Here is a 55,335-nt window from a genome sequence, read left to right as displayed (position 1 = left end):
CGGGGTTCGACCGGCTGTCCCGGGGCGACCGTGTGACGTTCCGGCTGCTGTCGTCGGTGCTGCCGTTGCGGAGGCTGGCCCGGCTGCTCCGCTACCGCTTCTGATTCGGGGACTGGGGCGCCGGGTGCCGGATCGCCACCGCGCGCCGCAGGCTGCGCAGCGTCCACATCGGGCAGTTCGGGTCCGCCACGGCCTCGGCGACCGTGCGCCAGGCGAACCCGGCGACCTCCTGCGGCGACACGGCGACCGGCTGGGCGTCCGCCGGCAGGACACCGGTGAACACGACGTTGATCACAGGGTCGCCGTCGTCGGTGACGAAGAAGCCGCTGCCGCCGTAGACGAGCTCGACGCCGGTCAGATCGACGCCGATCTCCTCCTTGACCTCGCGCCGGGCGGTCTGCTCCAGCACGTGGTCCCCGGCGCCCTCGACCTCGACCTTGCCGCCGACGCCGCTGAGCACGCCGGGCGCATGAGCCTCCTGCTCGCCGCGCCTGATGAGCAGCCAGCGGCCGTCCCGCCACAGGAAGACCTCGACGTTCACCACGAAGGCCGGCCGCCCGGCCGTGGTCGTGCAGGCGGACACCTCGGACGCGCTCCCGGTCATGGCGCGCACTTTACGCGACCGGCGCCCCCGGCGACATGCCCGTCCACCGGCCCGTCCACCGGTCCGTCCCGGCCACTCCCGCGGAAACGGCCGCCGGCACGGGAAACGTACTTTCCAAGACGGAAAGTTCGCCCTATACTTTCCATCATGGAAAGTACGCCGATGAGGCCGGAATCCCCTGACGCCGCCGCCGCCCGCGCGGCCCTGAACGACGTCACCGCCGCCCGCGCCCGGGTGCTGCGGCACGTCACGCGGCCCTGGTGGTACCACTACGGGCTAGGCGCGGCGGTCATCTTGTTCTTCTTCTCGATCAGCTTCCGGTTCGCGTCCTTCGGCGCCCCGATCATGGCGCTCACGGTGCTCGGGCTCGCCGCGGCGCACAAGCGCGCGACCGGCGTGGTGTTCAGCACCACGGGCACAATGGGCGCCAAGCGGACGCTCCTGTTCGTCGGGGTGATCCTGGCGTTGATCGGAACCGCGATGTACCTGGAATACGGGCGGGACGTGGTCGGAGCGCACGCGGTGGCGGGGGTCGTGATCGGCGTCCTCATCGTCGTCGCGAGTTACCGGACGGATGCCGCCATACGACGCGAGCTGCGGGCGGACCATGACCAAGCCGGCCTTTGACGAGACCATCCACGCGCCCAACCGGCTGCAGATCTGCGCCATGCTCGCGGCGGTCGAGTCCGCGGAGTTCTCCGTCATCCGCGACGGCCTGGAGATCAGCGACTCCGTGCTGAGCAAGCACGTCAAAGTGTTGCAGACCTCCGGATACGTGAAGGTCACCAAGACCTCCGGCAAGGCGCCGCGCAGCACCTGGCTCACCCTCACCCCGGCGGGCAGGAAGGCCCTGGCAGGCCACCTGGCCGAGTTGCGGCGGATCGCGGACATGGCCGATCTCCCCACGTGACGGATGCCACCCACCTGCTTTCCGCAGGTGGCCCGGACGCGTCGACAACGAGGAACAGGGCAGACCGGTACGGGTCCGCCGTGGCCAGCGCGCCCCGGGGGTGCGACTCTGGCCACGGCTCGCCCACCTGGGCCGAACGCCGGGGGTTACGGGTTGTCGACGCCGATCCAGTTCACGTACCACCGGAACTGCGCTGCGTGCGCCGGGGTGAGCGCCGTCAGGTTGTTCCACTGCACGTAGACGCGGAAGCCCGTGGCGGTGGGGCTGTAGATGGCGCTGGTGCCGACCAGGCCCCACTGGGTGCCGTCGCCGCCGACGGAGGAGGTGTAGACGGGGGTGCCGCTGAACCTGCCCGAACTGGTGTCGACGTCGATGTAGATGCCGTTGGCACCGTAGGCGACCCAGCCCTGGCCCGGGGTGGTGCTACCCGCGGCGACCCGGATGGTCGCCTCGGCCTCGGCGACCTGCTCGTTGGCCAGGGCGGCGGACCCCGCGACGGCCCCCGCGCCCAGCAGCAGAACCGCCGACGACAGCAGCACGATCGTTGATCTCGCGATGGACATGCTTCTCCTTCGGGATGAGGAGCGCGTCTCCCCTTCCGTCACACCGGTCACGGGAGACACACGCATTGCTACGCCGAGTATGCGATCAACTACACAGCGTCGCTATGGCGTCCAGGTAAGAGAGTACGCACCTGCGGATCAGGGCAGGCCGTAGCGCTTCCTGAGCGTCGCCGCCTCCTCCTCGGTCACCTCACGAGGGGTACGGGCCAGCGTCTGGCGCAGGTCGGCGAGGACGTTGCGCCCCGAGGTCTGCACGCGGGTGCGGTACTGCCCGAGCTGCGCGTCGAAGCGTTTGGCCGTCGGCCCGGTCCACACCTTCCCGGCGTGGAACTCCTGGTACGGCCCCTCGATGCCCTGGTCGATCTCCTGGATCAGCGGCTCCACCCGGCGCAGCGCGTTCTCCAGGGCCGTGTAGAGCGGGTTGGGCACGAGCTCGGCCATCGTCTCACTCCTCGCGGGCGCTGGCGTCTGTGAAGAGCCTGGGCGCGACCAGCCTCATCAACGCGACGACGTCGGCGGCGTTGTCCCGTCCTTTGACGCCGATGTCCAGGTCAACGGTCACCCTTGACCTCCCCCGGACCATGAGGGCCGCGGCGCCGACCACATCGTCATACTCGCTGGCGAAGTAGTAGCCGCTCGCGCCGGGCACGATCTCCGGCAGCGGGAGGGTGCCCTGGTCGTCGAGGTGCTCCCGGACGATGGTGTCGTCCCCGTCCGGCGTCAACATCACGGTGAGGACCTTCTCCCGCTCCCCGTCACGCCGGTAGGCGGCACACGTGCCCTCGCCGAGGCCGCCTGCCGCGGTGAGGTTGAAGTAGCCGCGGACCAGCGGATCCCGCGCGCCGGTCATCAGCTCGACCGCCCTGAGCGGGATCTGGTCGCATATGTAGGGCGCGGACGCCACCGTGGGCAAAGGTGTGCTGTCGATCTCGGGCGGCTCCTCCGCGCATCCCGACAACGACAGCGCGAGGAGTGACACGACCGCCAGTGCTGGAAGGTTCCTCATCACGATCCGTACTTGGAGAAGCCGATGGAGTAGTTGGTGTCCAGGACGGTCTGCGCGTCCTGCCAGGGGGATCCGGCTAGGCCGGAGTAGAGCCATCGCCGGTAGGCGTCGAGCCGCTGGTACTTCTCCGTGGTGTTCGTAGCCGAGTCGTCGATCATCTCGTCCGTGGTCATGAGCGTCTGGCCGTCGTCCTTGAGGAAGTTGTTGGGGTTGTCGCGGGGATCGTCTCCCTTCGCGAGCCCCTCCAGGGAACCCCAAGGGTGGTTCTCGGCACCGGTCTCCGGCGGACCGAACAGGCCGTGCTTGAGCATGGCCTGGGCGGTGAGGTCGTGGACCAGGCCACGCGTCTGCTCCACGGTGGTGTCGGCGTCGTCACGGGCCCTGTCCTCCGCGTCTCCCTTGAGAAGTCCCTCGGCCGTGCCCGTCCAGGCGGCCACGACTCCGGCGGCGATGGGCCACGTCCCCGCCTGCGGGATGGCGAGCCCGGTGTTGACCACCGCCAGCAGCGCCTTCACGTTCCGCTCCTGCGCCTCGTCGAGTTCCTTGCCCTTCTCAATGCCGGAAAGCCCGGCGGCATCGGTGATCATGCCGAACGCGCTCCCGGCCTGCTGTGCCCCGGCCGTCAGCAACGCGTCGCCCTTCCCCGCCGCTATCTCGGCAGCCCCGCGGTCGAAAAGCTCTTTCGAAAATCCGGTCTGAGCCGCGAGTACCGTCGCAAACGCCTTCGTGTCGCCGAACGCCTCCTTCATCACCGTGCGGAGCTCGTCTCTCGCGAACTGCGCGCCCCAGGGATCCTGCCCGGGCAGTTTGAAGAAATCACCGCCGTAAACACCCACAGAAGTGTTGCCAGGAGTCGCCGCGACGCGATCGACATCCTTGATGTACCCGGCGAGAATCTTCGCCGTGGTCGTCGGCGGGAGGCGGGAGTCGTCGTGTCCTTCGTCGATCCGCTGGAATTCCAGATGCACGATCTCGGAGGCGAGCCGGGCGGACACGAAGCCGCGTGACGGGTTCTGCGGCGAGCCCTCGTGGTCGCGGAAGGTGAGGGTGGCCGCCTCCAGCGCCTTGCCCAGCGACACGCCCTGGTCAGACATGTTGCGTTCCAGCAGGTGCCACTTCAGCAGGCTCGGGTCGTTCTTGAAGAAGTCCTGGGCCGCGGCGGGGGTACGGGCGAGGGCCTCCATGACGCCGACCATCGGGTCGCGTCCCCACGGCCTGCCCGCGGGGCGCCCGTCGAGGACGCCGGCGTTGCGGTCCCAGTCGTCGATCTTCTTCGCGACGCCCAGCAGGAAGGTCGCGTCGAAGGTGCCGTGCATGAGGGCCATCGAGATGCCGTACTCCTGCTGCTGCTTCAGGTCCGAGGTCAGCTCGTCGCGCCACGCGGTGGTCAGCTTGGGGCTCGCGGTGCCCAGCATCTTGCCCAGGGCCGCCTGTAACGGCTGGAGTTCCTTGTCCTCCTTCTCCTTCACGGTGGCCGCCAGCACCTGGCGCAGGCCGTTGCCGCCGAGCGCGTTCAGCAGGGCGAGGGCGAACGTCTGGTCGCCTTTCCGCTGGTCCAGTTGGGCGAGGGCCTTCCGGTCGATCTCGCCGTCCTTGGTGGTCTTGGCCAGCGCGAAGAGGGCGGCGTAGACGTCGGGGTCGGTGGTCTTGCCGTACAGCGCCTCGTCCAGGGGGGTCAGCCCGCCGGGGGTGGCCGCGGCGGCGCCCCACTCCGCGCCGGTGGTGCGGATGGTCTCGCCGCGGCGGCGCAGGTCGGGGCGGCGTTCGCCGATCCAGCTCTGGACCTCGCGCAGCGCGGCGAGCGGGGAGGTGTCCAGGTCGAGCTGTTCCAGTGTGCGGCGGATCTGCGGCTCGTTGCGGCCGATGGCGCTCTCCGCCCGGCCGAGTCCCTGCTCGAAACGGTCCATCAGCGCCGGGTCGATCCCGGAGAACTCGTCGTCGAACGTGGCCGGGGTGGGCGGCGGCTCCTGCGGGCGTGGTGAGGGCTGCGGGCCGGGGGACGCCGTGGGCGAAGGCGCCGGCGGCTGGGTGTGGGCGGCGGACGGGTGCGGCAGGGGTAACGGCTGCTGAGTCATGAGGACAATGAACTCCAGCGCAGTCGAGGAACACGGCGGCGCCGGACTGTCCACCACCCGGCTCGCCATAAAGCCTACGCCTCTGCCATAACACAAGAAATCCGTATCGCGACAAAAGGTATAAAGACCACCCTTAATCCCCTAATAATGGAGTACACCAGGGGTCAGAGCCGGTAGCGGAGGGAATTGCGGATGACCTTGCCGGTGGAGTTCAGCGGTACGGCGTCGCGGAACTCGATGATCCGCGGATACTTGTGCGCCGCCAGGCCCTCCCGCCCCCAGGCGAGCAACTCCTCCGCGGTCACCTCGGCCCCCTGGCGGCGCACCACGACCGCCTTGATCTCCTCGCCGTACTTCTCGTCCGGGACGCCCACGACGACGGCGAGCCCGACCGCCGGGTGGGCGGCGAGGCGGTCCTCGATCTCCCGCGGATAGACGGTGTAGCCGCCGCGCAGGATCATGTTCTTGACCCGGTCCACGATGAAGTAGAACCCGTCGGCATCCCGGCGGGCGAGGTCGCCGGTGCGGAACCAGCCGTCGCGCAGGACGGCGGCGGTCTCCTCGGGCCTGTCCTGGTAGCCGGCCATGACGCAGGGGCCGCGCAGGACGATCTCGCCGACCTCGCCGTCCGCGGCCTCCTCGCCGTCCTCGCCGACCAGGCGCAGGTCCACGCCCCAGACCGGCTTGCCGATGGTGCCCGCCGGGGCGCGCGGGCCGTCCTGCGGGCTGACGCTGACCGCCGTGCCGGCCTCCGACAGGCCGTAGCCTTCGAGGAGCTGCACGCCGTACCGCTCCCGGTAGCGGTCCATCAGCGCGGCGGACAGGGGCGCGCCGCCGGAGAGGGCGACCCGCAGGTGGGCGCAGGCGGCGGCGAGCGCGGGCTCCTCGCACGTCTCGGCCAGCGTCCAGTACATCGTGGGGACGCCGGCGAAGAAGGTGACCCGGTGCTCGGCCATCAGCGACGCGGCCCGCGCCGGGTCGAATCTCGGCATCGGGACCAGGGTGGCGCCGGTGGCGAAGGCGAAGTTCATCTGAACGCTCTGCCCGAGGATGTGCGACAACGGCGCGGCGACCAGGTGGACGTCGTGCTCGGCGGTTCCGTACAGCCGGGCCACCGCGACCGTGTTGAGTACCAGGTTGGCGTGGGTGAGCCGGGCGCCCTTCGGGGTTCCCGTGGTCCCGCTGGAGTAGAGGATCACGGCGGGGTCGGCGGGCTCGGTGGGGTGGTAGTCGCGCAGCGGCGGCAGGCCGGCGAGCAGGCCGTCGAGTTCGGGGCCGATGCCGAAGAAACGGGTGCAGCCGGGCGCCGCGCCGTACCCGATCCGCCCCTCGGACGGCCGCGTGCCGTCGCCGTCGTCGCAGAAGTACGCCCGGGCGCCGGAGTCCACCAGCGTGGCGGCGACCTCGGGCGCCCGGAGCAGCACGTTGATCGGCACGACGACCGCGCCCGCCTTGAGGATGCCGTAGTAGACGACGGGGAACCAGGCGGAGTTGGGGCAGGTCATGGCCACCCGGTCACCCGGCGCGATCCCGGCGGAGACCAGCAGCGCGGCGACCCGGGCGGAGCGCTCGTCCAGCTCGGCGTAGGTGACCCGCCGTGCGCCTCCGGCGGGCCCCCCGAGGTCGTCGATCACCGCGGCCCGGCCGGGATGCTCCCGTGCCGTGGCACCGAGCAGCATCGCCACCGACAACATCGGAGCCTCCCTCCGGCCTGCCTTCTCTTTGTTCTAGCCCGGTGGCCCGAGGAGATCAATCACACCAGGGGGCAGTCGCCGCACATTCCGCCGCCGGGCACCCGGTAGTAGAGGCAGCAGCTCCGCCGGACGAAGGCGCCGTTCGGCGCGATCTCCGCGCTGCCGGCGAGGACGCCGAGCCCGAGCAGTTCGCCGCGCAGCCGCCCGGCGGGCGCCGCCAGTTCCGGCCGGGCCCGCACGACCGAGGCCAGCGTGCCGGCCAGCGCCGAGGCGGCGTTGCCCCACAGCAGGCCCCGCGCGACCCCGGCGGCCTCCCGTACGGCGTCCGCCAGCGGGACCAGCACCCCGGTCATGACGCCGTCGTAGACCTGTTCGGGGCTCGCGCCGGGCAGGGCCGACGGCTTCGGCGCCCACAGCGGGAGCGGGCCGGTCGCGGCGGGCCGCCAGTGGACGCCGTCCAGGTCGAGCAGCAGGCCGTGCGCGGTGAGCAGGCCGAGGACGGGCGACCACAGCCGGGCGGCCAGGCCCTGGTAGAGGATGGACGCGGCGACCCGGCGCTCGGCGGTGCCGAGGCGGCGCGCGGTGCCGTCGATCGCGGCGTCCAGGGCGGCGGTGTCGGCGGGCAGCGCGGTCAGCGGCCGCCAGGCGGGGTCGGCCTCCTCGGCGAGATCGGTGGAGATCACGAAATAGGGGTTGATCTCCGCCAGGTCGGCCAGGGCGCGTCGCAGCATCCCGCTATCCGAGCCCGAGCAGCCGGGCGGCGTTGTGCTTGAAAATGCCGGGCTTCACCTCGTCGCGGATGGCGGTCTTCTCCAGGTCGGCCATCCAGCGCTCGGGGGTGAGCAGCGGGAAGTCGGTGCCGAAGAGCACCTTGTCCTTGAGCAGGGTGTTGGCATATTGCACGAGGAGCGGCGGGAAGTACTTCGGCGACCAGCCGGACAGGTCGATGTAGACCTGCGGCTTGTGCAACGCCACCGCGAGGGCCTCCTCCTGCCAGGGGAAGGACGGATGGGCGAGCACGATCGGCATGTCGGGGAAGTCGACGGCCACGTCATCGAGATGGAGGGGATTGGAGTACTTCAACCGGATCCCGCCCCCGCCCCTGGTCCCTGCCCCGATGCCCGTCTGGCCGGTGTGGAAGAGCGCGGGGAGACGGTGCTCGGCGATGACCTCGTAGAGCGGGTAGACCGCGGGGTCGTCGGGGAAGAAACCCTGGGCGCTGGGATGGAACTTGAAACCGGCGACGCCGTACTCCTCGATGAGGCGGCGGGCGAGCCGGACCCCCGCCTTGCCGCGCCCCGGATCGACGCTGGCGAAGGGGATCACGGCGTCGGCGTGCTCGGCGGCGACCTCGGCGATCTCCTCGCTGGAGGGCACCGGCTCGTCGCCGGTGGCCGTGAGCGTGTCCACGGTGAAGACGACGGCCAGCATCGAGCGCGCACGGTAGTGGGCGGCCAGTTGGCGCACGTCGTACCCGCGGACGTCGGTCTTGAAGTAGGAGCCCATCGCGTCGAGGTCCTCCGCGGTGCCGCGGCCGGACACCGACCGGTGCACGTGGGTGTGCACGTCGATCGCCACCAGGTCGTCGAGCGCGGGTTTGGCACGCATGGCGGGGTGCCCCCTTCCAGAAAGCTAGACAACCCTAGGCATCTTCCTTGTTGCCGGTCAACGAACCGACTTGGATCCCTTTGCCATTACATGCCCCACCAAGTATATAGTCATGTAGGCATATGAGGAGATCAGAGGGGTGACCCCGTGCAGGAAAGCCTAGGAGTGATCGACGGCCGACCGGCGCTGCGCATCGAGCGGCGCCTGGCACATCCGCCGGAGAAGGTCTGGCGAGCCCTGACCGAGCCCGGCCAGCTCAGCCAGTGGTATCCGTTCCGGGCGCTCCGGATGGATCTGCGCCCCGGTGGCATGATCCACTTCGAGGGGGACGGCGGCACGGTCATGGACGCCGTCATCACCGAGCTCGACCCGCCGCGCGTCTTCGCCTTCAGCGAGCACGCCCCGGAGGAGATGCCCCGGGAGAGCGACGACCTCGTGCACTTCGAGCTGCGCCCCGACCCCCCGGACGGCTGCCTGCTGATCTTCACGCACGTCTTCGACGACCGTCCCGCCGCCGCCAGCTACGCCAGCGGCTGGCACAGCTGCCTCGCCGCGCTGGCCCTGCTGCTCGACGAACGCCCCGTCGAGTGGCCCACCAGCTCCTTCGACCTGTACGAGACGTATGTCGCGGAGTTCGGGCTCAACGCCGGGATCACCGAGGAGACGCCCGAGGGCTGGCGGGTCCGCTTCGAGCGCCAGCTCATGCACCAGCCGGTCGACAAGGTCTGGGCCGTCCTGACCGAGGGCGGTTCCGCCGAGGCCGGCGGCCCGCCGCCGCGCCCGTTCACCACCTCGGGCGTCCAGGCGGGCCCGGTCACCGACGTCGAGGCCCAGGCCCGCCTGGAGTACGGCTGGCGGCAGGACGACCGGCCCGCCGGGCGGGTGCGGTGGAAGCTGTCCACCGGGCCCGGCGGCGCCCGGATCACCCTCACCCAGACCGGCCCGGACGACCTCCCCGCCGAGCGCGTCACCGCCCTCACCGCCTGGCAGACCCACCTCGACCACCTCGTCAAGGAGCTCCGCGAGATGAGCTGACCACCGCTCCCGTCCCGGTCGTGCCGCGCGGGCTGTGGGGCCGGAGCGGGCGGCGCCCCGCACGCCTCGGCCGAGGCATGACGCTTCGCCCGGGGTCAGCGGGCCGCGGTGAACTCGTGGGTCCCCGATCCCACCTCGTGGCGGGTGTCGTCGCCCGGCAGGAGCACGACGGCCCGGACGCCGGGCGGGACAGTCACCGCGAGCCGGAACACGCCGTCCGCCACCGTCCACTCGGTGGCGACCAGCCCACGCGGCGACTCGAACCGGGCCGCGGCCGAGGTGAGCGAATCGCCCGGGACCGGCGCGATGACCAGCCGGTCGTAGGCGATCGAGTCGGCCGCCTGGTCGATGCCGGCGACCCGGGAGTAGAGCCACTCCCCGACCGAGCCGAGCGCGTAGTGGTTGAAGGAGTTCATCTCGGGCGCCTGGAAGCCGGCGTGGCCGGTCCAGCCGTCCCAGCGCTCCCAGATCGTGGTGGCGCCGTGCGCGATCGAGTAGAGCCAGGACGGGTACTCGGTCTGCCGCAGCAGCGCGTGGGCCACATCCGCCCTGCCGTACCTGGTCAGCACCGGGCAGAGCAGCGCGACGCCGAGGAAGCCGGTGGTGAGACGGTCGCCCCTGCCGCGGATGTCCGCGACGAGGCGGGCCACGGCGGGCTCGACGAGGTGGGCGGGCAGCAGGTCGAAGGCGAGCGCGAGCAGTTGACCGGTCTGCGTGTCGCCCCGCACGGCGCCGTCCGCGGTCACGAAGGCGGCGCGGAAGGCGTCGCCGATCCGGCCGGCCAGTTCGCCGTACCGGGCGGCGTCGTCGCCGCGGCCGAGCGCCTCGGCGGCGCGGGCCACCACGGCGGCGCTGCGCGCGAAGTAGGCGGTGGCCAGCACCTCGCGCGGCGTCTCCGCGTCGATCTGCAACCAGTCGCCGTAGTGGTTGCCGACCCGGCGCCGCCAGATCAGGTCCGGGTTGCCCCCGGCGATCCAGTCCACCCAGCCCGCCATCGCCGGGAAGGCGCGCTCCAGGGTACGGCGGTCGCCGTACACGCGATACAGGTGCCACGGGATGAGCACGCCCGCGTCACCCCAGCCCGGGGCGCCCTCCCGGTTGATGATCGAGCGGTCCAGCACCGGCGCGACGTCGGGGAACGCGCCGCCGGGCAGGCGGCCGTCCAGCACGTCGCGCATCCACCGGGCGAAGAACGCGGAGACGTCGGCGTTGTAGCAGGCGGTGGGCAGGAAGACCTGGGCGTCGGCCAGCCAGCCGAGCCGCTCGTCGCGTTGCGGGCAGTCGGTGGGCACCGAGACGAAGTTGCCGCGCTGCCCCCACCGGATGTTGGACCACAGCCGGTCGATCAGCGGGTCGGAGCAGGTGAACTCGCCGACGAACGGGGTGTCGCTGTGCATGACCCGCCCGGTCACCTCGACGTCGGTGTGGCCGGTGATCTCGACGTAGCGGAAACCGTGCACGGTGAAGGCGGGTTCGAAGACCTCCTCGGCGCCGCCCTTCGCGAAGTAGACGTCGGTGGCCTCGGCGGAACGCAGGTTCCGCACGTAGAGTTCGCCGGCGTCGTCGAGCACCTCGGCGTGGCGCACCGTCACCTTGGCGCCGGGCCGCGCGCCGCGCAGCGACAGGCGCACCCGGCCGACCATGTTCTGGCCGAGGTCGGCGAGCACCCGGTCACCGGGCAGCCGGGTGACCCGCACCGGGCTCAGGTCGGCGAGGACGCGCACCGGCTCGTCCAGCATGCCGATCAGCGTGTCGTGGTCCTCGCCGGCCACCGCGACGGGCTGCCATCCGGTGTCGTCGAAGCCGGGGTCGCCGTCCCAGCCGGCCGGTTCGAGCCGGGCGTCGGCCACCTCGCCCATGAGCAGGTCGGCGTGCAGGATGTGGCTCGCCGTCTCCCGCCAGGACCCGTCGGTGACCACCACGTCCCGCCCGCCGCCGGCGTACTCCACGACCAGGCGGGCGACGAACCGCGGGCGGACGCCGTAGTGCTCGGCGTGGCGGCGCCGGTCGAAGCCCACGTAGCCGCTCCACCAGCCGTCCGCGACCTGGGCGCCGAGCACGTTCTCCCCGGCGGCGACCAGGTCGGTGACGTCGTAGGTCTGGTACTGCACGCGGTGCCGGTAGTCGGTCCAGCCCGGCGCCAACTCGGCGTCGCCGACCCGGACCCCGTTGAGGAACGGGCGGTACAGGCCGCGGGCGGTCACGTACAGCCGGGCGCGGACCGGCCGGTCCGCCGCCGCGAAGACCCGGCGGAAGAGGCGGACCGGCGCGCTGCTCGCCAGCCGCTCGGGCAGCGGCTCGCCGAAGGTGGGCGGGTCGGCCACCGGATCGGTGACCGGGTCGTGCTCGATCCAGCTCGCCCCCGCCCAACCGGCCGCGCCGAGCAGCCCGGTCTCGAACCACGACGACGCCGTGCCGCCCTCCATCCCGTCCGCGTCCCACACGGTGACCGTCCACCGGTACCGCGTCGCCGGTTCGACGGCGAGCCCGGCGGGCACGACGTTCAACGTGTCCGCCGACGCGACCACGCCACTGTCGTAGACCTCGGCGACCTCGGCGACCTCGGCCGCTTCCGTGGCGATCGTCAGCCGGTAGGCGGTCTGCCCCTGCCCGGCCCGCGGATCCGCCAGCTTCCACGACAGCCGGGGGGCGCGCTCGTCGAGCCCCATCGGCGTCGTACGGCTCTCGCAGGTCAGGTGGTACGGCACCAGCGTGTCGGGCACGGCGGAAACTCCCCTGGGATGTCGCGTCGATCTCAGACAGGATGATGCGCCGACCCGCCGAACGGCACATAGCCCGATATGAACCGGACTTAGCACGAAATTAACCCGCCCAGCTCAGGGGCGGTATCGTGCGGGAATGAGCGAGTCACCCGTCGGAGCGGCCAAGGGGCTGCTGTTCTTCACCGACGGCACGCTGGCCTACGCCGGGCACTCCGTGCACGAGGACGACCATCCCGTGCACACGCACAGCTTCGTGGAGATCGCCGTCGCCGTGGGCGGGGAGGGCGTCCACCACTCGCTCGGCGGCCGGCGGCGGCTGCGCGCCGGTGACGTCATCCTGCTCCGGCCGGGCGTCTGGCACGGCTACGAGGAGTGCCGCCGCCTCGACGTGTACAACTGCTGCTTCAGCACCCGGCTGCTGCACCACGAGCTGGCCTGGACCCGGGAGGATCCGCTGCTGGGATACCTGCTGTGGACCGGCCCCTACTCGCTGGAGCGCAGGGGGATGCTCACCGCCCACCTCGGCGACGCGGCGTTCGGGCAGTGCCTGGAACACCTGGACGCGCTGGACGAGCTGCGCGGGCAGCCCGTCGGGCGGCACCGGGGCGACGTCATCGGCCGGCTGTCGCTCTTCCTCGGCCACCTGGCCCGGGCCGCCGCCGAGGCGCGCGGCGAGCCCGTCGAGGCGAACGGCCCTATCCACCCGGCTGTCGTGGCCGCGATGCGGCTGCTGGAGTCGAGCCTGGCCCACCCGTGGTCGCTCCCCGAGCTGGCCGACCGGCTGCACCTGGCGCCCGGCTACCTGGTGCGGCTGTTCAAGGCGGCCGTGGGCCTGCCGCCGATGGCCTACCTCGCCCAGCAGCGGGCCGAGACGGCGGCGGGCCTGCTCCTGGACACCAACCGGTCGGTCTCCGAGATCGGGCAGTCCGTCGGCTGGTCGGACCAGAACTACTTCGCCCGGCGCTTCAAGGCGCACTTCGGCCTGAGCGCCACCACCTACCGGCTGCGGTTCACCCACGACGCCGCCGCGCTGCACCGCTGGTCGTGACCGCCTAGTCGAGGTACTCCCGCAACGCCTGGGACCGCGACGGGTGGCGCAGCTTGGACATCGTCTTCGACTCGATCTGCCGGATCCGCTCCCGGGTCACGCCGTAGACCTTGCCGATCTCGTCCAGCGTCTTCGCCTGGCCGTCGGTCAGGCCGAACCGCATCGAGACGACGCCCGCCTCCCGCTCGGACAGCGTGTCGAGCACCGAGTGAAGCTGCCGCTGCAACAGCGCGAAGCTCACCGCGTCCTCCGGGACGATCGCCTCGGAGTCCTCGATGAGGTCGCCGAACTCGCTGTCGCCCTCCTCGCCCAGCGGAGTGTGCAGCGAGATCGGCTCGCGGCCGTACTTCTGCACCTCGACGATCTTCTCGGGCGGCATGTCCAGCTCGACGGCGAGCTCCTCGGGAGTCGGCTCGCGGCCGAGGTCCTGGAGCATCTGGCGCTGCACCCGGGCCAGCTTGTTGATCACTTCGACCATGTGCACCGGGATCCGGATGGTCCGCGCCTGGTCGGCCATCGCCCGGGTGATCGCCTGCTTGATCCACCAGGTGGCGTAGGTGGAGAACTTGAAGCCCTTGGTGTAGTCGAACTTCTCCACCGCGCGGATCAGGCCCAGGTTGCCCTCCTGGATGAGGTCCAGGAAGAGCATGCCGCGCCCGGTGTACCGCTTGGCCAGCGAGACGACCAGCCGCAGGTTGGCCTCCAGCAGGTGGTTCTTGGCCCGCCTGCCGTCCTCGGCGATCCATTCCAGCTCGGCCCGCACGTCCACCGGCAGCCGCTCGCCGTCGGTGGCCAGCTGGTCCTCGGCGAAGAGGCCCGCCTCGATGCGCTTGGCGAGCTCGACCTCCTGCTCGGCGTTGAGCAGCGAGACCTTGCCGATCTGCTTCAGATAGTCCTTGACCGGGTCTGCGGTGGCGCCGGGGGTCGCGATCTGCGCGATCGGGGCGCCGTCGTCATCGTCGTCGTCGTCCTCCTCCAGCGCGTCGGCTTCGAGGAGGGCGTAGGCCTCGTCGTCCTCGTCGGGCTTCGCGGGCTGCGGCGAGACCTCGGCGGTCGGCTCGGTCATCTTGGAGGACTCGGTTCGAGTCGAACTGGCAGGCGACACGGATACCTCCTGGGCGACTAGTCCCTGGTCTGTCGTGGCTGCCGCACTGACGAGCGGGCCGCACCTAGATATCTACGTCTAACGTCGCCCTCATCCCTGGAGATTCCCCCAGACGTGCCGAAAGTCTCACTTTGGCCAGCGGATTGCCCCAGACGAGGAAAATTTTTGGCACGTTCCTGGCTCACGGAAGATGGTCGAGGTAGGTGCTGGCCCGGCCGAGCCACGCGGTGTTCAGCCGGGTGGCGAGCCCGTCGGGGACGAGTCGCATCAGGGACGGCGGGCGGTACCTGTCGGTGGTGCTCGTGCCGGAGACCCAGGCGACCAGCCCGGCCTTGCGCGACCTGTGGCGCTCGTAGGCGCGCAGCCGGGCCGCGACCGGGTGGGCGCTCGGGCCGGTCAGCGCCGCCGTCAGCGCCCAGGCGTCCTCCAGCGCCTGGTTGACGCCCTGGGCCATGCTGGGCGGCATGGCGTGCGCCGAGTCGCCGGCCAGCGTCGCCCCGCCCCGCCCCCACACCCGCGGCACCCGCTGCCGGTAGTGCGCGAAGAAGCCCGCGTCCGCGCTGCCCGCCACCGCCGCCAGCACCTCCGGCACCGGTGACGCCCAGCCGCCGAACCGCTCGGCCAGCAGCCCCGGCCAGTCCGCGGCGGGCGTCTCCCCGGCCCGGAAGTCGAACCACCACAGCAGCAGCCCGTCCCCCGGCGGCATCAGCCCGCACAGTCCCTCCCTGCCGTTGATCAGCACCCCCCGGTGCGAGCCGGTGACGTCGATCGGCAGCTCGGTCACGCCCTGCCAGGTCACCCAGCCGGTGGGCCGGGCCGGGTCGCCGCCCTGGAGGTGGTCGCGCACCGGCGACCACCGGCCGTCCGCGCCGACCAGCACGTCGCCGCGGGCCGTCCCGCCGTCCGCGAACACCGCGGTCGTGCCGCGCACCCCGGTGCAGCGCCTGCCGTACCTGATCACGCCCGGTGGCAGGCCGGCCGCGAGAGCCTGTACGAGGTGCTGCCGCCGCACGTGCACGGTGGGCGAGCCGAACCGGCGGGCGGCCCGCGAGACGTCGGCGGTGAACAGGATCCGCCCGTCGCTGGACCACTGCTCCAGCCGGTCGATCCGCCGTCCGAGCCCGGTCACCTCGACGCCGAGGTCACGCAGGATCCCGGTGCCCGCGCTCCACAACGTCACCGAGCCGCCGGCCGTACGCGGCCCGCTCGCCTGCTCATACACCTCGACCTCGTGCCCCACCGCCACCAGCCCCCGCGCCAGTGCCACCCCCGCGACCCCCGCCCCGACCACCACCACCTTCATCCCGGCTCCTCACCGCCACCCTGCATTCCTGAACTGTCTACCTTCTCCGGGCGGAGAGGCCCGAATCCGGTTGGTCAGCGTCGGCAGAGGATTTCGCCGTGCGGGATGAGGAGGCTGGCGTCGGGGGTGGTGGACCAGGTGCGCCAGGCGGTGGAGAGGCGGTGGAGGTCTTCGGGGGTGGCGGCGGCGGAGGCGACGGCCTGGGCGGCCATGTCGGAGTTGAGGACGCGCTCGGCCCACATCTCACCCCACCAGGTGCGGTCCCGGGGGCCGGCGAAGCACCAGGCGGCGGCGCTGGGGGTGATGTCGGTGAAGCCGGCGGCGCGGGCCCAGGAGTACAGGTGGGTGCCGGCGTCGGGTTCGCCGCCGTTGTTCCTGGCGACCTTCTGGTAGAGCGCCATCCACTCGTCCAGTTCGGGCAGCCGGGGGTGCCAGGTGAAGCCGGCGTAGTCGCTGTCCCTGGCCGCGACGACGCCGCCCGGCCGGCACACCCTGCGCATCTCGCGCAGCGCCTGGACCGGGTCGGCCACGTGTTGCAGCACCTGGTGGGCGTGCACGACGTCGAAGGACGCGTCGGGGAAGTCGAGGGCGTGCACGTCGGCGACGACGAAGTCGATGTTGTCCTGGCCGCGGGCGGCGGCCTCGGCCCTGGCCAGGGCGAGGGCGTCGGCGGTGACCTCGACGGCGGTCACCCGGCCGGGGGCGACCCGCGCGGCCAGGTCCGCGGTGATCGTGCCGGGGCCCGCTCCGACGTCGAGCAGCGTCATGCCCGGCCGCAGGTGCGGGAGCAGGTAGGCCGCGGAGTTCTCCGCGGTGCGCCACCGATGGGACCTCAGCACCGATTCGTGGTGCCCGTGCGTGTAGACCGCCTGCTTGTCCGGCATGCCGCGTTCCTCCTCTTCGAGCCAACGGAGGAACGATAGCAAGTTGTCTCACATATCAAGAAGTGTGTATCACTATGTGGATGGCACGAAGACCCAGGCGGCCGACTCCTCCCCCGGCTCGTAGGCCGCGTCCAGGCGTTTGGCGACGATGCCGGGCAGGCCCTGGTCGCGGGCGGCCCGCCGTACCGCGCCCGCCTCGGCGCCCGGCCACGACGGCGCGGTCTGCCAGTGCGGGCCGTTCACGCCCAGCTCCTCCAGCCTGGCCCGGCGCAGCGCGTACGGCTCGCCGAGCAGCGGGCGGCCGTCGTCGTAGAGGAGGTCGTAGCAGACGTAGAACTCGGTGCCGGACAGCCGGACCACCTCGCCGTCGAGCACCACCGCCCTGCTGCCCAGGGTGCAGGCGAACGGGCGCAGCCAGCCGTGCTCCGGCGTGATGTCGGCCGACGTCGCCGACCGTAATGTGAGACGGCCGCCCACGACGTGGGCCAGCGCGCGCAGCCCGCCCCAGGCGAACTCCAGGCGGTGGTCGTCCCTGCCGCGCGGCAGGCGGGCGCGGGTGACCGGCCGCATCGGGGCGAGCGGGCCGGGCGGCGGGTGCCAGGAGGCGGCCGGCGGATCCATCCGGTGGATCATCCAGTTCTTGCCGCGCGTCCGGAAGAGCACGTAGCGGCCGGCCGTGCGGGAGCCGTCGAGCACCACCTTGACCTCGCGGTCGGTCCACTTCTCCGCCGCGTAGGTGCCCCGGTCCCAGATCGTCATCGTGCCGCCGCCGTACTCGCCCTGCGGGATCTCGCCCTCGAAGGCCGCGTACTCCAGGGGATGGTCCTCGGTGTGCACGGCCAGGTGGTTGACGGCGGGGTCGGGCGGCAGGCCCTTGGGGATCGCCCAGGAGACCAGCACGCCGTCCCGTTCCAGGCGCAGGTCCCAGTGCAGGGAACGCGCGTGGTGCTCCTGGATGACGAAGGTGTCGTCGTCGCCCTTCGGCAGCGGTCCCTCGGCGGGCACGGGTTCCGGCGTGCGGGCGGCATCGCGCCTGCCCCGATATCGATCGAGCTTGTGCGCCACGTCCGTTTCCTACCCTCAGGACCGCGCCTGCGGGCCCGCCTGGTCGGGCGAACCGCCGCCCCGGGTGGTGCGCAGCCAGCGGCAGTCGTACGGGCCGAGGGACAGGCGCGCCTTCCCGTCCTCGGTGACCTCGACGTCGTCGCCGGTGAACAGGTCGGTGAGCATGACCTGCCCGTCCAGGTTCTCCAGGGTGAGCACGATCTCGGCGTCGGCGTCGGCCAGGTTGTGCACGGCGACCACGGTGGCGTCGTCCACATCCGCCCGGTGCGCGAAGACCGCGTCGTTCCCCGCGTCCAGCACCGTGTACTCGCCCCAGGCCAGCTCAGGGCACTCCCGGTAGTACTCGATGAGCTTCGTGATCCAGGCCAGCAGCGAGTCCGGGTCGCGGCGCTGGTCGCTCACGTTGACCCGCTCGGGGCCGTAGCGGCCCTCCGGCATCGGGACGCGCAGCCGGGGCTCGTCCGCCGTGGTGAAGCCGCCGCCCTGCTCCGGGCCCCACTGCATGGGCACCCGGACCGCCGTCCTGCCCTTGACGTCGAGGTTCTCCGACAGGCCGATCTCCTCGCCGTAGAACAGCACCGGCGTGCCGGGCAGCGAGAACATCAGGCTGTAGGCCATCTTGATCCGGCGCGGGTCGCCGCCCAGCATCGACGGCAGCCGTCGGCGCAGTCCCCGGCCGAAGACCTGCATGTCCTTCTCCGGGCCGAACGCGTCGAAGACCTCCTGCCGCTCCGCGTCCGACAGCTTGTCCAGGGTGAGCTCGTCGTGGTTGCGCAGGAAGCTCGCCCACTGGCAGTCCTTGGGCGGCCGGGGCCGCTCCCGCAGCGCTTTCGCCAGCGGCCCGGCGTCCCCCCTGGCCATCGACAGGTAGACGTTCTGCATGCCGATGAAGTCGAAGCACATGGTGAGCCGGTCGCCGTTGCCGCCGCCGAAGTAGTGCAGCAGGTCGTCGTAGGGCAGGTTGACCTCGCCGAGCAGCACCGCGCCGCCGTCCCTGCGGTTCATGAACGCCCGCAGGTCGCCGAGGAACTTCGACTGGTCGGGCACCTTCCCCCGGATGTTCTCCACCAGGAACGGCACCGCGTCCATCCGGAAGCCGGAGAGTCCCAGTTCCATCCAGAATCCCAGGATCCTGGTGATCTCGTCGCGCACCTCCGGATTGGCGACGTTCAGGTCGGGCTGGTGTTTGTAGAAGCTGTGCAGGTAGTACTGGCCGGTCTTCTCGTCCCACTCCCAGAAGCTGTTCTCCTCGTCGGGGAAGACGACGGCATCGGGATCGTCCGGCTCCGGCCTGTCGGACCAGACGTACCAGTCCCGGTAGCGGGAGTCGCGGCTGGACCGGGCGTCCAGGAACCACGGATGCCGGTCGGACGTGTGGTTGACGACCAGGTCGGCGATCACCCGCAGCCCCCGATCCCGGGCCGTCCGGACGAACTCCACGAACTCCCCGAACGTCCCCAGCCTGGGATCGATGGCATAGAAGTCGGCGATGTCATACCCGTCGTCCCGGTTCGGCGTGGGGAAGAACGGCATCAGCCACACACAGGTGACCCCCATCCCGCGCAGGTGATCGATCTGCTGGGTCAGTCCCCGGAAGTCACCCACCCCGTCCCCGTCGCCGTCCTTGTACGTCTCGACGTCCAGACAGTAGATCACCGCGTTCTTCCACCACAGATCCGAGGTCAACGTCAGCCTCATGCCACCACCTCCCCGCCCCCGCTACCCCCGGATGACCTTCCCTATCCCTTCTCTTTACCTTCGCTGCTCCCGGCATACCGGTCCCCCTCGGCGGCGCGCGGGGCGGAGGTTCGTCTTCTTCGCTTTCGGGGAGTTGGAGCGCGCTAAGGTGCGTTTCGATGATCTCCCTGCTGCCGGAAGGCGGAATGCCATGGCTGACGTGACCGAGTACGCGGCGACCTTCAAGCTGGTGGATGCGGACGGCGACGGCCTCATCTCGGCGCCGGAGCTGAGCCGGCTGATGGAGGTGCTGGGGCGGCCCATCCCGGCGGAGCGGGCGGTCGCGGCGGTCGGCCGGATCGACCGGGACGGCGACGGCCGCATCTCGCTGGAGGAGTTCGCGATCTTCCTCGAAGAACACAGCTGACCGGGTACGGCGGGCGGTCGCTCACGCGGAGGGCAGGCGGTTGATCGGGTGGTCGCCGGTGGCCCAGAGGTGCTGCACGGCGTAGGCGCGCCAGGGGCGCCAGGCGGCCGAGCGCCGGTTCAGCGCGCCCGGCGTCGTGGGCAGGCCCAGCTCGCGGGCGGCCAGCCGGACGCCGAGGTCGCCGGGGATGAACGCGTCCGGGTCGCCGAGCGCGCGCATCGCGACGGTCTCCACCGTCCACGGCCCGAGTCCGGGCAGCTCCAGGAGCCGGGCGCGGGCGCGCTCCGGGTCGGCGCCGGGCCCGAGGTCGATCTCGCCCGCGGCCAGCGCGCCGACGAGCCCGATGAGGGCCGTCCGCCGGGACCGCGGCATGGCGAGCGCGGCGGGGTCCAGCCCGGCCAGCGCCTGCGGGCTGGGGAAGAGGCGGGTGAGCCCGCCGCCCGGGTCGCTGACCGGCTCGCCGTACGCCGCCGCGAGCCGCCCGGCGTGCGTGCGTGCCGCCGCGGTGGACACCTGCTGGCCGAGCACCGCGCGGACCGCGAACTCCGCCCCGTCCACGGTCCGCGGCACCCTGCGGCCCGGACTCCGGGCCACCAGCGGGGCCAGCACCGGGTCACGGCTCAGCAGGTCGTCCACCACGACCGGGTCCGCGTCCAGGTCCAGCATCCAGCGGCACCGGGAGATCGCCGTGGACACGTCGCGCAGGTCGGTCAGCGTCAGCTCGCAGGCGACGTGGCCGGGCGCCGGCCGCAACGCCACCACCCCCTGCCCGTACGGCAGGCGCAGCGTGCGCCGGTAGGCCCCGTCCCGCCACTCCTCCACCCCCGGCACCGCGGTCGCCGCGAGATGCCCGAACAGGTTGTCCGGGCACAGCGGCGACCGGAACGGCAGCCGCAACGACAGCGTCCCGGGCCCCGCCTCCACCGACACCCCGCCGCGCGCCTCACCCGTGAGCCGCCGTTCGGGCCCTCCGGCGCCATCGAACCCCGCCACCGACCTGGCGTCCGCCACACTCCCGCCACACTCCTGGTGGCCACTGTTCCCGTGCATGGCACCACGATCCCGGCCGGTCATCCCGCCAAGCTAGCAGCGAGACCTGCGTGGCCCAGAAGGGAAGGCCCGCACCAGACCCGTCAGCGTTGACCTTCACGAGGACGGCGCGCACAGCTCCCGGTACGCTTCCCGCAACTCGCCGGCCTCGGGTAGACGCCGCGCCTCTACTGCGGCGACCACCTCAGCCGCCCGCCAATAGTTCGACGGAACGAGCAGGCCGCTCGTGATGGCGGTCAGCGTCGCGTCTCCCGCCTCGAGCCAGTCCGAGGTGCGATCTCCCTGGAACCGGCATGCAGGGGATATAGCATGTCGATTTTCGTTTGCGACAAATATCATCGCTGATATCCCTTTTCGGGCTCCGCCTTATTGTTTGGAGGTCTACCCGGCTCGGCTAACGGAGCTACGATGGCCGAGCACATTCCAACGAAAGATGATCGGCAAAGGTCAGGAGAGTCAGTCAATGGGCAAGCACGATGGCGACAAGCCAGAAGACAAGCCGGTTCCTAAGCCGAAGCCGAACTCCGATGGAGCCCGCCCCGACGACCCCGGCAAGCATGAGAAACCAGGGAAGAAGTGAGCGTCGATCGGCTCATCTCCGCTCTCGCTGAGCGACTGACGGGCCTGGATGACAGGTGGCGGGATGTGTTTCACGCCGTGCCCCGTCACCTGTTCATTCCTGACAGGGCGTGGTGCGATTCTGATGACGGCCCCGGCTATCTCATTGACCGGAGTGCCGATGCCGAGGCATGGATGGACGCCGTTTATTCCAACGCGGCGATTATCACGCAGCTAGACGACGGCGCGACCGAGATAGCGGAGGGGAAAGGCGACTACACCTCTTCGTCGTCCGCACCGGATGTCGTAGCGGCGACCTTGGAATTGCTCGATCCCTACGACGGCGACGAGGTCCTGGAGATCGGCACGGGCACGGGCTGGACGGCGGGCTTACTGGCGCATCGTCTCGGGGACGAGAACGTGACCAGTATCGAAATCGATCAGGCCGTGTCCACCTTGGCTGCGGAGAACCTGAAAAGGTCCGGACACGTGCCCCGGCTGATTCATGGGGACGGGACCCTGGGTTGGGCCGATGGCGCACCATACGACCGGGTACACGTCACCTGTGGTGTCTGTGAGGTGCCCTACTCGTGGGTGAGTCAAGCTCGTCCCGGTGGAGTGATCGTGATCCCCTGGACGCCTCGCTGGGAAGGCGGCTACCTCACCATGTTCACCGTGGTCGGAGATGGTACGGCGGTAGGGAGGTTCCACGGGGGCGTCGGCTTCATGCTGCTACGGTCGCAGCGGTGGGATCCTCCCCAGCTTGAGGGCGATTACCGGAGATCGTCTACTTACCTCGATCCGCGCCGGGTGGTGCGTTCCTCTACCGGTGCGGATATCGCCGTGGCGGGACTGCTGCCAGATGTGTCCGGTACACATGGGGACCAGGAGGGCGGCGAATTCCACCTGTCTGTGTGGTCGGAGGAGTCTGACGCTCAGGTGCACTACGCACCCGATTACAAGGGCGTGGCAGTCCTGCAGCGGGGGCCGCGCAATCTGTGGGACGAGGTGGAGGCCGCCTATCTGCGGTGGGTCTCCTGGGGTGCGCCCCCCAAAGAACGGTTCGGGATGACGGTCACGCCTGAAGGGCAATACGTCTGGCTCGACTCTCCGGACAACGCAATCAAGTAGGTGGAGCGCGCCGGTCGCGCTGCGCAATGGATCGGCGTCTGGCAATGCCCTCGACTGGAAGTCCAATCGATCTTGGACCGTTTCGACCGCAACATCGACGGCGGCTTCTGAGTCTTCAACGGCGGCTGGTGGGCCATCAAGGTGGACCCGCCCACCGAGAAGGAGAAGGAGTCGGGGATCCACGCACAAATCCGCCGGGACCACCCGCACGCGCTCGTATCGGCCGTCGCCGAGCAGCAGGGCGTCGTCTCCGCGCGGCGTGGCATCTCTGTCTGACGTCCTCCGAGCTCCTCGGCAGGGGCACACTTCCCCCAGGATGTGCCCCCGCCGAGGGATCTACATCGCGGCGCGCAGGCCGCCGACGAGGGTCAGAAGCGGCGGCACTGGTCTTCCTTGTTGCCGCCGACCGCGTTGCGGCTGCCGGTCACGCCGGGGCGGTTCTCCTTGCACTGGAGGTTGCCCTTGACCGCGTTGCGGTGGATCTGGGCGCCCGCGCGGTTGCCGACGATCTGGATGTTGCCGCCGACCCGGTTGGAGTTGACCCGCAGGTAGCGGCGGTTGGCGTCGAGCTGGATGTCACCGTTGATCCGCGACGAGGTGACCGTGGCCGCGCCTCCCTGCTTCACCTGCACGCTCCCCTTCACCACGGCCCCGCCGACCACCGACACCGCGCGCGCTCCCTCGCCCTGCACGTTGCCGTCCACGTTCACCTTCCGGGCGACCAGGGTGGCGTTCCGCGCGATCTTGATGTTCCCCTTCACCCGGGTCCCGGCGAGCGTGCAACTCGCCCCCTGCGGCACCCGCACGTCGTCCACCGTGACGGCCCGGATCGTCCCCCGGCACACCCGCTCGTCCGCGAACGCCGGCGTCGCGACGACCAGCCCACCGAACACGGTCCCGATGACGGCCCCCGCCAAGGTCAGCTTGATCCTGTTCATCTCAGTACCTCCGTCAGCTCCGGCCCGAGCCCGTCACCCGGCCACACACGAAGAATTCCGCCCGCCCGTGAGCCGACCCTGAAACCAGGATTAGAGGCTTTTCACCAAAAATGGCGACGTGCACGCCCTTCGCCGGATTCCGCCGGAGAACGTGCACGTCATCGCCCGCGAGGGCGGTCAGGCCGTGATCAGGTAAACCTGTGAGAAGACCTCGGAGAGCTTCTTGAGGTCGGCGGCGGCGTCGACATCCGGGGTGGCCGGGTTGTAGATGGTGGCCAGCCGCAGCTTGACGGCGTCGAGCTGGGAGAGCTGGTCCCAGGTGGGGTTGTTCGCGTTCTTGTCCCCGAGGATGCGGTAGACCTTGCCCTGGGCGTCCTGCCAGCGGCTCCACAGGGTGACCGTTTCCGCGCCGTCGTCCATCAGGGTCTGCGAGATGCGGTCGGCGATGGCGTCGGTGGCCTGCGCGGTGGTGAAGAGCGAGTGCTCGGGGCCGGTGAAGCCGGCGTCCTCGGCGGCGATCTGCGCGTAGGCGTCCCAGGCGCGGGCGCGGACCTCGATCCACTGGTTGCGCAGGGCCTGCTCGGGGGTGATCTTCCAGGCGGCGTACTCGGTACGGGCGAGGCCGCTGTCCAGGGAGAGCTGGTCGATCGCGCCGGAGGTGGCGTAGGACTGCACCTGGTCGGGGCTGAGCAGCGGGTACTTCTTGGCCATCTCGGCCTTGCAGGCGTCGTTGGTGCCGCAGCCGAGCTCGGGGACCAGCGTGTGCAGGGCGAGCTTCTTGCCGGGGACCGCCGCGCGCAGGGCGGTGGTGGCCTCGGAGACGAACTTGTCGATCTCCTGGGTGGTGGTGAAGGCGGTGCTGTTGTAGCCGAGCTGCGAGGTGAACCGGATGCCGATCACGCCGGGCTGCGCGGCGACGGCGGCGACCCGCTTGACGGCGGCGGTGAACTGCTGGGGGCCGGCCTTCCAGTCGTCGGACAGCTCGGTGTCCACCCAGGTCCGCAGGCCGGCGTCCTTGGCGGCGGTCACCGCCCTGCCGCTGGGGGTCTGCGCCGCGGACCGCACCTCGGCCGGGGTGACGGCGACCCCGCCCGGCAGGGAGCAGGTGGTGCCGGCCTCGCACTCGGGCCCTTCGTTCTCGCCGGGCTCCTGGTAGTCCCCGGGCAGCCCTTCGCTCTCGCCGCGCGGCTCGCTGTCGCCGTCCAGATCGGGGCAGACGTTGCCGGGGGCCTTACAGTCGACGGTGACCGTGGGCAGCGACTCGGCTTCCTTGAGCTTCTCGCCGTCGTTGCTCAGCCAGAACAGCGCGATGTCCCGCGCCTCCTCCGGCGTGGCGAGCCAGGTGCAGACGACGAACGCCGGGTCGTTGAGGTCGTTGCAGTTACGCGGATCGTCCTGCGAGTAGGCCGTCGCGACCGGCAGTCCGATGCCGAGGATGGTGAGCGCCGCCCCGATGGCCAGCGTCCTGCGGAGGTTCCAACGCATGTCTACAAGCTCCCGGGGCGCAAGTTAACCCGATATGTCAGCAGATGATCGCACTCTATCGATCTTCCAGGTGCGAAACCAGGTACATGAGGGGAAAAGGGACAGTAGGGAACGGTTAAGGACTGGCGTCCGGCGCACCAAGGGGGCGTGTCTCAACATGAAATCGGCCATCGTGGTGGGGGCGGGAATCTGGGGAACGTCGCTGGCTCTCCGGCTGGCCGACACCGGCTGGCGGGTGACCCTGGTGGAGCGCCACCAGCCCGGCCACGTACGGCAGGCCAGCGCCGGGGAGACCCGGCTGCTCCGGTGCGCGCACGGCGCGGACGAGTGGTACGCCCGGATGGCCGGCCAGGCCAGGGACGCCTGGCGGGCGCTCGGCGAGCGCGCCGGCGAGGAGCTGTACATCGAGGCCGGGATGGCGTGGTTCGCCCGGCGGGCGGACGGCTGGGAGCGGCGCAGCGCGGACACCCTGGCGAAGCTCGGCATCCCGCACGAGCTGTGGGAGCCGGACCGGGCCGCCCGCGTCTTCCCCGGCCTGAGCACCGGCGACCTGTCCTTCGTCCTGTGGGAGCCGCGGGCCGGCGTGCTGCGCGCCCGCAGGTCCGTCCAGGTGTCCGCGCGGCTCGCGGTGGACGCCGGCGTCCGTCTCGTGTCCGGCCGCGCCCGGCCGTACGAGGGGGACGGCCGGCCCGGGGTCCTGGTGGCCGGGGAGGTGCTGCGGGCCGACCGGGTGGTGTGGGCGTGCGGCGCGTGGCTGCCCTCGGTGTTCCCGCAGGTGGCGGCGGCGGCCGGGCTGGCGGTGACCAAGCAGGACACCCTGCACTTCGCCGTGCCGCCCGAGTGGCGCACCCCGCCGCTGCCCGCCTGGCTCGACTACGACGGTTCCACCTACGGGCACGGTGACGTGGACGGCGTCGGCATGAAGGTGACCTCCGACGAGGAGGGCGAGCCGTACGAGCCGGAGACCGGGGACCGGCGGATCTCGCCGCGCAGCGAGGAGACGGCCCGCGCCTACCTGCGGCGCAGGTTCCCCGCACTGGAACAGGCTCCGCTGCTGTTCTCCCAGGTGTGCCAGTACGGAAGCACGCCGGACGCCGAATGGATCATCACCGAGGCGGCCGAGGGCGTCTGGGTGCTCGGCGGCGACTCCGGGCACGGCTTCAAGCACGCGCCGGCGCTCGCCGGGTACGTCGCCGGGCTGCTCGACGGCGCGTACGGTCCGGAGCCGCGCTTCGGGCTGCCCGCCGGCGGCCGGGCGGCGGGGCACGACCTGCGCACCACCAGCCGCCTGACCGATCCGGCCGCCTAGTTTCCGGCGCCGGGCCGGGCGGCGTCCGCGACAAGACGAGAACGAAATTGGACCCTGCCATGACCGCACCGGAGGTTTATCGTGAAATCTTAGAAAGAAGCGGAAGAAATGGGGCGTGGCGATGCCGTACTACCGCGTCGTCGGCGAGGTGCCGCGTAAACGGCACGTCCAGTTCCGGCGGCCCGACGGAGGACTTTACGCCGAGGAGCTCATGGGGGAAGAGGGTTTCTCGTCCGATTCCTCGTTGCTCTATCACCGCCATCCGCCCACCGCGATCGTCAAGGCCGAGCCCGTGGCGCAGGACGGTTCCGCCGACCTCGCCGCCAACCACCCGCTGACCCCGCGCCACTTCCGCACCGGCGCGCTCCCCACGGGCGGCGACCTGGTCACTGGCCGCCACCTGCTCGCGGGCAACGCCGACGTACGGCTGTCGCACGCCGTGGCGGACGCGCCCAGCGAGCTGTACCGGAACTCCAAAGGCGACGAATGCCTCTACATCGCCTCGGGACGGGCGCGGTTCGAGTCCACCTACGGCGTGATCGAGGCCGGTGAGGGCGACTACGTGGTCGTCCCGACCGGGACCATCCACCGCTGGATCCCGCAGGGCGGTCCGGTGGCGGCGCTGGTGGTGGAGGCCGCGGGCCACATCCGCCCGCCGAAACGCTACCTGTCGCAGTACGGCCAGTTCCTGGAGCACGCCCCCTACAGCGAGCGGGACCTGCGCGCCCCGGACCGGCCGCTGACCGCGGCGGGCACGGACGTGCCGGTGCTGGTGCGGACCAGGGGCGGGCTGACCAGGCTGGTCTACAAGAACCACCCGTTCGACGTGGTCGGCTGGGACGGCTGCCTGTATCCCTACGCGTTCAACATCGCCGACTTCGAGCCCATCGTGAAGCGGACCCACGCGCCGCCCCCGGTGCACCAGACCTTCGAGGGCCCCGGCTTCGTGATCTGCTCGTTCTGCCCGCGCCCGCTGGACTTCCATCCCGAGGCGGTGCCGCTCCCCTACAACCACCACAACGTGGACTCCGACGAGTTCATGTTCTACGTGGGCGGCGACTACACGGCGCGGCAGGGGTCGGGCATCGACGTGGGCTCGATCTCGCTGCATCCCGCCGGGTTCACGCACGGACCCCAGCCCGGCGCGGTCGAGGCGGTCATCGAGGCGATCGGCCGCGGCATGTCGCGGACCAGCGAGACGGCGGTCATGATAGACACCTTCAGGCCGCTCGACCTTGGCCGCGCCGCCCTCGCCTGTGAGGACACCTCCTATGCCTGGAGCTGGGTCAGATGACCTCTCCAACGCCTTCGACGCCCAGGGCTCGTCCCTGTTCTCCCGCGAACTCCCCCGGAATCGCCCGGTGCCCGCGAGGGGGCCGGGCCTGACGCCCGACCGGAGGATCGGATGACGACGAACCAGCTCCTGACCGGCCTCGTCGACGACGGCGTGCTCTTCCCGCCCGCCGCGCTGCCGATGCGCACCGCCCTCGCCCGGCACGTGGCCGACCTCGCGGCCGGCAGCCCGGTGCTCACCCACCGGCTGCTGTGCCCGGCCAGCCGCCTCGACGACCTGCGCCGCCGCGATCCCGGGCCGCTGCGGCTCGGCCTGGTGATGGACATGGACGAGCCGCCCGACGTGGCGGGGCTCAACGTGGACCACGTGGACGTGGTGCTGCCGGCCCGCGCCACCCGCCAGGCGGGCTCGCCGCAGACGTTCGCGCCCGGACGGCCCGGCCCCACGGGGGTCTCCCCGTGGGAGGAGGACTCCGCCGCGCCGCCGGGCGCCACGCTCGCGGCCCCTTACCCGGGCACGCCCGGGGTGCCGGTGCCCGTGCAGCTCAAACGGGCCGGAACGACGCCGGCCGGGGACCTCCTGCCGCTCAGCGCCCGCCTGCTGGCGCCCTGGGCGCCCGCGTCCGCGCGGCTGTTCGTCGAGGTCAAGAGCGAGATGCTGCCGGTCAGGCTGGCCGAGGGCGTCGGGCTCAAGATCCGGTGCGGCGGTACGCGGGCGGAGGACTTCCCGAGCACCCGCGAACTGGGCGCGTTCGTCCGCTACTGCGTGCGCAACGGCGTGCCGTTCAAGGCCGCCGCCGGCCTGCACCACGCCGTGCGCCACCCCGACGCCTGCTTCGGCGTCTACCGGCACGGCTTCCTCAACCTGGTCCTCTCGGTGTGCGCCGTCGTGCAGGACCGCGATCCGGTGCCGGTGCTGGAGTCGACCGATCCGGCGGAGCTGGTGCGGATCTTCCGCGCGGTGCCCGGCGACGTCGCCCGGCGGGCCAGGGAGCTGCTGGTCAGCTACGGGTCGTGCAACACCACGGCGCCGCTCGCCGACCTGGCCGAGCTGGGCCTGACCGGTGCGCCCGCCAGGATCGTCACGTGACGGCCCCCGGGTACGGCGTCGAGCACCTGCCCTACGGGATCTACGCCCGGCCGGGCGAACCGCCGCGGGCGGGGGTACGGTACGGCGAGCACGTCCTCGACCTCGCCGCCGCCCTCGCCGACGACGTGTTCGCCGCCCCCGCGCTCAACCCCTTCCTGGCCCGGGGCCGTACGGCGTGGCGGGAGACCAGGGAGCGCCTCCAGGAGCTGCTCACCGGACCGGGCGCGGCACGGGAGCACCTGGTGCCGCTCGGCGAGGTGCGCCTGTGCCTGCCGTTCGAGGTGGCCGACTACGTGGACTTCTACTGCTCCCTGGAGCACGCCACGAACGCCGGGCTGATCTTCCGGCCCGGCCAGGAGCCGCTGCCGCCCAACTGGCGGCGGCTGCCCGTCGGCTACCACGGCCGGGCCGGCACGGTGGTGGTGTCCGGTACCCCGGTCATCCGGCCGCACGGCCAGCGGGGCGCGGACGACTTCGGGCCGTCGGAGCGGCTGGACTTCGAGGCCGAGGTGGGTTTCGTGGTGGGCGCGCCGAGCCCGATGGGCGGCCCGGCGGGGGCGTTCGAGGAGCACGTCTTCGGGGTCACGCTGGTCAACGACTGGAGCGCCAGGGACGTGCAGGCGTGGGAGACCGTGCCGCTCGGGCCGTTCCTGGGCAAGTCGTTCGCCACCTCGGTCTCGCCGTGGGTCACGCCGCTGGACGCGCTCTCCGCGGCCCGGGTGCCCGGCCGGGAGCAGAGTCCCGAACCGCTGCCCTACCTGCGCAGGACGGCGCCGTGGGGGCTCGACCTCGCCCTGGAGATCCGGCTGAACGGGGAGACGGTCTCCCGCCCGCCGTTCCGCGGCATGTACTGGACGCCGGACCAGATGCTCGCGCACCTGACCGTCAACGGCGCCTCCCTGCGCACCGGCGACCTGTTCGCCGGCGGGACCGTCTCCGGCCCGGAGCACGGGCAGCGCGGCTCGATGCTGGAACTGAGCTGGAACGGCGCCGAACCGGTCAAGCTGCCCGGCGGCGAGACCCGGGCCTTCCTGCACGACGGCGACGTGGTGACGATCTCGGCCACCGCCCCCGGCCCCGACGGCACGGTCATCGCCCTGGGCGAGGTGTCCGGGACGGTCCGCCCGGCCGGTTGAGCAGAATACGACACGTTAGGGCAACACCTGATCCAGCTTTCCCCTGGACACTCCCAAAAGGGTTACGGTGGAAACCGGGGGGAACCTGGAAGCCCATTGGCCCGTTATATCTAACGGAGGGCCGAAGTATGGATGACTGGGTCATCTGGTTGATTTTGGCAGTCGTGCTGGGGATCGCGGAGATCTTCACGCTGACGGCCGCTCTCGGACTCCTGGGTGCCGCGGCGCTGCTGACCACGGCGGTCGCCGCCGTCGGCCTGCCCCTGCCGCTCCAGCTTCTGGTGTTCACCCTCGCCTCCGCCGCCGGGCTGCTGCTGATCCGGCCGATCGCCGCCCGGCACATCAGGCAGCCGCCGGCACAGCGCTTCGGCGTGCAGGCACTCGTCGGCAGGAGCGCCTACGTCGTCCGCGAGGTCGACGGGCGCCAGGGCCGGGTGCGCATCGGAGGAGAGGAATGGTCGGCCCGCGCCTATGACGAGACCCTCGTCATACCCGAGGGCGCCACAGTCGACGTGATCGAGATCGAGGGCGCCACCGCCCTCGTTTACCCTCGGGAGTGATTCATGGACGCACTGGTCATACTCGGAGCGCTGGTCGTGCTCTTCGCGGTGATCATGGTCCTGCGCGCCGTGCGCATCGTGCCCCAGGCACGGGCCAGGAACATCGAGCGCCTCGGCCGCTACCACCGCACCCTGCAGCCCGGCCTCAACTTCGTGATCCCCGTCGTCGACCGCGTCTACCCGATGATCGACCTGCGCGAACAGGTGGTGTCCTTCCGCCCGCAGCCGGTGATCACCGAGGACAACCTCGTCGTCGAGATCGACACCGTGCTCTACTTCCAGGTCACCGACCCGCGCGCCGCCGCCTACGAGATCAGCAACTACATCCAGGCGATCGAGCAGCTCACGGTCACCACGATGCGTAACGTCATCGGCTCGATGGACCTGGAGAAGACGCTCACCTCCCGCGACACCATCAACAGCCAGTTGCGCGGCGTGCTCGACGACGCCACCGGCAAGTGGGGCATCCGGGTCAACCGGGTCGAGGTCAAGGCCATCGACCCGCCGAAGACCATCAAGGACGCGATGGAGAAGCAGATGCGCGCCGAGCGGGACAAGCGCGCCGCGATCCTCAACGCCGAGGGCAACCGGCAGTCGCAGATCCTCACCGCCGAGGGCGAGAAGCAGAGCAACATCCTGCGCGCCGAGGGCGAGCGCACCGCCGCGATCCTGCGCGCCGAAGGCCAGTCGCAGGCCATCGACCAGGTCTTCCAGGCGGTCCACCGGAACGACCCCGACCCCAAGCTCCTCGCCTACCAGTACCTCCAGATGCTCCCGCAGCTCGCGAACGGCGAGAACAACACCTTCTGGGTCATCCCCAGCGAGGTCACCTCCGCGCTCCAGGGCGTCACCCGGGCGTTCACCCAGTCCCTGCCCATGTCCGAGGCGACCAGGGACGACCCCGCGGCGGTCAGGGAGGTCTCCGAGACCGCCGCCGCCGAGGTGGCCCGCGCCGCCGAGGCCGCCAAGGAGGCCGTGGCGGACGCCTCCGAGCCGGAGCACGGTCCGCGCCAGCTCGGCCCCTCCGCCCCGAAGGTCGCCGACCCGCTGGCCGACCTGAACCGGGACCCCGCCAAGAAACCGCAGTGACGCCGCTCCTGCCGACGGCCAGGCGTCGCCCCCCGCGCCCGACGGCAGGGCCAGGAAGGGCTTGGAGCCGGCCGACCTGACCGACGAGGGGGTGGGGCGTCGGGCAGTGACGCCGGCAGGAGGAGACGAGAAAACCCCCGCCGGAGCAGGGGTCCCTCAGGAGCGGGCGCGGTCTAGCGGAGTGCGCCCAGCAGGGGGATGAAGTCGCCCTCGTCGTCGCGGGCGCCCGGGAAGCCGGGCGCGCCGAAGACCGCCTTCAGGTCGTCGGGCTTCAGCGGCGAGACGTCCCTGGTCATCGTCCACTCGCCGGCCTCGTCAAGCTGCCACAGTTGAGTCGCCTTGAACCCGGACGACTCCTCGTCGGACTTCTCCTCCGGCGCCCAGTAGGTCTCGCCCTCGGCCGGCTGGTAGGAGCCGTCCTGCGGTCCGTAGGAGCCTTCCTCGGGCGCGGAGGAGGAGTCGCCCGCGACCTCGGGCACGGTGACGTCCTCGGTGTTGACGTCGTAGGCGGTGGCGTTCTGGGTGGCCTGCTGGGCGGTGTCCGGGGTGATGAAGATGACCTTCTGGTTGATGTTGCACACCTTGGACCCCCGGCACAGGGCGTTCTGGATGCCGGTGGCGCCGCCCGGGCTGCTGGAGGACGTGTGCTGGAAGCCGGTCTGGTTGGTGGGGCTTCCGATGGACACGGACTTGCTGTTCAGGGTGCCCTTCTTCGGGCCCCCGTCCGGTCTCGGATCGTCGTCGGGCTGGACCCTCTCGGTGGACGCGTACGCCGGGGGCGCCGTGACGCCTCCGAGGAACGCGGTGGAAGCGGAAGAGAACACTAGAAGGCAGGCGGCGATCTTCCCCGCTGTACCGTCATTTCGATGAATCACTCTTTTTTACCCTCTGCTGGCAGAAGAGTCCGCAGGCGGCCCTCTCGATCGATACGAGTCAATTGAGAATACGCACGATCAGCACCCATATCGCGTTCCAGGTGGCCGCGTCGCAGGTTATTACCCCATCATTACCAGAGAGAGCGATTAAACCCGCTGATCTCGCGACATAGCGCCAAAAATTGGGATTAATCGCTTTACCGGAACCCGCCGGAGGCAAGCGAAATCCCCAGCCCTTCCGGACCGGGGATCGCCTTACGCGGACCAGTGCCCCGGCGCTAGTCCCACGTCTTCTGAATGATCTTGCAGAACCGCTTGTGCTTGCAGGAGCCGCTCTGGACCCTGGTGTTCTGGCCGATCGAGACGGCGGAGTTCTGCCGGCCACGCTGGATCGTGGCGCTGTTGACCGCTGTGAAGTTCTGGTTGCGGTAGCCGCGGTTGCTGCGCGCGATCGAGGGACTGTCGCGGACGAAGGAGGGTGGCGGTTCGGTCCACCAACCGGCGGCCGACTGGGGCGCGACCGTCGCGTAGGCGCCCGCGAGCGGCAGCAGGGCGATTTCCGAAATCAGGATCGCGGCCGTGGCCAGCGTAAGCCGCCGTGCGTTGATGGCCACAGAGTGACGAATCATTTCGTGGCGTACCTTCCATTCCTGGCCCGTTGACGGATCACCGTTCATTCCAACTTGAGCGGCATAACGCTTTCTACCCGGAGCGAAGCATGTGTCCCGCTCACAGCGGTTTCGCGGCCCGGACGATGGCGCATTCTTTGTCGTCCGCACGCCGAAAGCCACCCCGGCTTTCCCGAACAGGGCTCATGTTTGACCACGGCCCGGCGAAGAGCCAGGTTCGGATCGCCGTGTTACGTTGCTCGACGTGCGCGCTGCTGACCTGGTGGAGCCCTACCCGACCGTCGGGATCGACGACAACGCGATGGACGCCGCCCGGCTGATGGCCGAAGAGCGGCTGGTGGGCGTGATCGTGATGACCGCCGACGGCCGGCCGTACGCGGTGCTGCCCGGGTCGCAGTTGCTGCGCTTCTCCGTGCCGCGGTACATCCAGGCCGACCCCACGCTCGCCCGGGTGGTGGACGAGCGGCACGCCGACCTGATGTGCGCCAGGCTGGCCGACCAGAAGGTGCGCGACGTGCTGCCCGACGAGGGGCCGGTGCCCGCCGTGGTGCATCCCGGCGCGACGGCGATGGAGATCGCCGCCCTGATGGCACGGTCGCACACGCCGCTGGTCGCGGTGTACGACGGCTCGGCCTACCTGGGCGCGATCACCGCCTCCGGCCTGCTGCGCCGCCTGCTCGCCGCCGGCTGAGCGGTCCCCGCCCGGTATGGGCCGCCTGCCGTCAGGACGACGGCGCGGGCGCCGGGGTAGGCAGCAGCGGGCGGCACTTCTTCAGCGCCTTGGCCACCGCCGGGTCGCTCTCGTCCGGCCGGGCCGCCCCCCGGCCCTCGGGCAGCTTGGCCCCGTTGTCCTGCATGCAGGTGCGGAACGCCTGGAACGCCGAGTCGTCCATCCGCCGCCCGCCCATCCGCCCGGGACCGCCACTCGGCCGGAGGGAGGCGCACGCCTGCATCGCCCGGCCCATCTCCGGCGACAACGACCGCCCCGCGCCGAACCCGCCTCCCGGCCCGCCGGAGGGTCCACCGCCCGGCCGGGCACTTGGGGCTCCGCTCGGCCGGGCGGTGGGCAACGTCACCCCGTGTTCCCGAAGGCACTGGGCGAAAGCAGCCCTCGAGTCCCCGCCGGCGCCCGGTTGGGCGGGGGCGGCGGCGGCCGTGCCGTCGTCTCCACCGCAGCTGGAGACGAGGAGCACGAGTGCCAGCGCGGTCACGCCGAAGAACGATCGGGTGAGCGATCGGGCCAACGCGTCCACAGGCACTTCCTTGGGGGTGACGGAGGGGGATTCGTCCCTATTTCAGCTCGTCAACCTCAGGGACACATGCCACCAACCTCAACGTCACCTGGTAGAACGCCGGGCAGCCTGACCCGGAACGTGGCCCCCTCGCCCGGCCGGCTGTCCACCCCGATCGTCCCGCCGTGCGCGTGCACCAGCGCCGCCGCGATGGACAGGCCGAGACCGCTGCCACCCCCGTCGGTACGGCTGCGCGAGGGGTCGGCCCGGTAGAAACGCTCGAAGACGCGCGCGGAGTCGTCGGCCGACAGGCCGGGTCCCCTGTCCGTGACCTCCACCACCGCCTCCGCCCCGGCGAGCCCCACGCCCACCACGATCGGGGACCCCGGCGGGGTGTGCCGCAGGGCGTTGCCGATCAGGTTGCCGACCACCTGCCTGAGCCGGGCCTCGTCGCCGGCCACCGGCACCGGCACCTCGGCGTCGTCCAGCCGGACCAGGTCGATCACCCGGTCCGGGGCCAGGGTCTGCGCGTCGAGCACGGCGCCGGCGGTCAGGCTGAGCAGGTCCACCCTGCCGCGGGCCAGCGGGCGCTGCTGGTCCAGCCTGGCCAGCAGCAGCAGGTCGTCCACCAGGACGCCCATCCGCTCGGCCTCGCCCTCGATGCGGCGCAGCAGCCTGGCCGCCTCGTCGAGGTCGCGGGCGCCCTCCTGGCGGTAGAGCTCGGCGAAGCCGCGGATAGAGGTGAGGGGCGTGCGCAGCTCGTGCGAGGCGTCCGCGACGAACCGGCGCATGCGCTCCTCGGAGGTGCGGGCGGCCTCGGCGGAGGCCCGCGCCGCCTCGGCGGACCGCTGGGCCGCGGCCTCCGACTCCGACCGGTCCTTGAACGCCTTCTCGATCTGGACGAGCATCCCGTTGATGGCACGTCCCAGGCGGCCCATCTCGGTGCGCGGATGCCTGGCCGGCACCCGGCGGGACAGGTCGCCCCCGGCGATGGCGCGGGCGGTGCGCTCGATCTCGCCGAGCGGGCGCAGGCTACGCCGGACGAGCCAGTGGCAGGCCAGGCCGAAGGTGACCAGGACGCCGCCGCCGGCGGAGGCCACGATGACGCCGAGGCGGGAGACGGTGCGCTCGATGTCGCCCAGGTTGACGCCCACGACCCTGCTCTGTCCGCCACGGGTGGGCACGGCGATCACCCGCCACAGCACGCCGGTGTGCCCGGCCGAGTCCACGGTGAACGGCCGGTGCGCCAGCCGGGCCACCTTGGCCGTGGTGAGCTGGGGCAGCTCGGGGCGGGTGCCGTCGGTGGGCTCGGCGACCGTCCTGATGAGGGTGCCCTGGGAGTCGAGGACGACGACGTAGAACAGGCCGTAGTACTTCTGGGGGCGCGGGTCGGGCCTGGCCTCCACCGGCGGTTCCACGAGGTTTCCCGGACGCAGCGGCAGGGCGGCGGCGTGCAGTTGCTGGTCGGTACGGCTGACGAGGTAACCGCGCAGCAGTTGGACGGCGAACAGGCCGATGAGCGTGATGGCCAGGGTCACCAGGAGCAGCGTCCCGGCGACCAGCCGCAGCCACAGCGGCGTGCGGGCCACCCGCCGCCGGAGCGCCGAGATCGGGTTCGTGCGCACGGGACTTACTGGCGGGGCGCCCGCAGCACGTAGCCCACGCCCCTGAGGGTGTGGATGAGCCGCGGCTCGTCCTTGTCGATCTTGCGTCGGAGGTAGGACACGTAGGACTCGACCACGCCGGCGTCGCCGCCGAAGTCGTAGTTCCACACGTGGTCCAGGATCTGCGCCTTGGACAGCACCCGCCCGGCGTTGATCATGAAGTACTGCAGCAGCTTGAACTCCGTCGGCGACAGCCGTACCGACTTGCCGGCCCGGGTCACGTGGTGGGCGTCCTCGTCCAGGACCAGGTCGGCGACCTGGAGCCGGGAGGGCAGCTCCATGTCGCCCCGGGTACGGCGGAGCACGGCCCGGATCCGGGCGAGCACCTCCTCCAGGCTGAACGGCTTGGTCACGTAGTCGTCGCCGAGGCCGAGGCCCTGCACCTTGTCGTCGGTGCCGTCGCGGGCGGTCAGGAACAGCACCGGGACCCGCCGCCCGGTCGAGCGCAGCCGTTCGGCCACCGCGAAGCCGTCCAGGTCGGGCAGCATCACGTCGAGCACCACGAGGTCCGGCCGCATCCGCTCGGCGAGCTGCACCGCCTCCCTGCCGTCGCAGGCGGCCAGCACCTCGAAGCCGGAGAAGCGCAGGCTGGCCGACAGCAGCTCGCGGATGTTCGGCTCGTCGTCCACTACGAGCAGGCGGGCCTCGGGCACGGTCATCGTCCGCCACCTCCGCGCGGGGTCATCCCGCCTCCTTCGTTCACCGCCGTGGCGGCGACCGTGCCGTCCGCGCCCCTGCTGCCCTGCACCACCACGGTGCTGCCCGGCTTCAGGTCGCCGATCCTGCCCTTCTTCGCCACCCGGATGTCGGTGTCGTCGTCGGTGGTGACGGTGACCGTGCTGCCGTCCGTCGCCTGGACGTAGATCTTCTTGCCGTCCACCAGCTTGACGGTGCCCACCGTGGCCCCGCCCGCCCGGCCGGCCCCGCCCTGACCGAAGCCCCCGCCGCCCTGGCCGCCCTGGCCGAAGCCCCCGCCGCGCTGGCCCTGGCCGTTGGCGAACGCCTGGATCAACGCCTGCCGGTCGCCGCCGGACGACCCGCCCACGGCCTTCTGCGCCTGGATGCCGATCAGCACCCCGGCCACCAGCAGCACGCACGCCGCCAGCCCCAGCGTGAGCTTCGAGGCGGGCCGCCGCCCGGGCCGCGCCGCGAGCTCCGCGTCGAGGTCGCCCTCGAACGGGGAACTGCTGAGCAGCTGCTCGGCGGTCATCGTGTCAGAGTTGTACGGCTTGCGCCGTTCCTCGCTCATCGTCTCACCCTTACTCGTGCCGCAGTGCTTCGATGGGCCGCAGCTTGGCGGCACGGCTGGCGGGATAACCGCCGAAGAACAGGCCGATGGCGACCGACACGCCGAGGGCGAGCATCACCGACGTGGGGACGACCACCGGTTGGACGCCCGCGACCGAGAACTGGCTGCCGAGGACGCCCAGCGCCACTCCCAGCAAACCACCGATCAGGCTGAGCATGGTCGCCTCCGCGAGAAACTGGCCGAGGATCGCGTTCCTGGGCGCGCCGATGGCCTTGCGGATGCCGATCTCCCTGGTCCGCTCGGTGACGGTCACCAGCATGATGTTGGTGATGCCGATCCCGCCGACCAGCAGGCTGATCCCGGCGACCGCGGCGAGCAGCACGGTGAACGTGCCGGTCGCGGTGGCCACCGTCTCCTGGAGGGTCGCCTGGTTGAGGATGCGGTAGTCGGCCGCCTGGGTGCCGGTGATGCCGTGCCGCTGGTTGAGGATCGAGGTGACCTCGTCCTGGGCGGCGTCGACTGTGTCGGCGGAGGTGGCCTGCACGATCACCTGACCCAGCGGGCCGAACCCGGTCAGGCTCTGCTGCACGGCGGGCAGCGGCGCGATCGCGAGGTCGTCGGCGTCCTGGAAGCCGCCGGAGGAGCCGGCCTCCTTCAGCACCCCGACCACGGTGAACGGCACCCCGCCGATGGTGATCTGCTTGTCCAGCGGGTCCACGGCGCCGAAGAGGTCCTCGGCCACGGTCTGCCCGATCACCACGATCTTGCGGGCGGCCAGCACGTCGTCCGCGGTGAAGTAGCCGCCCTTGACGACCGGCTTGTTCGAGGTCTCGAAGTAGGCCGGGTAGGTGCCGACGAGCTGCTGGATCGTGTGGCTGGCACCCTCGTAGACGGCGGGCTGGGACGGCGCGGTGACCACCGGCGAGACGCTGCGCACCGAGGGCGCGTTGTTCCGGTCGGCGAGCGCCCTGGCGTCGTCCACGGTGAGGTCCTTGGCCTGGGTGCGCGGGCCGGAGCCCTGCCCGCCCGCGCCCCCGCCGCCGCCGAAGCCGAGCGCCCGGGCGAACCCGCCGCCGCCTCCGCCGCCACCGCTGGTGGAGGGGGAGATCGTCAGCGTGTTGGCGCCCAGTTGCTGGATGTTCTGCGTGATCGCCCGCGAGGTGCCCTCGCCGACCGCGACCAGCAGGATCACCGCCGCCACGCCGATGAGGATGCCCAGCGTGGTGAGCACGCTGCGCATCTTGTTCGCGGTCAGCCCGCGCACGGCGAAGCGCAGCACCTCCCAGGCGTTCACGCGGTCACCTCCGCGTGCCGGGGCGGCGGCCCGTCCACCGCGGCCTGTCTGCGGTCCTCGATGATCTGGCCGTCCACCAGCCGGATCACCCGTTTGGCGTGCGCGGCCACGTCGTCCTCGTGGGTGATCAGCACGATCGTGCGCCCGGACAGGCTCAGCCGGTCCAGGATGCCGAGCACGTCCAGGGTGGAGGCGGTGTCCAGGTTGCCGGTCGGCTCGTCGGCCAGCAGCAGGGACGGCGCCGTGGCCAGCGCCCTGGCGATCGCGACCCGCTGCTGCTGGCCGCCGGACAGCTCGTTCGGGTCGTGCCTGGTGCGCTCGGCCAGGCCCACCAGGTCCAGCGCCGCGAGCGCCCGCCGCCGCCGCTCCCCGGCCTTCACCCCGCCGTACGCCAGCGGCAGCTCGACGTTGGCGAGCGCGCTCATCCGCGGGATCAGGTTGAACGCCTGGAAGACGAAGCCGATCTTCTGGTTGCGCAGGATGGCGAGTTGCCGCTCGTCCAGCCTGCCCACGTCGGTGCCGTCGATGTGGTACCGGCCGGTGGACGGGATGTCCAGGCAGCCGAGGATGTTCATGAGGGTGGACTTGCCGGAGCCGGAGGCGCCCATGATGGCCACGTAGTCGCCGCGTTCCACGGTGAGCGAGACGCCGCGCAGCGCGTGCACGGTCGCGTCCCCCTGCCCGTACACCTTCGTCACCTGGCGCACGTCCAGGACGGGGATCTCCGCGTTCATCGGCCGCCACCGCCGCCCAGGCGTGCCCCGCCGCCGCCACCGCCGCCGAACCCGCCGCCGCCGCGGGCGCCGCCGAGGCCGGGGAAGCCGCCCTGCTGGCCGCCGGTGGTGGCCGGGTTGGCCTGCCGTACGACATGGTCGCCCTGGTCCAGGCCGGACCTGATCTCGGTGGTGGTGTCCCCCTTGACGCCGATCTCGACCCGGGTGGGGACCTGCTGACCGTTCCTGACCAGGATGACCGTGTTCTGCCCGCCGGCCGACCTGACCGCCGAGGTCGGCACGGTGAGCACGTCCTCGGCCTGGTCCGCCACGACCTGGACGCTCGCCGTCTGGCCCAGCCGGACCCCGGGCGGGCTGTCCTTGAGGGTGATGGTGACCGCGTAGCGCACGACGTTGTTGTCCGTCTGGGCCGTCGGGTCGATCTGGGAGACCTCGCCCTGCGCGGACACGCCGGTGAGCGCGTCGAACGTGATGGTGGCCGGTTGCCCGACCTTCAGCCTGGTGACGTCCGCCTCGGTGAACATGCCGACGATCTGCAGTTTCCTGGTGTCGGCCAGTTCGACGAAGCCGGAGCCGCCCGATGCCGTGCCGGTGCTCTTGGCCGCGCCGCCCGCGCCCGCCCCGCCGGAGCCTGCGGTGCCCGCCGACCCGCCGCCGGAGCCGCCGGTTCCGCCGCCCGAACCGCTCGCCGGGCCGCCGGCGGTGCCGTTGACCCCGGTGACCGTGCCCGCGAACGGCGCCTTGAGTACCGTGCCGTCGAGTGCCCGGCCGGCCTGCCGGTAGGCGTTGCGCGCGTTGATGTACTGCGAGTAGCCGGAGGCGGTGGAGGTGTCGGCGTCGTCCGCGGCGTCCAGGCTCGCCTTGGCCGCGTCGAGGTTCTCCCTGGCCTCGGTGTCGTCCAGCCTGGCCAGCACCTGACCCTTCTTCACCCTGTCCCCGACCTCGACCTTGATCGACTCGACGGTTCCGCTGCCGGTGAAGTTCAGCGACCTGGTGTTCGCGCTGGCGATCGAGCCGGACGCGGAGACGGACGACGTCACCGTACCCTTCGTCACCGTGGCGGTCAGGGGTGTCACGCCGGGCTCGGGTTCCCCGTTGAGGGAGGCGTAGGCGGCTCCGACCCCGGCCACCAGAAGCACCGCGAGGGCACCGTTCACGATCAGCGCTCTGCGCCGCAACGACAGCTTCACAAGCGACCACCTTGGACCGCCGCGCTTGACCTCAGCTCAGCTTCGCCTGAGCGTTTGCTGTCAGGAGTCGCCCGCCCCGTCCGTCACACAGGAAACTCTCAGCTCAGGCACGGCATGACCTGACATCGCGGCACCAGGATGACACCCATGAGAGCGAGTGTCCTTCGAGCGGGCGGCCTGGCGCTGGCCGTCCTGGCCGCCGCGGGCGTCACCGTGCTGTCCCTGGGGGACTCGGGCTCGACGGCCGCGATCCAGGCCGATCTGGCCGCCGCCAAGCGCGGCACCGTCGTCAACGCGGTCTCGGCGGCCGGCTCCACCGTGAACGCCCGCACCCGGCAACTCGCCTTCGGCGCGTCCGGCGCGGTACGGAAGGTCTACGTACGGCCGGGCGACAAGGTGGACGCGGGCGACCTGCTCGCCACGATCGACGACACGCAGGCCCAGGAGGACTACACGGCGGCGAAGGCGGCCGTCGACGCGGCCCAGGAGACCGCCGACCAGGCCGAGGACGCTGAGGCCGCCGGTACCTCCCAGGCACCGGCCGGCACCTCAGGCGGCGGCACCGGTTCCGGCGGCGCTGGCGCGGGCGCGGGTGCGGCCGGTATCGGCGGCGCTGGTGCGGGTGCCGGCGGGGCCGGAGCGGGTGCGGGCGGGGCTGGTCAGCGGGCCGCGGGTGGCGGGCAGGCCGGTGGCTCCGGCGCTCCGGCGGGCGCGGGTACCGGCAAGCCGTCCCAGCCCTGTGTCACCTCGCCCGCCAAACCTGGCACCCCTGGCACCCCGACCAAGCCCGGCACTCCGACCGGACCGGGCGCTCCTTCCAAGCCTGGCACGCCCTCCTCGCCGGGCAAGCCCGCCACGCCTCCCGCGCACCCGGGGAAGCCGACCCCTTCTCCCAGCACGCCTCCCACCTCCGGCGAGCTGAACGTGGCCCCGGCGGCGAACGTGGCCCCGGCGGCAGCCGTACAGCCCGCGCTGATCCAGCCGGCCGTGTACCACCCCGCCCAGGGCGGCCGGGACGCCACGCAGAGCGCCGTGGACCGGCACCGGCATCACCCCGGCCACGACAAGCCCACGGCCGACCCCGTCCCCACGGCGACCGCCACCGCCGAGCCCACCGAGAAACCGGCTGAAAAGCCGACCGGCCCGGCCAGGCCGGACCCCCGTCCGACCTCGTCCCCCGAACCGGACCCCACCTACCCGCTCTCCCCCGCGCCCCAGCCGCCCGCCACCACGGCCCCCACGAAGCCGGCCCCCACACCGACCTGCGGCGGGGCGACCCAGCCCGCGCAACCCCCGGCCCAGGGCCAAGGGGCGAACGGCCAGGGCGGCGGCACCGGCGCCCGCCCCGGCGGCGGCACGGGCGGCGGTGGCGGTGGTGGCGGGTTCGGCGGCGCGGGCGGCGGCGGGAACCGGGTGGTGACGGTGGCGCAGGCGCAGGCCGACCTGGCGACGGCCAAGCGGCAGCTCGACCAGGCCGACACCGCGCTGAAGGGCGTGTCCATCGAGGCTCCGGTGGCCGGCACCATCCTGTCGGTCGCCGGCGGCGTCGGCACCGACCCCGGCACCGGCACCTTCATCACCCTCGGCAACCTGGACGAACTCCAGGTCCAGGCGATGTTCTCGCAGACCGACGTCGGCCACCTCAAGATCGGCCAGCCCGCCACGGTGGGCCTGTCCACCCGCCCCGGCCGGAACTACACCGGCGAGGTCACCCAGATCGCGCCCACCGCCACGGTCAACGGCAACCTCGTCCAGTACGGCGTGATGATCGCCTTCGACAAGCCGCCGGCCGGTCTCATGGTCGGCCAGAGCGCGATCATCCAGGTGACGGTGGACAAGGCGGACGACGCCGTCTACGTCCCGTCCCGCGCCGTGCACACCGGCCCGAAGGGCTCCACCGTCACCGTCCGCGTCAACGGCTCCGACACCGAACGCCGGGTCACCACCGGCGTACACGGCGACCTCTACGTCCAGATCGTCACCGGCCTCAAGGAGGGCGACCAGGTCGTGGTCACCCGCCCGGGCGCCGACACCTTCCCCGACGCCACGTTCCCCGGCATGGGCTGACGCCGTGGGCCTGGCAGGGAATCACGGGGCCCGGCGACCGGATCGGAAGATCCGCTGGGGAGCCCGGTACTCCGCCGGCCCGCCCGTCAGTACGGCCGGGCGAACCGGCGTATCGACAGCGGCACGAAGACGGCGAGGATGAAGGCGCACCAGGCGAGGGTGGCGAGGACGGGGTGGGCGAGTGGCCAGGTCGCGTCACCGGTGGGGACGCCGGGGTTGCCGAACAGTTCGCGGCAGGCGGTGACCGCGGCGCTCACCGGGTTCCACTCGGCGAGGAATCGCAGCACGGCGGGCATACCGTCGATGGGCACGAAGACGTTGGAGATCATGGTGAGCGGCATGGTGAGCGGGCCCAGTTTGGCCGCCGTCTCCTTGTTCTTGACCAGTGTGCCCAGGTAGATGGCGATCCAGGACATGGCGTACTGCAGCAGAAGCAGCAGCCCGAAGGCGGCGGCGGTGGCGGCGATGCCGTTGTGCGCCCGCCAGCCGACCAACAGGCCGGTCGCCGCCATCAGCACCAGGGTGGCGGTGGCGACGATGAGGTCCGATCCCGTCTGGCCGAACGGCACGGCCGACCGGGCGATCGGCATCGAGCGCAGCCGGTCCATCACCCCGAGGCCGGTGTCCCCGGCGACCTCGATCATGGAAGCGGTGACGCCCATCACGATGCCCATCACGAACAGGCCGGGCATCAGGTATTCGCGATAGTTCGCCCCCTGGCCCACCGGGATGGCGCTGCCGAAGACGTAGCCGAAGAGCACCACGAAGGCCAGCGGGAACATCACGGCACCGGCGATCGCCCCGGGGCTGTGCCGCAGTTGCAGCAGGTTCCGGTGCACGATCATCGCCCCGTCCCCGAGGCCGTGCCTGATCGTCGTCATCGGACCGCCTCCGGCGTCCGGCCGGGCTCGCCGGTCAGGGTCAGGAACACCTCGTCCAGGCTGGGCAGCCGCACGGCCACATCCACCGGTTCGACCCCGGCCGTCTCCAGCCCGCGCACCACCCCCGGCAACGTCGTCGACTGCGCGCTGAACGGCACGCTGAGCCGTAACCGGTCGCGGTCGATCTCCGGCGTGGCGCCGGTCATGGCGTTCAGCGCGCCGCCGGCGGTGCCGAGGTCCGTGGCCGTGCGGACGACGACGTCGATCCGGCCGCCGAGGGCCGCCTTGAGCTCGCCGGGCGAGCCCGACGCGATCACCCGGCCGTGGTCCACCACCGCGATGTGCTGGGCGAGCCGGTCGGCCTCCTCCAGGTACTGCGTGGTCAGCAGCACGGTGGCGCCCTGGGTGACGAGTTCCCTGATCGTGTCCCAGATCTCGTTGCGGCTGCGCGGGTCGAGCCCGGTGGTGGGTTCGTCCAGGAACAGTACGGCGGGCGGGACGATCAGGCTGGAGATGAGGTCCAGCCTGCGGCGCATACCGCCCGAGTAGGTGCGCACCGGCCGGTCCGCCGCCGCGGCGAGGTCGAAGCGTTCCAGCAGTTCGGTCGCCCTGCGCCGAGCGTCGGCGCGGCCGAGGTGGAAGAGCCTGCCGAAGAGGTAGAGGTTCTCCCTGCCGGTCAGCGTCTCGTCCAGCGCCGCGTGCTGGCCGGTCAGCCGGATTCGGCGGCGTACCTCGGCCGGCCGGCGGGCCACGTCGAACCCGGCGACCGTGGCCCGCCCTCCGTCCAGGGCGGTCAACGTGGCCAGCGCCCGGACGGCGGTGGTCTTGCCCGCCCCGTTCGGCCCGAGCAGGCCGAAGACCGTGCCCGCCGGCACGGCCAGGTCGAGCCCGTCCAGCGCCTGTGTCCTGCCGAACCGTCTGCGGAGCCCTTCCGCTGTGACGATCTCCATCACGCCTCCTTCGAGTACGGTGTACGCGATGTACGGTAACCCTTCGGGTACGGCGTACGCAAGGACTTTCGGGTACGATGTACGCGAGAACGGGGAGGGTATGGATGGCCCAGGTGTGGATGCCGGCTCCCGAGTCGGGGCGCGGGCGGCCTCCCAGCTACAGCCGCGCCCAGATCGCCGAGGCTGCCATCGCCATCGCCGACGAGCACGGCATCGACGCGGTCTCCATGCGCAAGGTCGCGGCGGCGCTCGGCACCGGCGCCATGAGCCTCTACCGGTATGTGGAGAACAAGCAGGCCCTGTGCCAGATGATGCTGGACCACATCGTCGGCGAGATCGGCCTCCCCGAGCCCACCGGCGACTGGCAGGCCGACCTGCGCGCGGTGGCCGAACGGCAGCGCGCCACCCAGCTCGCCCACCCGTGGCTGGCCGGCATGGCCGCCGGCCGCCCCGCCATGGGGCCCAACGTGCTGCGCATGCTGGAGCACAGCATGGCCGTCCTGGACGGTCTCGGTCTCAGCCTGGAGGACATGCTGGAGACCTATTCACTGGTCAGCAGCTGGGTCAACGGCTTCGTCCAGGAGGAGCTGACCGAGCGGGACATCCGCCGCGGCACCGGCCTCGACGAGCAGGGCTGGCAACGCAGCCTCGCACCCCACCTGGAAACCCTCACCGCCAACGGCGAATACCCCTACTTCACCCGCATCCTCCGTGAAGGCGCCGACCACGACTTCGACACCCGCTTCACCCGCGGCCTGACCCGCATCCTCACCGGCATAGCCGCCACCCTCCCCCCCACCCCGTAACCCCCCAAGTCCTCCGCTCCCAGGCGCCACAGCGACCGGGGCCCGGCGCACAGCCATGCCTCGCACCCCCGGGGCGCCCAGCCCTCACACACCCCCCGGCGAAGCGCTCGTGGTCGCGTCCACGGATGCCGCCACCGGCATCGGCCACACCGAATATGCCGGCCGGTGGGGTCCCCACAGCCGACCGCAAAGGCACGTGCTCCCCACAGCCGACCGCGAAGGTACGCGCTCCCCACAGCCGACCGCGAAGTTCTCCGACGAGTGAGCCGACGGCCTTGGACAGGGCCCAACACCCACAGTTCACGGTTCACGAAGGCGTTCTCAGAGGCGTTCTCAGGGGCGATGACAATGCCGACGCATCGGGGGCGTTCACGGAGGCGATGACAATGCCGGCGTAACGGGGGCGGTGCCCCCGGCGCCAAGCACGCTCCCTCTCCCCCCAAGGCGCCGCGACGGCGAGACGCGGAACGGCGATGCCCGGCGCCCCCGAACGGCGCACAGGGACCCGAAGGGCGCCCAGGGAGACGAGTCACACCCAGTGGTTGTCGTGCAGAAGATAGAAAGCGGCAAGCTCCTCGTCAGACGGCATCCCCGACATCGCGAACTCGGCCAGCCCCTCGAAGTACCCCTCCCGCGGCCCACCGGGAGAGAAGTGCAACAACATGGTGGCCGCCTCACCGGACTCGTTCCGGAACCCGTGCACACCCCCCTCGGGCACATGCACGAAGTCACCGGGCCCGGTGTCGACCCACCGAGAACCGTCGTAGATCTTGATCGTCCCGGTCAGGACGTAGAACGACTCCGACATCGTCCGATGAAAGTGCGGCCCAGGCCCACCCGCCTCCGGCCCCATCTCATACCGATACATGCCGTACTGCCCGTTGGTCCCCGCCCCGGTGGCGAGGTAGTGCACTCTGGTGCCGGAGGCGAAGACCAGGTCGGCGGGTGCGTCGGCCGTACGGATGGAGGCGCTGAGCTCGCCCTGGTCACCGAGATACCGCGGTTCGGGATAAGACATGACATGCAGTCTTTCACCCTGATCACTTCTCCAACGGCAGGACCACGCGGAACCGGGCGCCCTTGCCGGGGGCGGAGTGGGCGGTGACCCTGCCGCCGTGGGCGCGGACGAGCGCGGCGACGATGGCGAGGCCGAGGCCGGTGCCGCCGTCGTCCTTGAGGGCGCGGGTGCGGGCGGTGTCGGCGCGGTAGAAGCGTTCGAAGACCCGCTCGGCCTGCTCGGGGGTGAGGCCGGGGCCCTCGTCGGCGACCTCCAGGTATGCCTGGTCGCCCGTGGCGCCCACCCGGACCGCGACGGGCGTGCCGGCGGGGGTGTGGATGAGGGCGTTGGTCATCAGGTTGCGGATCACCTGGCGGAGGCGCAGCTCGTCGCCGGCGACGATGAGGGCGGCGCCGTCGACGTTCAGGGTGACCTCGCGGTCGGGGGCGAGGATGCGGGTGTCGTGCACCGCGTCGGCGGCGAGGGCGAGCAGGTCCACGGGGTCGTTGGCGACCGGGCGCTGGCGGTCCAGGCGGGCCAGGAGGAGCAGGTCGTCCACGAGCAGGCCCATCCTGGCGGCTTCGTCCTCGACCCTGCGCAGCAGCGCGGCCGGGTCGCCGTCGGGATTCTGCCGGTAGAACTCCGCGTAACCGCGGATCGAGGTGAGCGGGGTGCGCAGTTCGTGCGAGGCGTCGGCGACGAAGCGTCTCATCCGCTCCTCTGAGCCGCGCGCCGCCGACTCCGACTCCGAGCGGGCCCGGAAGGCGGCCTCGATCTGGGCGAGCATGCCGTTCAGGGCGCGGGCCAGGCGGCCGACCTCGGTCCGCGGGTCGGCGTCGGGCACCCGGCGGCTCAGCTCGCCGCCCGCGATGGCCTCGGCCGTACGCTCGATCTCGCCGAGGGGCCGCAGGCTCCGCCGTACGATCACGATGCCGATGCCGGCCAGGATGAGCATCACCCCGCCGCCGCCGAGCAGGTCGATGAGCGCGAGCCTGGAGGTGATCTGGCGCACCTCGGCGAGGTCGGTGGCGACGACGAAGCTGCCCGTGCCGCCGATCGGGGTCACCCTGACCCGCCACTCCCCGCTGCCCCGGATCGCGGCGGCGGTGAACGGCTCCAGGTTGCCCTGCCGCGGCACGTCCGGGCCCGGCTCGCCCTCGGCGTCCATGCCGCTCAGGGTGAGCAGGATCTCGCCGTCGTCGGCGCGCAACTGGAGCATCGCGTCCGGCGGCAGCCTGATGTTGGTCAGCGCCGTCGGGCCGCGCTGGCTGCGCCGGATCACGTCTCCGGTGATCATGTCGTTCTGCGCGTCCACCCGGTCGATCAGGTAGCCGTGCAGCACGGACACGCTGCCCACCCCGATCAGGGCCAGCCCGAACGCGCACAGCGCCAGCGTGACGGCGATGAGCTTGATGCGAAGGGGTGTCCGGTTGGGCATCCGCGGGGCCGGGCTCGGGGGTCAGGTGGTGGGAGGCACGCGCAGCACGTATCCGACGCCGCGCAGGGTGTGGATGAGCCTCGGTTCGATGTTGTCCACCTTACGGCGCAGCACGGAGACGTAGGACTCGACGATCGCGGCGTCTCCCCGGAAGTCGTAGTTCCACACGTGGTCGAGGATCTGCGCCTTGGACAGTACCCGCCCCGCGTTGCTCATGAAGTAGTGCAGCAGCTTGAACTCGGTCGGCGACAGCGCCACCGGCCGGCCCCGCCGCCAGACCTCGTGGCTCTCCTCGTCCAGCTCGATGTCGGCGAAGGACAGCCGCGGCGGCGGCAGGGAGGGGTCGCCGGAGGTACGGCGGAGCACCGCCCGGATCCGGGCCACCACCTCCTCTAGGCTGAACGGCTTGGTCACGTAGTCGTCTCCGCCCAGGGTGAGCCCGCGAATCTTGTCCTCGGTGGCGTCCCTGGCGGTGAGGAACACCACCGGCGTGTACGTGCCGCCGCCGCGCAACCGGCGCACCACCTCGAAGCCGTCCATGTCCGGCAGCATGACGTCGAGCACGACCAGGTCGGGCCGGTGCCGCTGCACCGCGGCCACCGCGTCCGCACCGGCCTTGGCCGTGGCCACCTCGAACCCGGCGAACCGGAGGCTGGCCGCCAGCAGTTCGAGGATGTTGGGCTCATCCTCGACGATCAGTAGTCGGGCTTCTGGCAATACGCTCACAGTGTCCATATTGTCCTGGTCACCTGAGAATTCTGTTAAGAGCGGGAGACGACCTGCGCGATGTGCCGCGCGATCGCCAGGCTGGACGTGGCCGCGGGCGACGGCGCGTTGCGGACCAGCACGACCCTGCCGTGCGTGTCGATGGCGAAGTCGTCGAGCAGGGAGCCGTCGCGGCGGACCGCCTGGGCGCGCACCCCGCCCGCCGTCCGGGCCAGGTCCGCGCCGGTCAGGGCGGGTACGTAGCGGCGGGCCGCGTCGAGGAACGCCTTCTTGACGAGCGAGCCGTAGACCTCGCGCACGCCGGTCCGCCAGTGCCGGGCGGCCAGCCGCAGCGTGCCGGGGAAGGTGAGGATCCGCCGCAGGTCGCCGGCCCGGATCCGGCCCCACGTGTAGCCCTCCAGGGCCAGGGCCATCACCGCGTTCGGTCCCACGAGCACCTCACCGTCGATCCGGCGGGTCAGGTGCACGCCGAGGAAGGGGTAGCGGGGATCGGGCACCGGGTAGATCAGACCGCGTACCAGGTCCCGCGCCGTGCCGACGAGGCCGAGATACTCGCCCCGGAAAGGGACGATTCTCACCTCGCCCTCCGAGCCCGCCATCCGGGCCAGCGCGTCCGTGCCCAGCCCGGCGCACGTCACCAGGCGGTCGAAGGCGAACCGGCGTCCCCCGGCCAGCACCTCCACCTTGCTCGCCGTCTCCCGCAGCCGGGTGACCGGGTGCGCGAGCCGTACCTCGCCGCCCAGGCCGGTCACGTCGGCGGCGAGCCTGCGGGCGACGGCGGGGAAGTCGGCGATCGCGGTGTGCGGGGAGTGCACGGCGGCCACCCCGACCGCGTGCGGCTCGACCTCGCGCAGCCCCAGCGCGTCGAGCTCGGCGATGCCGGGCACGCCGTTGTCCCTGGCCCGCCCGGCGATGCCGCGCAGCGCCGCGCGCTCGGCCGCCGTGGACGCGATGACGAGCTTGCCGGCCTCGGTGTACGGCAGGCTGTGCTCGGCGCAGTACTCCTTCAGCAGCGCCACGCCGTCACGGCAGAGCCTGGCCTTGAGCGAGCCGGGCGGGTAGTAGATGCCGGCGTGCACGACGCCGCTGTTGTGGCCCGTCTGGTGGGCCGCGACCCGGTCCTCCTTGTCCAGGACGGTCACCCGGGCGCCACGGGCGGCGGACAGCTCACGCGCGACCGCGAGGCCGACGATGCCGGCCCCGATCACCCCGATGTGCTCGCTCACTCTGCTCCGCCCATCACCCGCGCCCTTCGAAAAGCTAGTGCCCTCCCTCGCCATGGAGAAGACTTTTCCCATATTTCATGCCGTTTCCTGACCTCAACAAGGGTCATCGAACAGGCGTTCGGTAGAATCGGGCTCGTGTATGTGCCACCGGATTGGCCCTCCGCGGTGCGCCCGCCGGGCAGCCCCGACTGGGAGAGCTCCGCGGTGGCGTGGCTGCTCGACGCCGTCCCGCCGGACTACCGCGCCTACGGCGTGCTGCGCCGCCACCCGCTCGCCCTGGCCAGGATGGCGGGCCAGCACGTCCGCTCGGCCGTCGAGGCGGCCCGTGCGGGCTACCGCGGCGCGGCCGTCGACCTCAAGGAGCACCTGCCCCCGCACGCCATCGAGGCCGTCCTTGAGGCATACCGCCAGGAAGGCCCCCGCCTCGTCCGCCTGGCCGCCTCCATCGACCTCGTCGAACGCGCCCTCCGCGGCGAGCCGTTCACCCCCCGGATGTGAGCTGCCGGCTCACCGTCGCCGGGAGCAAGAACTGCGCGACCGCCACCCCGCGTGCGGGTCCTCAGCGCGCGAGCCGGGCGATCACCGCGATGATGGCGGTGGCGCCGAAGGCGATGGCGAGCCAGACGACGACCACGCCGGTGGGGACGCCGTCGTCGTCCGGCTCGACGGCGGTGACGCCCGCGACCGGGGTGCGCGCGGGCTCCGGGGCGGCAGCGGGCCGGGTGGGCGTGGGGGCGGCCTGCTTCGGCAGGGCGGCGGCCGGCAGCGGGACGCGATAGACGGGGCTCTTGGCCCCCTCCGAGCCGGTCAGCAGGGCGGTGCCGTCAGGGGTGTAGGCGATGGACTCGGCCTGGTCCAGGTCGGGCATCGAGACCCGGGAGAGGGTCTTGCCGGGGGCGCTGTAGACGGTGGCGGAGAAGTAGGTGCGGATCACGAAGCTCGACCCGTCCGGCGCGTACGCGGCGTCGGTGGCCATGATCGGCGCGGAGCCGACGCGGCGCAGCGTGTTGGTCCGGTCGGTGCGCAGGCGGCGCGGGGCCTCGTACACCGAGCCGCCGAACTCCTTGCTCACCACGTAGAGCCGGCCGGTGCGCGGGTTGATCATGATGCCTTCGGCGTTGCGGGCGCCGTCGGCGTAGCGGAAGCGGTAGCGGGTGGCGGGGAGCGTGGCGTCTCGCAGCGTGGACGGCTCGGCGACCCGGTAGACGGAGACGTCGGGCCAGCCGCCGTTGAGGTTGTCGCCGATGTCGGCGAACCAGAGCACGCCGCGCCCGGTCTCCGGATCGACGGTGGCGGCCATGGCCTCCCAGTCGCGGGCGGCGGCGCCGCGCAGGGTGAAGGCGGCCCTGGTCCGGCCGTCGGTCCCGACGGCGAAGAAGACCGGCCCGGCCGAGCTGTCGTTGTGCGTGTAGACGATCCCCCGGTGTGTCGGCGACACGGCGAGGCCGCTCGACTCGGTGATCCGGGGATCCCGGAACCTGAAGAGCAGCTTCTCCCCGTCCGCACGCACGTCGGCCCTGGCCACGCCGGGCCCCACGGCCGGCACCACCGCCAGCGCCGCGACCAGCACCGCCACCACGCGCCTCAAGACAGCCCCCATGCCGCCATCATGCCCTGCCGCCGCCCCGGAAGGGCGTAAGCCACTCGCACTGGCCTGGAGCGCACTCCAGGTACCTAGGGTTGACCACATGGATTATGCGCACCTCGGACGCAGTGGTCTCAGTGTCAGCCGGCTCTGCCTGGGGACCATGAACTTCGGTCCGGTGACCTCGGAGGAGAACTCCTTCCCCATCATGGACCGGGCCCACGAACTCGGCATCAACTTCTTCGACACGGCCAACGTGTACGGCGGGGCGGAGAACAAGGGCCTGACCGAGCAGATCGTCGGGCGCTGGTTCGCCTCGGGCGGCGGGCGGCGGGAGAAGACCGTCATCGCGACCAAGCTGTACGGCGCGATGAGCGACTGGCCCAACGACGGGAAACTGTCCGCCCTCAACATCCGGCGGGCCTGCGACGCCTCCCTCCAGCGGTTGCAGACCGACTACATCGACATCTACCAGGCGCACCACGTGGACCGGGACACCCCGTACGAGGAGTTCTGGGAGGCGATGGAGGTCCTGCGCCGGCAGGGCAAGATCCTCTACGTGGGTTCGTCGAACTTCGCAGGCTGGCACATCGCCAAGGCCCAGGAGAGCGCGAACCGGCGCAACTTCCTTGGTCTGGTCTCTGAGCAGAGCCACTACAACCTGCTCACCCGGACGGTCGAGCTGGAAGTGCTGCCCGCGTGCGAGGACTACGGGATCGGCGTGATCCCGTGGAGCCCGCTGGCCAGCGGCCTGCTCGGCGGCGTGCTGCGGAAGATCGACAAGGGCCGGTCCGCCTCGGAGCACATGCTCAAGCAGCTGGACAAGCACCGCGACAAGATCGAGCGCTTCGAAGCCCTCTGCGACGAGATCGGCGAGGACCCGGCCAACGTCAGCCTCGCCTGGCTGCTGCACCAGCCCGCGGTCACCGCGCCGATCATCGGCCCGCGGACGATGGAGCAGCTCGACGGACCGGTCCGGGCCCTGGAGATCTCGCTCGACGAAAAGACCCTCGCCCGGCTGGACGAGATCTTCCCCGGCCACCGGACGGCCCCGGAGGACTACGCCTGGTAGGCCGACGGCGAGCCCTGCTCATCGGCACTAGGTGAGCAGGGCTCCCAGCACGACGAGCAGCACGAGCAGGGCGAGCACGGCGGGGAGCAACCAGCGTCGGGGACGGTCCACGGAGTGGAGCCTATTCCCCCGGCCGGACGGTCCCGGCCAGGGGCCACGTGGCGATCGTCTCATAACGGACCCGCGCCCCCAGGTGGCTGCGCACGAGGTGGACCTCCGCCGCCCGCCACGGCGTCCCGGCGAAGGACGCCAGCTCCTCCGCGAGGGGGCGCACGTCCACCTCCTCGCGGGACCTGGCGACGCTCAGGTGCGGGCGCAGCGGCTTGTCGTCGGTCTGCTCCGCGCCCGCCCGGCGCGCGCCCGCCTGCAACGAGCGGGCCAGCCCGGCCAGGGTGTCCTTCGGGCCGGCGAGGCCGCACCAGAACACCCGGCTGCGCCGTACCGAGGGGAAGGCGCCGACGCCGGCGAGGGAGAAGGTCATCGACTCGCGGCGGGAGGCGGCCCGGCTCAGCCGTACCGACAGGCCGGGCAGCACCGTCTCGGGCACCTCCCCCAGGAACGCGAGCGTCACATGCCAGTTGTCGCGCGGCAGCCAGCGCAGTCCCGGCCAGCGGTCCCGGTGCGGGCCGAGCGCGGCGTCGATCTCATCGAGCGACTCCGGCGGCGGCAGCAACGCCACGAACAACCGCATCCGCGTTCCTCCTGCGCACGACCGCGTTGGTCACCAGGATGGCCAGGCCGGTGCCGACCAGGCTCATGACTCCGGCAATCATGACACCGACCCGGGGTCCGCCGAGCTCCGACACCCAGCCGATCAGCGGGGCGCCGAGCGGCGCGCCGCAGGTGAGCATCAGGATGTAGATGCTCATCACCCGGCCGCGCATCTCGGGCGTGGTGGTGAGCTGCACGATGGCGTTGGCCGCGTTGTTCACCGTGATCAGGGCGATCCCGGCGGGCACGAGCAGGACGAGGTAGACGAGATAGCCGGGGGCGAACGCGGTGACGATCTGGGCCACGCCCAGCGCCACGGCGCCGCCGATCAGCAGGCGGCGGGTCGGCTGAGCCCTGCGGGCCGCGAGCAGCGCGCCCCCCAGCGCGCCGACGGCGAAGGCGCTGGAGGCGATCCCGAAGGCCGAGGCCCCCGCGCCGAAGACCTCCGTGGCCATCACCGGGATGGAGATGGTGAACCCCTGGGTGAACATCGACTGGAAGGCGATCAGCAGGATCGGCATGAGCAGCGCCCGTTCGCCGAGCACGTACCGCAGGCCCTCGCGGAGCTGGCCCTTGGCCCTGGGCACCGGTTCGGGCGTGCGCAGCTCCGAGCGGCGCATGAACACCAGACTGGCGATCACGGCTCCGAAGCTCAGCGCGTTGACGACGAAGATCGGGCCGGTGCCGCCGAGCGCGTAGATCAGCATGCCGGCCAGCGCGGGGCCGACCACCCTGGCCAGGTTGAAGCTGGAGCTGTTGAGGGCGATCGCGTTGGCGAGGTCGCCCCGGCCGACCATCTCGACGACGAACGACTGCCGGGTCGGCACCTCGATGCAGGACACCGTGCCGAGCAGGAACGCCAGCGCGTACACGTGCCACACCCGCGCCTCGCCGGTGAGCGCCAGCAGGCCCATGACGAGGGCGAAGAGGCCCATCAGCGACTGCGCGGCCACCAGCAGCCGCCGCTTGGGGTAGCGGTCGGCGAGCACGCCGCCGTACATGCCGAACAGGAACTGCGGCAGGAACTGCAGGGCCGTGGTGATGCCGAGTGCGAAGGCGCTGCCGCCGGTGAGCTGGAGGACCAGGAAGTCCTGGGCGGTGCGCTGCATCCAGGTGCCGGTGTTGGAGACCACGCCCCCCGAGGCGAACAACCGGTAGTTGTGGTTGCGCAGCGAGCGGAACATGCCACCCGCCGCGCCGCGTTCCTCGGGGTCCGCGTCTTCCTGGGCGCCTAGATCCTGCTGAGCTTCTCCAGGATCGGCGCCGCCGCGCGCAGCACCGACCGCTCCTCCGGAGTCAGCTCCTTCAGCCGTTGGGTCAGCCACGCCTCCTTGCGGCGCCGCTCCTCCTTCAGCAACGCGGACCCCTGCTCGGTCACGCCAAGCGACACCTGCCGCCGGTCGGTCGGATGCGGGGTTCTGGTGATCAGTCCTCGCTGGTCCAGCACCGCGACGACCCTGGTCATCGAGGGGGGCTGCATCTTTTCCAGCTCGGCCAGTTCGCCAGGGGTTATAGCGGAATGCCGCTCGACGGCCGCGAGGACCGCGAGCTGGGTGGGGGTCAGTGCCCCGACCGCGGACTGCCGGCGAAGCCGCCGGTTCAGCCTGGCCAGGGACACGCGCAGTGCGGAGGCCAGCCCGGCGTCGCTGCGCAGGCTCGCGCCGGGTTCCTTCTTGGGAGGGTTCGTTAGCATGTCTCATTACCTTTGCTAACTATATGCGCTTCGACGGTATTCCTCATAGGTGAGGATCATCTTCCCTCTTTGTAGGGGTTGCCTGGACGTCGGCAGCCGTTACGCCCTCCTGCCTCCGGATCCGGCAAGCGGAAGGCTCGACGACGCGTCCTCGCGTCGGCTCGCGCACCTGGCATCGCTGCCAGGGTGCGTGAGCGGGTACTCCCCGTGCGATCACCACTGAACCGGCGTTGCGTCGCTCGCCGGCTCGGTGGTTGGCTGTGGCGACCCGGCGGATGGGGCGGTTAGAGTCCGCAGTGCCGCCCCCGGGGCGAGCGCCCGGGTGCCGGACCGTCGCCCTCATCCGCCGCGACCAGCCGGGCAGCGTTCACTACACGCTGCCCGGGGGCAACGTGCGTCCCGGCGAACCCCTCGCTGACGCCTTGTGCCGTGAACTCGCCGAGGAACTCCTCCTCGACGTCGGCGACTCCGCCCCGGCCCGGCTCGTGTGGATTCAGGATCAGATGATCACCCGCCCCGGTCCGACCCCGCCGCCCCGCAAGCTCCACATGATCTACCGGCTGCACGTCACCGGTCGGCCAGGTCGTAGCCGAAGCTGCGCGGCGTGGTGGCGGCCTCGGCGCCGGTTCCGGTCTTGACGGTGAGCCGGCCCAGCTGGTCGAACTGCCGGTTGATCCGCACGTTGCCGGGCTGGAGGGTGGGGGTGGGGTTGTCGGCCGCGTCGTAGCTGTAGGTCCAGGTGCGGTCGGCCAGGGCGGGGTGGGTAGCGGGTTCGGTGACGGTTCGAGGAGGCCGAGAGTGTTGCAGGTGGCGTTGCCGCGGCCGTCGGTGATGCCGGTGCGGGTGCCGGTGGTCGGCCTGCTCGCTCAGATGGGCGTTCAGCGAAGTCAACGCGGCCATGCCTTGAGAATGCCGGCGTCGTTCCGCTGCGGAGCTGGTCAGTTCACCGG

General features: G+C 71.5%; 55 protein-coding genes and 1 pseudogene (1 of these 56 only partly in view). 19 read left to right on the top strand and 37 right to left on the bottom strand.

What is annotated here, in order from left to right:
• Positions 1-104: the end of a class I SAM-dependent methyltransferase gene (locus tag QSK26_RS34850; protein WP_285779593.1), read on the top strand. It extends 712 nt beyond the left edge of the window; only the last 104 of its 816 coding nucleotides appear in the window; its start codon lies beyond the left edge, outside the window; the stop codon is at positions 102-104.
• Here the strand turns inward: QSK26_RS34850 and QSK26_RS34845 are convergent.
• Positions 92-604, bottom strand: a complete 513-nt coding sequence (locus tag QSK26_RS34845; protein ID WP_285779592.1) for an NUDIX hydrolase — start codon at positions 602-604, stop codon at positions 92-94. The genes QSK26_RS34850 and QSK26_RS34845 overlap by 13 nt on opposite strands.
• A 147-nt stretch (positions 605-751) precedes the next feature.
• Here QSK26_RS34845 and QSK26_RS34840 point away from each other — a divergent pair, with 147 nt between their 5' ends.
• Positions 752-1,231, top strand: a complete 480-nt coding sequence (locus tag QSK26_RS34840) for a hypothetical protein (RefSeq protein ID WP_285779591.1) — start codon at positions 752-754, stop codon at positions 1,229-1,231.
• Positions 1,212-1,514 carry a transcriptional regulator gene (locus tag QSK26_RS34835; RefSeq protein WP_285779590.1) on the top strand — a complete coding sequence of 101 codons (303 nt, stop codon included), beginning with the start codon at positions 1,212-1,214 and terminating at the stop codon, positions 1,512-1,514. Before QSK26_RS34840 ends, QSK26_RS34835 begins: the two co-directional genes overlap by 20 nt.
• Positions 1,515-1,660: 146 nt before the next feature.
• Here the strand turns inward: QSK26_RS34835 and QSK26_RS34830 are convergent, their stop codons facing one another.
• From QSK26_RS34830 to QSK26_RS34800, 7 genes are all read right to left on the bottom strand, one after another.
• Positions 1,661-2,077: a hypothetical protein gene (locus QSK26_RS34830; protein ID WP_285779589.1), complete on the bottom strand. Its 417-nt coding sequence runs from the start codon at positions 2,075-2,077 to the stop codon at positions 1,661-1,663.
• Positions 2,078-2,215: 138 nt separating this feature from the next.
• Positions 2,216-2,518, bottom strand: coding sequence for a hypothetical protein (locus QSK26_RS34825; RefSeq protein ID WP_285779588.1), 303 nt, complete (start codon positions 2,516-2,518; stop codon positions 2,216-2,218).
• A gap of 4 nt (positions 2,519-2,522) precedes the next feature.
• Positions 2,523-3,083, bottom strand: coding sequence for a hypothetical protein (locus tag QSK26_RS34820; RefSeq protein ID WP_285779587.1), 561 nt, complete (start codon positions 3,081-3,083; stop codon positions 2,523-2,525).
• Positions 3,083-5,158 carry a DUF6571 family protein gene (locus QSK26_RS34815; protein ID WP_285779586.1) on the bottom strand — a complete coding sequence of 692 codons (2,076 nt, stop codon included), beginning with the start codon at positions 5,156-5,158 and terminating at the stop codon, positions 3,083-3,085. The genes QSK26_RS34820 and QSK26_RS34815 overlap by 1 nt, the downstream gene beginning before the upstream one ends.
• A 164-nt stretch (positions 5,159-5,322) precedes the next feature.
• Positions 5,323-6,852, bottom strand: coding sequence for a long-chain-fatty-acid--CoA ligase (locus QSK26_RS34810; protein WP_285779585.1), 1,530 nt, complete (start codon positions 6,850-6,852; stop codon positions 5,323-5,325).
• Between the two features lie 59 nt (positions 6,853-6,911).
• Positions 6,912-7,583, bottom strand: coding sequence for a (2Fe-2S)-binding protein (locus QSK26_RS34805; RefSeq protein ID WP_285779584.1), 672 nt, complete (start codon positions 7,581-7,583; stop codon positions 6,912-6,914).
• A 4-nt stretch (positions 7,584-7,587) separates the two neighbouring features.
• On the bottom strand, positions 7,588-8,460 hold the full coding sequence (locus tag QSK26_RS34800; RefSeq protein WP_285779583.1) for an amidohydrolase family protein: 873 nt from the start codon (positions 8,458-8,460) through the stop codon (positions 7,588-7,590).
• A 147-nt stretch (positions 8,461-8,607) separates the two neighbouring features.
• On the opposite strand from QSK26_RS34800, the gene QSK26_RS34795 reads away from it, so the two are divergent.
• A complete protein-coding gene (locus tag QSK26_RS34795) occupies positions 8,608-9,495 on the top strand; it encodes an SRPBCC family protein (RefSeq protein ID WP_285779582.1) in 888 nt (295 codons plus the stop codon).
• 95 nt (positions 9,496-9,590) lie between these two features.
• Here QSK26_RS34795 and QSK26_RS34790 read toward each other — a convergent pair whose 3' ends face one another.
• Complete coding sequence (locus tag QSK26_RS34790) at positions 9,591-12,218, bottom strand: alpha-L-rhamnosidase (protein ID WP_285779581.1); 2,628 nt, start codon at positions 12,216-12,218, stop codon at positions 9,591-9,593.
• Positions 12,219-12,354: 136 nt separating this feature from the next.
• Between QSK26_RS34790 and QSK26_RS34785 the strand changes: the two genes are divergently transcribed.
• Entirely contained in the window at positions 12,355-13,266 is a 912-nt protein-coding gene (locus QSK26_RS34785) for an AraC family transcriptional regulator (RefSeq protein WP_285779580.1), read from the top strand.
• Positions 13,267-13,270: 4 nt separating this feature from the next.
• Here the strand turns inward: QSK26_RS34785 and QSK26_RS34780 are convergent.
• The 5 genes and pseudogenes from QSK26_RS34780 to QSK26_RS34760 all read right to left on the bottom strand — a co-directional run.
• Positions 13,271-14,299 (bottom strand): annotated as a pseudogene (locus tag QSK26_RS34780) (RNA polymerase sigma factor); the annotation flags it as partial.
• A 253-nt stretch (positions 14,300-14,552) separates the two neighbouring features.
• Positions 14,553-15,674: an FAD-dependent oxidoreductase gene (locus QSK26_RS34775; protein ID WP_285779579.1), complete on the bottom strand. Its 1,122-nt coding sequence runs from the start codon at positions 15,672-15,674 to the stop codon at positions 14,553-14,555.
• Between the two features lie 74 nt (positions 15,675-15,748).
• Entirely contained in the window at positions 15,749-16,558 is an 810-nt protein-coding gene (locus QSK26_RS34770) for a class I SAM-dependent methyltransferase (RefSeq protein WP_285779578.1), read from the bottom strand.
• A 72-nt stretch (positions 16,559-16,630) separates the two neighbouring features.
• Positions 16,631-17,623 (bottom strand): DNA polymerase ligase N-terminal domain-containing protein, encoded by a 993-nt coding sequence (locus QSK26_RS34765; RefSeq protein WP_285779577.1) that lies wholly within the window; start codon positions 17,621-17,623, stop codon positions 16,631-16,633.
• A gap of 15 nt (positions 17,624-17,638) precedes the next feature.
• Positions 17,639-19,321, bottom strand: a complete 1,683-nt coding sequence (locus tag QSK26_RS34760) for an alpha-amylase family protein (RefSeq protein ID WP_285779576.1) — start codon at positions 19,319-19,321, stop codon at positions 17,639-17,641.
• Positions 19,322-19,511: 190 nt separating this feature from the next.
• Between QSK26_RS34760 and QSK26_RS34755 the strand changes: the two genes are divergently transcribed.
• Positions 19,512-19,727: an EF-hand domain-containing protein gene (locus tag QSK26_RS34755; protein WP_285779575.1), complete on the top strand. Its 216-nt coding sequence runs from the start codon at positions 19,512-19,514 to the stop codon at positions 19,725-19,727.
• 21 nt (positions 19,728-19,748) lie between these two features.
• Here QSK26_RS34755 and QSK26_RS34750 read toward each other — a convergent pair whose 3' ends face one another.
• Positions 19,749-20,777 (bottom strand): DNA-3-methyladenine glycosylase family protein, encoded by a 1,029-nt coding sequence (locus QSK26_RS34750; protein ID WP_285779574.1) that lies wholly within the window; start codon positions 20,775-20,777, stop codon positions 19,749-19,751.
• Positions 20,778-21,353: 576 nt separating this feature from the next.
• Here QSK26_RS34750 and QSK26_RS34745 point away from each other — a divergent pair.
• Positions 21,354-22,466: a methyltransferase domain-containing protein gene (locus QSK26_RS34745; RefSeq protein WP_285779573.1), complete on the top strand. Its 1,113-nt coding sequence runs from the start codon at positions 21,354-21,356 to the stop codon at positions 22,464-22,466.
• A gap of 368 nt (positions 22,467-22,834) precedes the next feature.
• On the opposite strand, the gene QSK26_RS34740 is transcribed toward QSK26_RS34745, so the two are convergent.
• Entirely contained in the window at positions 22,835-23,404 is a 570-nt protein-coding gene (locus QSK26_RS34740) for a hypothetical protein (protein ID WP_285779572.1), read from the bottom strand.
• 177 nt (positions 23,405-23,581) lie between these two features.
• Positions 23,582-24,889: a hypothetical protein gene (locus tag QSK26_RS34735; RefSeq protein WP_285779571.1), complete on the bottom strand. Its 1,308-nt coding sequence runs from the start codon at positions 24,887-24,889 to the stop codon at positions 23,582-23,584.
• Positions 24,890-25,046: 157 nt separating this feature from the next.
• On the opposite strand from QSK26_RS34735, the gene QSK26_RS34730 reads away from it, so the two are divergent.
• The 6 genes from QSK26_RS34730 to QSK26_RS34705 all read left to right on the top strand — a co-directional run bounded on the left by QSK26_RS34730 (position 25,047) and on the right by QSK26_RS34705 (position 31,366).
• Positions 25,047-26,198, top strand: coding sequence for an NAD(P)/FAD-dependent oxidoreductase (locus QSK26_RS34730; RefSeq protein ID WP_285779570.1), 1,152 nt, complete (start codon positions 25,047-25,049; stop codon positions 26,196-26,198).
• Between the two features lie 121 nt (positions 26,199-26,319).
• Positions 26,320-27,492, top strand: coding sequence for a homogentisate 1,2-dioxygenase (locus tag QSK26_RS34725; RefSeq protein WP_285779569.1), 1,173 nt, complete (start codon positions 26,320-26,322; stop codon positions 27,490-27,492).
• 111 nt (positions 27,493-27,603) lie between these two features.
• Positions 27,604-28,581, top strand: a complete 978-nt coding sequence (locus tag QSK26_RS34720; RefSeq protein ID WP_285779568.1) for a hypothetical protein — start codon at positions 27,604-27,606, stop codon at positions 28,579-28,581.
• Positions 28,578-29,717, top strand: coding sequence for a fumarylacetoacetase (gene fahA, locus QSK26_RS34715; protein WP_285779567.1), 1,140 nt, complete (start codon positions 28,578-28,580; stop codon positions 29,715-29,717). Before QSK26_RS34720 ends, fahA begins: the two co-directional genes overlap by 4 nt.
• Positions 29,718-29,845: 128 nt before the next feature.
• Positions 29,846-30,277, top strand: coding sequence for an NfeD family protein (locus tag QSK26_RS34710; protein WP_285779566.1), 432 nt, complete (start codon positions 29,846-29,848; stop codon positions 30,275-30,277).
• A 3-nt stretch (positions 30,278-30,280) separates the two neighbouring features.
• Positions 30,281-31,366 (top strand): SPFH domain-containing protein, encoded by a 1,086-nt coding sequence (locus QSK26_RS34705; RefSeq protein WP_285779565.1) that lies wholly within the window; start codon positions 30,281-30,283, stop codon positions 31,364-31,366.
• A gap of 173 nt (positions 31,367-31,539) precedes the next feature.
• Here QSK26_RS34705 and QSK26_RS34700 read toward each other — a convergent pair whose 3' ends face one another.
• Both QSK26_RS34700 and QSK26_RS34695 read right to left on the bottom strand, forming a co-directional pair.
• A complete protein-coding gene (locus tag QSK26_RS34700) occupies positions 31,540-32,052 on the bottom strand; it encodes a hypothetical protein (protein WP_285779564.1) in 513 nt (170 codons plus the stop codon).
• Between the two features lie 467 nt (positions 32,053-32,519).
• Entirely contained in the window at positions 32,520-32,855 is a 336-nt protein-coding gene (locus QSK26_RS34695) for a hypothetical protein (RefSeq protein WP_285779563.1), read from the bottom strand.
• A 259-nt stretch (positions 32,856-33,114) separates the two neighbouring features.
• Between QSK26_RS34695 and QSK26_RS34690 the strand changes: the two genes are divergently transcribed.
• Complete coding sequence (locus QSK26_RS34690) at positions 33,115-33,561, top strand: CBS domain-containing protein (RefSeq protein ID WP_285779562.1); 447 nt, start codon at positions 33,115-33,117, stop codon at positions 33,559-33,561.
• 31 nt (positions 33,562-33,592) lie between these two features.
• On the opposite strand, the gene QSK26_RS34685 is transcribed toward QSK26_RS34690, so the two are convergent.
• The 7 genes from QSK26_RS34685 to QSK26_RS34655 are packed head-to-tail and all read right to left on the bottom strand — an operon-like array spanning position 33,593 to position 40,233.
• The gene (locus QSK26_RS34685; RefSeq protein WP_285779561.1) at positions 33,593-34,123 is read right to left on the bottom strand and encodes a hypothetical protein; all 531 of its coding nucleotides are present in this window, start codon (positions 34,121-34,123) and stop codon (positions 33,593-33,595) included.
• A 56-nt stretch (positions 34,124-34,179) separates the two neighbouring features.
• Positions 34,180-35,727, bottom strand: coding sequence for a sensor histidine kinase (locus QSK26_RS34680; RefSeq protein ID WP_285779560.1), 1,548 nt, complete (start codon positions 35,725-35,727; stop codon positions 34,180-34,182).
• Between the two features lie 5 nt (positions 35,728-35,732).
• Positions 35,733-36,425, bottom strand: coding sequence for a response regulator transcription factor (locus QSK26_RS34675; protein WP_285779559.1), 693 nt, complete (start codon positions 36,423-36,425; stop codon positions 35,733-35,735).
• Entirely contained in the window at positions 36,422-37,015 is a 594-nt protein-coding gene (locus QSK26_RS34670) for a hypothetical protein (RefSeq protein WP_285779558.1), read from the bottom strand. Before QSK26_RS34670 ends, QSK26_RS34675 begins: the two co-directional genes overlap by 4 nt.
• A 10-nt stretch (positions 37,016-37,025) precedes the next feature.
• A complete protein-coding gene (locus tag QSK26_RS34665) occupies positions 37,026-38,309 on the bottom strand; it encodes an ABC transporter permease (protein WP_285779557.1) in 1,284 nt (427 codons plus the stop codon).
• On the bottom strand, positions 38,306-39,043 hold the full coding sequence (locus tag QSK26_RS34660; protein WP_285779556.1) for an ABC transporter ATP-binding protein: 738 nt from the start codon (positions 39,041-39,043) through the stop codon (positions 38,306-38,308). The genes QSK26_RS34665 and QSK26_RS34660 overlap by 4 nt, the downstream gene beginning before the upstream one ends.
• Positions 39,040-40,233 (bottom strand): efflux RND transporter periplasmic adaptor subunit, encoded by a 1,194-nt coding sequence (locus QSK26_RS34655; RefSeq protein WP_285779555.1) that lies wholly within the window; start codon positions 40,231-40,233, stop codon positions 39,040-39,042. The genes QSK26_RS34660 and QSK26_RS34655 overlap by 4 nt, the downstream gene beginning before the upstream one ends.
• Before the next feature lie 147 nt (positions 40,234-40,380).
• Here QSK26_RS34655 and QSK26_RS34650 point away from each other — a divergent pair, with 147 nt between their 5' ends.
• The gene (locus QSK26_RS34650) at positions 40,381-42,300 is read left to right on the top strand and encodes an efflux RND transporter periplasmic adaptor subunit (protein WP_285779554.1); all 1,920 of its coding nucleotides are present in this window, start codon (positions 40,381-40,383) and stop codon (positions 42,298-42,300) included.
• An 86-nt stretch (positions 42,301-42,386) separates the two neighbouring features.
• Here the strand turns inward: QSK26_RS34650 and QSK26_RS34645 are convergent, their stop codons facing one another.
• Together QSK26_RS34645 and QSK26_RS34640 are read right to left on the bottom strand one after the other, a co-directional pair.
• Entirely contained in the window at positions 42,387-43,181 is a 795-nt protein-coding gene (locus tag QSK26_RS34645) for an ABC transporter permease (protein ID WP_285779553.1), read from the bottom strand.
• Positions 43,178-44,131: an ATP-binding cassette domain-containing protein gene (locus QSK26_RS34640; protein ID WP_285779552.1), complete on the bottom strand. Its 954-nt coding sequence runs from the start codon at positions 44,129-44,131 to the stop codon at positions 43,178-43,180. Before QSK26_RS34640 ends, QSK26_RS34645 begins: the two co-directional genes overlap by 4 nt.
• A gap of 104 nt (positions 44,132-44,235) precedes the next feature.
• Here QSK26_RS34640 and QSK26_RS34635 point away from each other — a divergent pair, with 104 nt between their 5' ends.
• Positions 44,236-44,937: a TetR/AcrR family transcriptional regulator gene (locus QSK26_RS34635; protein ID WP_285779551.1), complete on the top strand. Its 702-nt coding sequence runs from the start codon at positions 44,236-44,238 to the stop codon at positions 44,935-44,937.
• A gap of 529 nt (positions 44,938-45,466) precedes the next feature.
• Here QSK26_RS34635 and QSK26_RS34630 read toward each other — a convergent pair.
• From QSK26_RS34630 to lhgD, 4 genes are read right to left on the bottom strand one after another with little or no spacing between them, the layout of a single operon-like run.
• On the bottom strand, positions 45,467-45,955 hold the full coding sequence (locus QSK26_RS34630; RefSeq protein WP_285779550.1) for a cupin domain-containing protein: 489 nt from the start codon (positions 45,953-45,955) through the stop codon (positions 45,467-45,469).
• A 22-nt stretch (positions 45,956-45,977) separates the two neighbouring features.
• Positions 45,978-47,372, bottom strand: a complete 1,395-nt coding sequence (locus QSK26_RS34625) for a sensor histidine kinase (RefSeq protein ID WP_285779549.1) — start codon at positions 47,370-47,372, stop codon at positions 45,978-45,980.
• Between the two features lie 21 nt (positions 47,373-47,393).
• On the bottom strand, positions 47,394-48,089 hold the full coding sequence (locus QSK26_RS34620; RefSeq protein WP_502888782.1) for a response regulator transcription factor: 696 nt from the start codon (positions 48,087-48,089) through the stop codon (positions 47,394-47,396).
• A gap of 44 nt (positions 48,090-48,133) precedes the next feature.
• Positions 48,134-49,378 carry an L-2-hydroxyglutarate dehydrogenase gene (lhgD, locus tag QSK26_RS34615; RefSeq protein WP_285779547.1) on the bottom strand — a complete coding sequence of 415 codons (1,245 nt, stop codon included), beginning with the start codon at positions 49,376-49,378 and terminating at the stop codon, positions 48,134-48,136.
• 81 nt (positions 49,379-49,459) lie between these two features.
• On the opposite strand from lhgD, the gene QSK26_RS34610 reads away from it, so the two are divergent.
• Positions 49,460-49,822, top strand: coding sequence for a hypothetical protein (locus tag QSK26_RS34610; RefSeq protein WP_285779546.1), 363 nt, complete (start codon positions 49,460-49,462; stop codon positions 49,820-49,822).
• 61 nt (positions 49,823-49,883) lie between these two features.
• On the opposite strand, the gene QSK26_RS34605 is transcribed toward QSK26_RS34610, so the two are convergent.
• Positions 49,884-50,924 carry a hypothetical protein gene (locus QSK26_RS34605; protein ID WP_285779545.1) on the bottom strand — a complete coding sequence of 347 codons (1,041 nt, stop codon included), beginning with the start codon at positions 50,922-50,924 and terminating at the stop codon, positions 49,884-49,886.
• A gap of 88 nt (positions 50,925-51,012) precedes the next feature.
• On the opposite strand from QSK26_RS34605, the gene QSK26_RS34600 reads away from it, so the two are divergent.
• The gene (locus QSK26_RS34600; RefSeq protein WP_285779544.1) at positions 51,013-51,981 is read left to right on the top strand and encodes an aldo/keto reductase; all 969 of its coding nucleotides are present in this window, start codon (positions 51,013-51,015) and stop codon (positions 51,979-51,981) included.
• Between the two features lie 121 nt (positions 51,982-52,102).
• On the opposite strand, the gene thpR is transcribed toward QSK26_RS34600, so the two are convergent.
• Genes thpR through QSK26_RS34585 form a run of 3 tightly spaced genes read right to left on the bottom strand, consistent with a single transcriptional unit; the run spans position 52,103 to position 54,385 of the window.
• On the bottom strand, positions 52,103-52,672 hold the full coding sequence (gene thpR, locus QSK26_RS34595; protein WP_285779543.1) for an RNA 2',3'-cyclic phosphodiesterase: 570 nt from the start codon (positions 52,670-52,672) through the stop codon (positions 52,103-52,105).
• The gene (locus tag QSK26_RS34590; protein WP_285779542.1) at positions 52,626-53,876 is read right to left on the bottom strand and encodes an MFS transporter; all 1,251 of its coding nucleotides are present in this window, start codon (positions 53,874-53,876) and stop codon (positions 52,626-52,628) included. The genes thpR and QSK26_RS34590 overlap by 47 nt, the downstream gene beginning before the upstream one ends.
• 47 nt (positions 53,877-53,923) lie before the next feature.
• A complete protein-coding gene (locus QSK26_RS34585; protein WP_285779541.1) occupies positions 53,924-54,385 on the bottom strand; it encodes a MarR family winged helix-turn-helix transcriptional regulator in 462 nt (153 codons plus the stop codon).
• A gap of 275 nt (positions 54,386-54,660) precedes the next feature.
• Between QSK26_RS34585 and QSK26_RS34580 the strand changes: the two genes are divergently transcribed.
• Positions 54,661-55,023: an NUDIX hydrolase gene (locus QSK26_RS34580; RefSeq protein ID WP_285779540.1), complete on the top strand. Its 363-nt coding sequence runs from the start codon at positions 54,661-54,663 to the stop codon at positions 55,021-55,023.
• On the opposite strand, the gene QSK26_RS34575 is transcribed toward QSK26_RS34580, so the two are convergent.
• On the bottom strand, positions 54,953-55,285 hold the full coding sequence (locus QSK26_RS34575) for a hypothetical protein (RefSeq protein ID WP_285779539.1): 333 nt from the start codon (positions 55,283-55,285) through the stop codon (positions 54,953-54,955). The two genes, QSK26_RS34580 and QSK26_RS34575, sit on opposite strands and share 71 nt — an antisense overlap.
• Between the last annotated feature and the right edge of the window lie 50 nt (positions 55,286-55,335).

Source organism: Microtetraspora sp. NBRC 13810 (genome assembly GCF_030268685.1).
Taxonomy (GTDB): domain Bacteria; phylum Actinomycetota; class Actinomycetes; order Streptosporangiales; family Streptosporangiaceae; genus BSRQ01.
This window is presented reverse-complemented; position numbering and strand designations above follow the sequence as displayed.

Bases quoted from the DNA above. Each gene is read 5' to 3' on its own strand.
- QSK26_RS34845 (WP_285779592.1), bottom strand. From the start codon at position 604: ATGACCGGGAGCGCGTCCGAGGTGTCCGCCTGCACGACCACGGCCGGG.
- QSK26_RS34840 (WP_285779591.1), top strand. From the start codon at position 752: ATGGAAAGTACGCCGATGAGGCCGGAATCCCCTGACGCCGCCGCCGCC.
- QSK26_RS34835 (WP_285779590.1), top strand. From the start codon at position 1,212: ATGACCAAGCCGGCCTTTGACGAGACCATCCACGCGCCCAACCGGCTG.
- QSK26_RS34830 (WP_285779589.1), bottom strand. From the start codon at position 2,077: ATGTCCATCGCGAGATCAACGATCGTGCTGCTGTCGTCGGCGGTTCTG.
- QSK26_RS34825 (WP_285779588.1), bottom strand. From the start codon at position 2,518: ATGGCCGAGCTCGTGCCCAACCCGCTCTACACGGCCCTGGAGAACGCG.
- QSK26_RS34820 (WP_285779587.1), bottom strand. From the start codon at position 3,083: ATGAGGAACCTTCCAGCACTGGCGGTCGTGTCACTCCTCGCGCTGTCG.
- QSK26_RS34815 (WP_285779586.1), bottom strand. From the start codon at position 5,158: ATGACTCAGCAGCCGTTACCCCTGCCGCACCCGTCCGCCGCCCACACC.
- QSK26_RS34810 (WP_285779585.1), bottom strand. From the start codon at position 6,852: ATGTTGTCGGTGGCGATGCTGCTCGGTGCCACGGCACGGGAGCATCCC.
- QSK26_RS34805 (WP_285779584.1), bottom strand. From the start codon at position 7,583: ATGCTGCGACGCGCCCTGGCCGACCTGGCGGAGATCAACCCCTATTTC.
- QSK26_RS34800 (WP_285779583.1), bottom strand. From the start codon at position 8,460: ATGCGTGCCAAACCCGCGCTCGACGACCTGGTGGCGATCGACGTGCAC.
- QSK26_RS34785 (WP_285779580.1), top strand. From the start codon at position 12,355: ATGAGCGAGTCACCCGTCGGAGCGGCCAAGGGGCTGCTGTTCTTCACC.
- QSK26_RS34775 (WP_285779579.1), bottom strand. From the start codon at position 15,674: ATGAAGGTGGTGGTGGTCGGGGCGGGGGTCGCGGGGGTGGCACTGGCG.
- QSK26_RS34770 (WP_285779578.1), bottom strand. From the start codon at position 16,558: ATGCCGGACAAGCAGGCGGTCTACACGCACGGGCACCACGAATCGGTG.
- QSK26_RS34760 (WP_285779576.1), bottom strand. From the start codon at position 19,321: ATGAGGCTGACGTTGACCTCGGATCTGTGGTGGAAGAACGCGGTGATC.
- QSK26_RS34755 (WP_285779575.1), top strand. From the start codon at position 19,512: ATGGCTGACGTGACCGAGTACGCGGCGACCTTCAAGCTGGTGGATGCG.
- QSK26_RS34750 (WP_285779574.1), bottom strand. From the start codon at position 20,777: ATGCACGGGAACAGTGGCCACCAGGAGTGTGGCGGGAGTGTGGCGGAC.
- QSK26_RS34740 (WP_285779572.1), bottom strand. From the start codon at position 23,404: ATGAACAGGATCAAGCTGACCTTGGCGGGGGCCGTCATCGGGACCGTG.
- QSK26_RS34735 (WP_285779571.1), bottom strand. From the start codon at position 24,889: ATGCGTTGGAACCTCCGCAGGACGCTGGCCATCGGGGCGGCGCTCACC.
- QSK26_RS34730 (WP_285779570.1), top strand. From the start codon at position 25,047: ATGAAATCGGCCATCGTGGTGGGGGCGGGAATCTGGGGAACGTCGCTG.
- QSK26_RS34725 (WP_285779569.1), top strand. From the start codon at position 26,320: ATGCCGTACTACCGCGTCGTCGGCGAGGTGCCGCGTAAACGGCACGTC.
- QSK26_RS34720 (WP_285779568.1), top strand. From the start codon at position 27,604: ATGACGACGAACCAGCTCCTGACCGGCCTCGTCGACGACGGCGTGCTC.
- QSK26_RS34710 (WP_285779566.1), top strand. From the start codon at position 29,846: ATGGATGACTGGGTCATCTGGTTGATTTTGGCAGTCGTGCTGGGGATC.
- QSK26_RS34705 (WP_285779565.1), top strand. From the start codon at position 30,281: ATGGACGCACTGGTCATACTCGGAGCGCTGGTCGTGCTCTTCGCGGTG.
- QSK26_RS34675 (WP_285779559.1), bottom strand. From the start codon at position 36,425: ATGACCGTGCCCGAGGCCCGCCTGCTCGTAGTGGACGACGAGCCGAAC.
- QSK26_RS34670 (WP_285779558.1), bottom strand. From the start codon at position 37,015: ATGAGCGAGGAACGGCGCAAGCCGTACAACTCTGACACGATGACCGCC.
- QSK26_RS34660 (WP_285779556.1), bottom strand. From the start codon at position 39,043: ATGAACGCGGAGATCCCCGTCCTGGACGTGCGCCAGGTGACGAAGGTG.
- QSK26_RS34650 (WP_285779554.1), top strand. From the start codon at position 40,381: ATGAGAGCGAGTGTCCTTCGAGCGGGCGGCCTGGCGCTGGCCGTCCTG.
- QSK26_RS34645 (WP_285779553.1), bottom strand. From the start codon at position 43,181: ATGACGACGATCAGGCACGGCCTCGGGGACGGGGCGATGATCGTGCAC.
- QSK26_RS34640 (WP_285779552.1), bottom strand. From the start codon at position 44,131: ATGGAGATCGTCACAGCGGAAGGGCTCCGCAGACGGTTCGGCAGGACA.
- QSK26_RS34635 (WP_285779551.1), top strand. From the start codon at position 44,236: ATGGCCCAGGTGTGGATGCCGGCTCCCGAGTCGGGGCGCGGGCGGCCT.
- QSK26_RS34630 (WP_285779550.1), bottom strand. From the start codon at position 45,955: ATGTCTTATCCCGAACCGCGGTATCTCGGTGACCAGGGCGAGCTCAGC.
- QSK26_RS34625 (WP_285779549.1), bottom strand. From the start codon at position 47,372: ATGCCCAACCGGACACCCCTTCGCATCAAGCTCATCGCCGTCACGCTG.
- lhgD (WP_285779547.1), bottom strand. From the start codon at position 49,378: ATGGCGAGGGAGGGCACTAGCTTTTCGAAGGGCGCGGGTGATGGGCGG.
- QSK26_RS34605 (WP_285779545.1), bottom strand. From the start codon at position 50,924: ATGGGGGCTGTCTTGAGGCGCGTGGTGGCGGTGCTGGTCGCGGCGCTG.
- QSK26_RS34600 (WP_285779544.1), top strand. From the start codon at position 51,013: ATGGATTATGCGCACCTCGGACGCAGTGGTCTCAGTGTCAGCCGGCTC.
- thpR (WP_285779543.1), bottom strand. From the start codon at position 52,672: ATGCGGTTGTTCGTGGCGTTGCTGCCGCCGCCGGAGTCGCTCGATGAG.
- QSK26_RS34590 (WP_285779542.1), bottom strand. From the start codon at position 53,876: ATGTTCCGCTCGCTGCGCAACCACAACTACCGGTTGTTCGCCTCGGGG.
- QSK26_RS34585 (WP_285779541.1), bottom strand. From the start codon at position 54,385: ATGCTAACGAACCCTCCCAAGAAGGAACCCGGCGCGAGCCTGCGCAGC.
- QSK26_RS34580 (WP_285779540.1), top strand. From the start codon at position 54,661: ATGGGGCGGTTAGAGTCCGCAGTGCCGCCCCCGGGGCGAGCGCCCGGG.
- QSK26_RS34575 (WP_285779539.1), bottom strand. From the start codon at position 55,285: ATGGCCGCGTTGACTTCGCTGAACGCCCATCTGAGCGAGCAGGCCGAC.